The organism is uncultured Peptoniphilus sp., from assembly GCF_946998875.1.
Taxonomy (GTDB): domain Bacteria; phylum Bacillota; class Clostridia; order Tissierellales; family Peptoniphilaceae; genus Peptoniphilus_A.
The window spans coordinates 1-57,671 of sequence record NZ_CAMQAY010000001.1; the positions used below are offsets into that span (position 1 = coordinate 1).

Genomic DNA, 57,671 nt, shown 5'->3' on the forward strand with positions numbered 1-57,671 from the left:
AACATTCTACTTCAAAACAGGAATTAAAGATAGTCAAGATTCTAATAATTTCAAAGATAAAAGAAAAAATGCCAAAGACAATGACATTAATAAATTGTGCTCCTACAAGAATTACGAGGATAAAAAATTATGTTCCCAAGCAAAAGACAACGCATGTTGAGAGCGTAGTATTGATGTCAAAAATAAGATTATAGGTTATAATATTGTTGAAAGTAGTAGCTTTTAGGATTTTTAGAGGGTTTTGTATGAATTTTGAAAAAATTGTAATTAGTTTATTACCTATAGCAGGATTGTTTTTGTCTTTTTTTTATAAGTATAAAGCAAATGGAAATATCAGTAAGTATAGTGGATTTAGAACAGCATTAAGTATGAAATCAAAAGAAAACTGGAATTATGCCCATAAGTATGCAGCTAAACTTTTGCGAATATATGCTATATTTTTTATATTATTAAATATTATAATAATAGTTAGTAATAGTTTAAATAATACAACTATGACAGTCATAGTTATATTGCAAATGCTATTTTACTTCATCATTGGATATAAAGTAAATAATGCTTTGGCGAAAAAAGAAAATAGTTAGAATCTATTAAGAATTAAAAAAGGATTAAGTTATGTATATTGAAAATGAAAAAAAATAAACCAATAATACAAGGTGACGACATTGAGTCTAGGGATGTAGTATTAATTCTTATAACTTTAGTGGCTAATGCAATGTTGCATGAACGCAAATGTAAATACAATTATTAATGCTAATGTAATAGCAAGGGTAAGCGGTGGTTTAAATTACAAATTAACTTCTAATAGAAAAAAGTATAGTTTATGATGAAAAGCTTAAAGTAATATTTAAATCTTCAGTTGAAGTTGAAATAGAAAATTGACAAGAATAAAAACTAAATAATCAATAAAATCAACAGTACCCGATACGCCTCTTAAAGTGGTGTAAGTCGGGTCTTTTAATTGCAAAAATAATCCCACCATATATGGTAATGGCTTGTTCAATAAGTATTAAAAAAAATAACCAAGTACTTGAATCAAAAATTGATAAACACTTTAAGCATGTTAAAAAATAATTTAAAGGGTGTAAAACTAACTTCGAAATATGTCCTATAGGGAATTATTTTTAAATAGAGTTAAGTTACATGAGCTAATCCTTTATGATATACTTAGATTAAGTTCCAAAACGGAAATAATTCTAAATAGATAGAGGTGTAGGCATATGGAAATAAAGCGTGATTATTATTTAGATAAATTAATAGGAAAAAAAGAGAATGGGTTCATTAAGATTATTACAGGAATTAGAAGGAGCGGTAAATCTTATTTACTTAATAATCTATTTTATAATTATTTGCTTGAAAATGGAGTAGATAATAAACATATTATAAAATTTGCCTTTGATTCAGGAAGAGATTTATTAAAAATTGGCGAAGATTTAATGGATTTAGATGTACTAAGCGGTGAAAGATTAGTAGATCCTAAAAAATTTTTAGACTATATCATGAGCAAAACTAATGACAAGGAAAAATTTTATATCCTCTTAGATGAAGTTCAATTGCTTAAATCTTTTGAGCAAGTCTTAAATGGATTTTTGCGTCAAGATAATTTTGATGTTTATGTTACTGGGAGTAATTCTAAATTCTTATCTAAAGATGTCATTACTGAATTTGCAGGTAGGGGTGATGAGATCCATATTATGCCCCTTGTATTTTCTGAATTTCTTCAAACTTATGATGGCGACAAAGAAGATGCTTTTGCTGAATATCAAGTTTACGGCGGTTTACCAGCTGGAGCTTTAATGAAAAGGGATGAAGATAAGATGAATTACCTAAAGGGGCAACTCGAAAATGTATATTTGCGAGATATTGTTCATAGGTATGACATACGCTTAACTTCTGAACTAGAAGACTTACTTAATATTTTAGCATCAGGAATTTCAAGCCTTACTAATCCAAGTAAAATAGCTTCAACTTTTAAGTCCATAAAAAAGTCTAAAATTTCAGCCAATACCATTGATAAATTTATAGGATATTTTGAAGATTCTTTTATACTAAAAAGAGTATATAGATATGATGTTAAGGGGAGAAAATATATAGGAACACCTTATAAAATATACTTTGAAGATTTAGGTTTAAGAAATGCAAGATTAAATTTTAGGCAAATAGAACCAACCCACCTAATGGAAAATATTATTTTTAATGAATTAAGATATCGTGGCTATATGGTTGATGTAGGTATGGTAATAAAAAGAGAAAGTAATAAAAATAAAGATATAAAGAAACAGCTGGAAGTTGACTTCATAGCTAACCTTGGAAGCAAAAGATATTATATTCAATCCGCCTATAGCCTCCCATCCATAGAAAAAACAAATCAAGAAAAAGCATCCTTGTTAAATATTGATGACTCATTTAAAAAAATTATTATCGTAAAAGATAGAATAAAACCGGTTTTAGATGAAAATGGAATACTCACTATTAATTTATTTGACTTCTTATTGGATAAAGATAGTTTAGATTTATAATGAATAACTTAACTTATTCGTTATGGATATATTGCTACATACGAGGCTTTTGAAAAAAATGAGAATAGATGAAATATAAAAATTTATTTAAAATATTATTGAGTATTATATAAGGAGGGAAAGATGGATATATTTTTAGTGACACTTAGAATATTGTTAGCGGCCTTTTTGGGAGCCATTATTGGTGTGGAAAGGGAAATGAAAAACAGGGCTGCCGGTTTTAGAACCCATATAATAGTAAGTGTTGGAGCATGCTTAATTATGCTAATAGGCATAGATGGAATTGGCAAAATATCTGATGACCTTGGACGAGATGCGGCAAGAATTGCGGGCCAAGTTGTAAGTGGAATTGGTTTTTTAGGTGCAGGTACTATACTTCAAAAAAAAGATGGCGTATCAGGTCTTACCACAGCTGCTACCCTATGGTTATCTGCAGCAATTGGACTAGCAGTGGGAATTGGATTTTATGAAGGAGCTGTCATTGCAACTATAATTTGTCTAGTAACCTTGGTATCCTTAAAGGGCGTTAGTGATTTTATAAACGATATGACAACAAAGTCTTATATAATGGTATTTGATACTGATAATTTTAATGAAGAAAGCTTTCTGGATTTTGCATCAAAAGAAGGCGTGGAAGTTAGAAAATTAGATATAATTGATGAAGATATAGACGATCAATCAATGATTAATTCAACTTTATCCTTTAATAGGAATTATAATATTGGCAAATTTTTCAAGAAATTAAAATCAGACTACCATTTGAATTCAGTAAAATTGAGAAAACACGAAGATTAGGGTAAAGAGAAGGCGATATAGAAGTTCCTAGATAAATTATTACAGTTATGGATTTTGAGATCCCTATCGGATTTAGAAATTATAAGCTTAAGTTTTCTTATTATAGATGCAACTTATTTTTTACTATTAATATCTTTAACAATCCATCTATTGCAGGCAAATTTGTAATATTAAAATTATTATTTGATGAAGGAATTTTAAAGGAGAATTAGTTTCCAATTGAAAAAATAAATTATTAAAGCATCTACAGGCGTAGATGCTATTTTTTTGCGTGAAAAATTATGTGTGTCCTATAAAAAATTTTGAAAAGAGAATTTAGCTTTTATATTGTTAAAAAATTTTTATTGACATATATCGATTCTCGATATATAATTCAATTATCGATAGTCGATATTAAAGGGGGCAAGATTATGTTAAAGACAAAATACTTAGCTTATACAAACTTTGGACTTGTTGAAAAATGGTATGAAGACATGGCAAAGAAGGGCTGGCAAATAGAAAAAATAATTTTGCCCTTCATTCACAAGTTTAAAAAAGCTGAACCAGAAGATGCCAGCTATAAAATTTCCATGGCTCCCAACGAAGGATCTTTTTCTGCCTTCTCAAAAGATGAACTAAGGGACTTTGATGATATGGCAGGAGATTTTGGTTGGCATCTTGTATACAGGACCTTCAACATGAACATTTACAAGTTAGAAGAAGGAAGCCAAGACTCTCTTTATAACGATGGGAGTGAAGAAATTGAAATTTTAAAGAAGGGCGTCAGGGGTGAAATAATTTCTCTTAGCATAAATTTCATTGTTTTTGCATTCCTATCTTTCTTTTTAATTTCTCAATTTTTATCCAGTAACATATTTTACTCCAACTACACAATATTTATGGGTCCAGCTTGCCTTTTATTTCTTCTTTTGGATGCCTTGGCTCTGGGAGATTATATATTTTTTAAAAAGAGAAACAGAGACGCTAAAGATGTAAAGGAAATAAAATTTTCAAGACTTACTTTTTCTAAGACCTTTATCATATTATTTTATATTGCAATTATTTTAATAGTGCTTGCACTTACATCAGGCTTTTTGCTTTCTAGCGGAGATTCAAATTCTTTTGTAATGCTAATAAGTTTGCTGCCAACTCTTGTTATGATTTCTTTTATTTATTTCTATCGCAAAAAAATTAAAGCCATGAACATAAAAAGAAAGGAGAAAAAATTTATTTTAATCTCAATGGTTATTTTAATTTCTTTAATTACCAATGTATCTATATTTAGCTTAATCGACAAATTATCTACAGCTAATGAGATTGAAAGCCAAGTTGTGGGAGATTTTATTAAGACTAGGGAAAGGAGAAGCTTTTTGATAGAAAGCTGCGATTATTATTCATCAGAAAAAAATAAGCTTGGCATAATAAAGACTGTTGTAAAGTCACAGGACCTTGCATGCAATTTATTTGAAAGAATTTTAAAAGATACTATGAAGCACCCTTATAGGGCTGACTTTGTTAAGGACATCTCTGGAACCTATCCCTATGACAGGACCTATATCCTATCTGAAGATAAAGACTATTTGATTTTATATAAGAATGTGGTCTTAGAAGTAAATGGTAATCTTGAAGATGAAGAGGTCCAAAAGGATATTGCAAGGATCTTGGAGGTGTAGACATGGCAAGAGACCAATTTCAAACCCTAACAGAGCCCATGTACTTCACCCTCTTGGCACTGGGACAAGTGAGAAATGGGGCAGAGATAACAGCCTGGGTTAGTGAAATCACAGGAGGAAGAATAAACTTAGGGCCAGGAACCCTCTATGCCCTCTTGGCACAGTTTTTAGAAAATGATTTGATCACAAGAGTTGAAGTGGACAAGAAGGGAAAATATTACAAGATAACAGATGAGGGAAGAGAGCTTCTAGAAGAAGAAGTGAAGAGACTTAGACTTTTAATAGACAACTATGAAAATCATTTTGACAAGTAATTTAGAAAAGTAAATTACAAATAAATTTTATATAATGGAGAGCAATTTATGAGAAAGAAAAAGAATAAAAAGAAAAGGAAGAAGTTTCTTATTTTGTTAATTATTTTATTGTTGTGCTGTCCCATAACTTATCGCTACAAGGATGGTGGCACTGTTTCTTATAAGGCGATTTTGTATTCCTACACTAAGTACCACAGGTTGGAAGCAGATGAGTCTTATTATACAGGGAGAGAATTTTTAGTTTTCCCCTTTAATTTTTTAGATTAAAAGGATTAAAATAAAGTAAGAAGGAGGCAGGGCATGGGACAAATTATTGAGTTTCCAGATGACAAGAGGTCAAGGGAGAAGATCAAAGAGCTTAAAAAAACTTTGGAGGACCTTGTTTTTGAAAGGGACAATCTTAAGTTTGTTATTTGTGAAAATATTAAGACTGCATATATGCTAAGCTTTGGCAGTCTGGAGTACAGGCTTTACAAGGCTTATTGCAAGTATCTTCGCTTGATGAGAAAAAGAGACATGATTCAGGCAAAAAAGAACCGTCAAGAAAAAATTAAGATGGAAGTCATTGACAAGAAGCTTGATGAAGAATTTGCCGACTACAAAAAGAAGTTAGATGAAAAAGTTGATGAGATCAACCATGCTCTAGAGCGTTCAAAAGCTGAATTGTTATCTGAGGAAGATGCTAAGCTCCTTAAAAAACTTTACAAAAATATTGTCAAGAGGTTACATCCAGACATAAATCCTTTGATTACGGATACAGAAAAGGAATTATTTTACAATGCCACTGAAGCCTACAAGGATGGCGACCTTGCAAGTCTTCAAATTATTTACGACATAGTTTGCAGTGGAGACGACAAAGATAAGGGAGGCCTTACCGGCAAGTCCTTGGAAGATGAGGTAAAAAGGCTGGAGGATTTGGTGGATCAAGTTCAAAGAGATATTGATTTAATAAGGTCCACGCCGCCCTATACTTGGAGCATATATGTAGAGGACGAGAAGAAAAAATCTGAGAAGTTAAGAGATTTAGAGAGAGATTTAAAGAGTTTTGAAGATGCAATAGACACGCAGGAAGAGTATATTGATGAACTGATGAGGGATGAGACATGAGTGATTTAGTAAAAATAGACAATGGCGATTTAATTGAATATCTCATGAAGACTGGGACAGGTCTTGACTTGCCCAAACCCTTTGAGAGGGATATTTATCTTTTTGATACCTATGTTGCTGGCACGACACACATTGAAGGCATTGAAAATATTGGTGAAAGCCTCAAAGATGACGACCGCTTAGTTTTTTATCGTGAGCCAGAAAATGAACACGACCCCCAAGCCATTCGCATAGAAACTTTGGGGAAAGAAAAAATCGGCTATGTACCGCATAAAGATAATGTCATCTTTTCACGACTAATGGATGCTGGCAAGGTTCTCTTTGCCAAAGTTGTAGAAAAGGAAATGCAGGGCAAGTGGCTCAAGATAAAAATTAAAATCTACCTACACGAAAGCTAGAAAAGGAGTGAAAAAATGAAAGAGAAGCTAATAAAATTTTACGACAAAAAGGACAAAGACAAGGCTATTATTTTATTTTTGATTTATTTTTTTAGCGGCATTTTATTTCTAAGTATTGGCGAAATGCCAAAAGTTTATATGGCTGTGGCAGTTATAAACATAAGGCTTGTCATGCCCTTTTTGTTGGGAATCTTGATTTTTTTGCCAAGCTTATTTAAAAGGCGAGGATATTTTTCTTACCTTCTAATTTTCTTATTCATTCCACATTTATTTTGGATATATTTTTTAAGTAGCAAGTATCTTTTTTACCTACCCCTTTCCTTGGGAATAATTTTTGGTTTATACATAAAAAAAGTCCTTTATTCTATTTGATTATTCTATTTGATTTAAGCTCCTCGGATAAAAAGTAAAAATTTTTGCCATAAAAAATAAAAAAATTTTTAAAAATTTATAAAATATCACCCTTTTGGGGGATGCGAAAATTTTAAAATTTAGTAAAATAAAATTATAAAGATAAAAAGTTGGAAAAATTTGAAATTAGGAAGAAATATTTTTAGAAAGAGAGGAGATAGCTATGAAAAGTTTCAGAAAAGGCCAAGAGAATTTAAGGATAGAATATACAAAAGTATAGGGAGGTGATGACATGAAAAAAATGAAAAATAAAAATGGGATTTCAAAATTTTTATTACTGCTTTTAATTTTATCATCCTTTATTTTTAGTGGATATAAGATTCAAAAGCCAATAAAAATTTATATTAATGGGAAGTCGTAGAGTCAGACCAACCGCCACTTCTTATAGATAACAGGACCTTCGTTCCAATTAGGGTAATTGCAGAAGATCTTGGTGCAACAGTTAACTACAACAAAGAATATAGGATTGTGACAATAAGAAGGGACAAGACAAATATTTTACTGACAATTGGTGATGATATTGCTAGGATTTCAAGTGATGTGGAGACAAGGCCTGCTATCTTAGATGCACCAGCCTTTTTGAGAAATGATAGGACCTACCTGCCACTAAGGTCTATTTCAGAATTATTTGGCATGGAGGTTGATTGGGATGGAGGCAAGAGAGCTGTCTACATAAAGGAAAAGTCTTATTTGCCTGACTATATTAATAGAGATAATGCATTAGAAGAAGTCCTTGAAAGGTTAAGTAAACTTGGAATTTTTAAAAATGAAAAAGTTTATTTTGAGGTAGACGACTATGAAATGAAGCTAGATGGCGGAAGTTATGAGGGCTATCTAGTTACTCTTAGGAAGGACAATCCTATTGATGAGAATTTGACGGAAATGATGGGGCAATACTTCATCAACAAGAAGGGGACACTTCTTATGGAATATGATGTTGTAAATGATAATTTTAAGCTCTTAATTGGAGTTAATTAAAATATAAGGATATAAGGAGGAAATAATGGGATTTATACAAGCTTTTATGGGTTCTTTAGGTGGAACCTTAGCAGATCAATGGAAGGATTTTTATGGACCAATGCCAGGAGTGCCTGCAACAGCAGCAGTCTTTCCTGGAATACCTATGGGAGTAAACAACAATAGGGGAGCAAATTATAAGGGCAACGAAAATGTAATTACTAATGGGACAAAGGTAATTGTACCTGAAGGTACAGCTCTTATAACTATTCAAGATGGAGCCATTACAAATATTATTACTGAAGTTGGTGGTTATGAATATAACACAGAGGACCCCAACTCTAAATCAATCTTTGCAGGCGACGGCTTTGTGGACTCAATAGTTAAGTCCTCTTGGGAAAAATTTAAGTTTGGGGGCATACCTGCCACTAGCCAATTGCTTTTCTATGTGAACTTAAAGGAAATTCCAAACAACAAGTTTGGCACACAGTCAGAAATTTATTGGGACGATGCCTTTTTTGGCACACAAGTTGGTGCCATAACTCGTGGCACTTACACCCTTAATATAATTGACCCAATTTTATTTATAAAAAATTTCGTGCCAGTAAAATATTTAATTGCCGATGCAGAAATTTTTGACTTATCCGACATGGATAATGACGCAGCAGAACAACTTTTTAACGAAGTTGTTGGTAGTCTTTCAGCTGCCTTTTCAAATTATACCAATGACCCAAGTAGGGGCAACCGCATGAGCAGAATCCAAGGCGACCAAATTGGCTTTGCCCAAGCTCTAGCACAAGCAGTGGAAGAGGGCTATCAATGGAAGACTTCAAGGGGACTTCAAATTGCAAAGACTGCCATACTTGCCATTGAATACGACGAAGATACTAAGGCACTTATGTCCGATGTCAAAAAGGCAGATGCCCTTTCTGGCAGCCGTGGCAACTCCTTCTTCCAACAAGCAGCAGCAAGAGGTATTCAGTCTGCTGGTGAAAATGGCGGCGGAGCAAACATGGCTTTTATGTGCATGGGCATGAATGCAGCTGGAAATATGATGGGTGGAGTAAAACAGCCAGATGCTGGAAATTCTTATCAGCCAAACTTTGGAGGAGGACAAGTTAATCAAAACCAAAGCTATAACCAAGGACAAGCTAGTCCAAGCCCAAGCCAAGACCAAGAAGACCCAACAGAAAAATTAATTAAGATGAAAAAACTTCTCGACGCAGGAGTTATAACTGAAGAAGAATTTGCCAAGATGAAGTCTGATTTGCTAGGCATATAGAGGTGATCTTATGACAGATGACAAGTCAAGAGAAGATGTAAAAATAATAGAAGGCGAAGAAAAGTTAAAAGATGGTCAGGTAAAATGTCCAAAATGTGGCTCAACTGATATTGCCACAAATACAAAGACAGGCAAACTAAGATGTAATTTTTGTAGGCACGAATTTGAACTAGACCTTGCAGGAGAAGATGAAGATATTAGCACTTTGGAAGGAAGAAAAATTAGATCTGGTGCCAAGGACATAGATGAAGGCAGCAAGGATATAATTACCCTAAAATGTGAAAGCTGTGGCGCAGAAGTTGTCATTGATACGAGAACTACAACTCAGGCGAGATGCCACTGGTGCCGCAACACTTTATCTATTAACAATCAGATTCCAAATGGCGCTGTGCCCGATGTTATTCTTCCCTTCAAGGTATCTAAGGAAGATGCAAAAAAAGAAATTTCAAACTTTGTAAAGGCGAGAAAGTTTTTTGCTCATCCAAGCTTTACCAGAGAATTTTCTACAGAAAATATTTGCGGAGTCTACATTCCTTATATGTTAATAGATGTCAATGCCCACATGAGACTTGTTGGCGAAGGTGAAATTGAAACAGCTTGCAGGAAAGTTGGAGAAGAAGGCAAGGAGCATTACGAATACGATGCAGATGTATATAAGGTCACAAGAGATTTTGACATATTTATAGACGACCTTTCTATTGAATCATCAAGTGACAAACTGGATTACTCATCAAAAAGTAAAACTAACAACATAATAAATTCCATTATGCCCTTTGATACAGAAAATTGCGTAAACTTCAACTCAAATTATTTGACAGGCTACACATCAGAAAAGAGGGACACAAATATAGACTTTCTTCAAGAAGTAGTTAAGGCACAAAGCTCTGATGTGGCAAGGCTTGAAGCTAAAAATACCATTACAGAGTATGACAGGGGAGTAAGATGGAAGGAAGAAGATTTTGAGGTTAAGGGTGACTCATGGAAGTCAGCCTACTTGCCAGTGTGGCTCTACAGCTACATGCAAACTAAGGGCAAGAAGAATCTGCTTCACTATGTAGCAGTAAATGCCAGGACACTAGAGACAATGGGTAGCGTCCCAATTAATTTCACAAAACTTTACCTTATTTCAATATTAGTAGAAATTTTTGGAGGAATACTTGCATTTATCATCACAACTTTTGCTGCCATGGATAAATTTGTTGGCACAGATTTTCAAAACTATAGAAATTATGCTTGGCTCCTACTACTTTCTGGCTTTGTATTTTTTGTAACTATGTACTTGCGCTACAGAAACGCCAATGCCAGACACCATTACGAGCTTGAGACTAAGCACGAGATTTCAAACCTAATTCGTGAAGATGACTTTATAACAAGTATTTATTCAGTGAGGAATAGTGAGATCTGGGGAGATAATACAGATGAACTAAAGGGCAATAAACTGGACCTAAGCAAGGACAAGGTGCTTAAAAAAGCAATGGATAAGGGCGTCCTAGATGAAGCCCTTGAAAACCAAAAAAAACTAGAGGAAAAAGATAAGTAAAAATTTGGAGGTAGGCTATGAAAAAATCAAAAATTAAAATTTTGTCCTTACTTCTAGCATTAATTTTAATGTCCATGACTTTAGGAGCTTGTGGCAATGAAACTGGAGGGCCAGATGATGTTGCTGAAAAAGAATTTATGAAAAAAGAAAAAATTGAAAAGGAAAAAGAAAATACGGAAGAAAAAATTTCAGACCAAAGGCTTTTTGAAGTTGCAGGCAATAACTTTGAACTACTTGCAAGCAACCTAATGGAAGATTCCGATGGCGACACAGACCTTGTAAACACTTGGAAATTTACAAACAACACAAAGAAAGCAACATCAGCTGCCCTAAATGTCTATATAACATTTATGCAAAAGGACCAAGACATGGATACACCGGGCTCAATTTTCATCAAAGAAGGTTCTACAGACCAGTTGGCAGACTACTCCTTTGAAAATGTAGATCCAGGACAAAGCAAAGTATTTTTCACTTCCTATAAGATAAAGGACAAAGAAATTCCAGTGAACATAAAAATTTCTGACATAGATGGAGCTGATGAGAGTAAAATCCAAGTGCCTCTTGCAGATATGGAAACAGTGACTCTTGACGCCCTAGACTTAGATAAGTAGATTTAATTAATTCTATCTTGTGAAAATTTTTTTGCTTTGTAAAAAATATAAGCCTAAGTGTAGAAAAAAATTAGAGTAAAAACTTATTATTTCTTCCTAACCCCTTTATTGGAAAATTTTCTAATAGAGGGGTTTTTATTGTTGGCAGGGTGGAAATATTTCAAATATAAAGTTTTACTTTTTAATTTTTATAGGCCTTTAAAAATTAAATTCAAAAAAATGTAAAGAAAAATTTACACATAAGAGGAAAAATTCAATCATTCAAATATTTTTTCAGAAGTATATTTGTGATAAAATACTAGGCAAGAATACTTTATCTTAATAAAGAGAAAGCAATGGAGGAAATTATGATTGAAAAAATTATTGACGACAATGAAAATATATTGTGGCGAGGAAGACCCAATGCCTTTCTCTATATTGTAGGCAATCCAAGCATTTATTTGATTGCAATAATTTGGGGACTCTTTGACTTCTTTTTTATTTCTAGTTTTTTTAGAGAATTTAGCTTTATGAATGGATTTTTTATAATTTTCTTTATAATTCATCTTTTCCCTGTATGGTTTGCAATTTTAATGCCGATTTACAGACTTTTAAATTATGGGACTATAGAATATGCAATTACAGACAAGAGAGTTTACATCAGCCAGGGAATTTTTGGAAGAGATGTAAATAATTATGAGCACAGAGAGCTTACAAATTTGAAAGTAGATGTAAATTTTATGGAAAACATAAAGGGACTTGGCACAATTATTCTAGTTTATAATGGCGAAGGGGGAAATTCATCTTACAGCTTTAAGGCTGATAACAATAAATTTATTTCCATAGAAGATCCCTACGATGTTTATAAACTTCTTAAAAAAGTATCTCTCGATGTTGCAACAGACCAAGCCTATCCCAATGCCTATAGACCAAAAGAGAACGAAGGCTACAATACAAAATATAAAAGATAAGTTAAAGACAAGAAAAAGGTCACTGAGAAAATTTTTATGTCAGAATTTTTATCGGTGACTTTTGATTAATGAGGGAAATTTCTGTAATATTTTATTTTAATAAAGCATTTTTTATGATATTATTTAATAAATTAGGATAACTAATAAGTTATGAGAGAGAGTTGACAAGTTGTGAGAAATTTTAATACAATTTTCAGACAGACAGACAGACAGACAGACAGACAGACAGACAGAATAATTCTGTCTTTTTTAATAAGTTTTATTATGGTAAAAGTATCATCTTTTTGACAGGTGTATATTTTTGCCATTTTTTATGGATAAAATGAGGTGATTGTATAGGAAGTTTTAGAAAAATGTGAGAGGAAGATTTAAAATTTTATGGAGGTGCATAATGCGCAAGAAAAATATTATAGGATTTTTGTTGGCATTTGTAATGCTATTATCAATCTGCACAAGTTCCTTTGCAGTCTATGCAGAAGAATCTAGGGGCGCAAAAGAGTCAGCAGTTGAAAATAAAGTTGCAAGTGCAGAAGTAGTGGATGAAGAAAAGGAAATTGATGCAGAAAAACCAGAAGATCCACAGGAAGAAGTCATAGTTAAAAAGCCAGTAGAGTCTGAGAAAAAAGTTGACAAACTTGGAGAGGCTGAAGAAGTAATTAAAGAAAAAGAAAAAACGGCAACTATTGAAGAAAATGAAAGGCTTGAGCTTTCAAAGGAAGAAGTTCCTGAAGCGGTTGGTGAACCAGCTGCTGAAAAAACATTTACAGTTACAAAAAGAACGATGGGTTCTACAGAAAAAGGAGAACTTGTTGGTAATTATGATACTTTTTATGAAGCAGTGAAAAACTGTAAACAAGAAGATCTAACTAATGAGTATGTAATTACTATGAATCGTGATTATGATATTCCTGAAACTGAAAGCATGTGGGGAAAATCAAAAGTAAATATTTTGCTAAAATCTAAGGAAGGAAACCAATTTACTTTAAAGAGAAGCAACAAGAATTTTATCTCATTATACAGTAATGCCACACTTAAAGTTGAAAATATTAAATTAAATGGAGATAAAAAAGCTCAAGCAGTTGGAGTTACTGGAGGAACTTTAACACTAGGCAATGGAGCAGTCGTTGAAAACTGTACGGGATATCAAGGCTTTGATGGCCCAGCGATACTTGTTTCTTCAAATGGTACCTTTAATATAGAAGAAGGAGCAACAATACAAGGTAACTACTCAAATCAACAAGGTGGTGCTATTCAAGCTCGAAATGAATCAACCATAAATATTAGTGGCGGAACTTTTAAGAACAACAAATCTAATACAAGTGATGGAGGAGTTATCGCAGCTTATGGAACACTAAATATTACAGGCGGTACTTTCGAAGATAATGAAGCTAAGAAAACTGGAGGAGCCATCATTATCGGAAAAAATTACGCAGCAAGTATTTCAAACGCTACATTTAGAAACAACAAAGCTAGAACTGGTGGTGCAATATATAGTTTGCAAGAAATTAATGCTTCGAATTTAGCTTTTGAAGGGAATGAAGCTATTTGGGGCGGAGCAATTTTTTCATCAAAGAAATTGACCTTAACTAATAGCACATTTAAAAATAATAAAGCCAACTCAGCAGGTGGAGCTTTGTATTTACAAGGCGGAGGAGAAATAAATAATACAAAATTTATAGAAAATACAGCAGATATAAATGGCGGAGCAATCTATATTAATAAAGGCGATTCAAATATTACAGCTTGTGCATTTACAAAAAATGGATCTCAAGCTATATTTATAGCTCACGAAAGTAATGGCACAACAACAATTTCAGATACTACATTTACAGAAAATTATTCAAATAACTTTGGTGGTGGAATATATCTAGGAAAGGATTCCAAACTAAATATAAGCAAGTCAACATTTACAAAAAACGAGGCTGCTTACGGAGCTGGTGTTGCTAGTGCTGGAACTGGAAATGTAGATACAAGCTTAACAAATATAAAAGTAGACTCTAGCTCATTTACAGACAATCTATCTCTTATGGGAGCAGGTATATATACAGCCTTTCCAACAGAAATAAACAAGTGTACTTTTACTAAAAACAAAGCAGATGTTCATCCACAAGACGACCAAACTAATCCGCACGATTCTGGCGTAGGTGGGGCTATTGAAGTAATAGATAATAAAACTACGATTAAAGCATCTACCTTTGAAGAAAACTGGGCCTACGGTTCAGGAGGAGCTCTAGGTATTAGCGGTGTTGCTAGAGATAAATCTAAAAATATAACAAGTATTAAACCAAATATAAGCGTTGAAATTTCAGAGGGCACAAAATTTATAGGAAATACTTGCAATCTCGGACAAGGCGGAGCTATTTTTACGATTCCTTATCTATATGACATAGAAGGATATGAAACTGGTGTTGATAAAGATACTCTTAAGGAAAAAGCTTATAAAAATTTAACTACAGCAGCTGATACAATTTTCAAAGACAATGTCGCCCTATCAGGTTTTGTTGATCCTCCTGCAAATTATAAAGACTACGCAGACCTTAAATTTGCCAGAAACTCTTTTACAGAAAAACTGTCAGATAAAGATGTTGCAAAATCATTATTAAATAACTACGATGTAAATTACAAAAATGCAAAGCTAAGTGCCTTCTTTGATCCAAATGGTGGAGAATTTAAAGACGGAGAAAATCCAAAAGATATAAGGGTTGTCAAGGGTGAAAAAGATAAAGAAATAAAATTGCTAGATGCTCCAAAAAGAGATGGCTATAAGTTCACTGGCTGGAAACTTTCTATGAACATTCCAAAAGATAAATTGAAGGAAATGCCAGAAGAAACATTAAAGAAATTAAATGAAGGAAAGATTTTTAAAGCTGGCGAAAAATTTGTATTAGATGCAGATTGCATCTTCATTGCTCAATGGGAAAAAGATGACACACCAACTCCAGAACCAAAACCAGAACCAAAACCAGAGCCTAAACCAGAGCCTAAACCAGAGCCAGAAGTTGAACCAAGAAGACATGAATATGTAGACACAATTTCAGTAATTGCAAAGGTACCTGACAAGGAAAGCTACCTTCACATGAGTTATTTATTTGGATATCCTGACAAGACTATTAGACCTGAGGGCAATATGACAAGGGCGGAAGCTGTGGCAGTAGTAACTCGCCTTGAAGGATATAGCTTTAAGGTTGACAGCGAAAAGATATTCAAAGACTTGAAGAAGGGCGCTTGGTACAATAAATATATTAACGCTGCCTTTGAACATGGAATCCTTGTAGAAAAACAAGGGGAAGACTTCAGACCTGACCAAGCAATCACCAGAGCAGAATTTGCAAAACTAATAAGTTTTATTGATGCGGACAATTCAAAAATTGCACCTTTTGCCGATGTAAAAGGTCATGTATATGAAGATGCAATAAACAAAGCCTATGGCAACGACAGGATAAAGGGCTATCCAGATGGTACTTTCCGCCCTGATGCGAAAATTACAAGGGCAGAAATTGTGACAATCCTAAATAATTTTTACGATAGAAAAGCTGATGGCGAAAGTCTTAAAAATGTAAAAAATATAGAAAACTTAAAACATTTTAAAGATTTAAGTGAAACTTATTGGGCTTATTATGAAATCACCGAAGCAGCAAACTCTCATGAGTATGTGAGAAGAAGTGCTGGACTTGTAGAAAATTGGATTTGTCTACTTGAAGACCTTGTAAAATAAGATAAATTAATTGCCTCCTTAGTGGGGCAGTTTTTTACGCCTAATTTTATTTGCTCAAGCTACAAAAGACTTGGATAATATTATAATTTTTCAAAAAGAAATAATGGCAAGGGGACTTTCCTTTTAATTAATTTTGTTTTTTTGTGGGCTTAAAGGATATAAATAAAAGAGAAAAGGGAAAAGAAATTATAAATGTGATAAAATGTTTTTATAAATTAGAAGGGGGATATTATGTCAGAAAATAAAAAAATCGCCATTCAAGAAACTTATGGCGAAAGATTTCAATATTGTTGGGGCTGCGGTCCTAAAAATCACGATGGAATGCATTTAAAATCTTATCCATCAGAAGATGGTAGTGAGTGCATAGCAAGGGTTACTCCTGATTCAGTTTACACTGGTGGCGTTCCAAAGAATCTTTTTGGTGGAATGATTGCCATGCTTTTCGACTGCCATGGAACTGCATCTGCTGCCTGGTTTAAACATCACGACCTAGGTCTTGACCTAACTGAAGACACAGTAATCGGTCGCTTCATCACTGCAAGACTTGAAGTTGATTTTAAAAAGCCAACTCCAATGGATACGGAAATTACAATTACTGCCACTGCCGAAGAAATTGGCGAAAGAAAAGTCATTGTAAATATGGTAATGGAAGCTGATGGGGAGGTTCGTGCAAAGGCAAAGATGGTTGCCGTTGGCGTAAAGGACAATATGTAAATTTTTAAAGAGACTTACTAGGGTCTCTTTTTTTATGTAATTTTTTATAATTTCCTGGCAAAAATGATAAAATAGAGAAAATAAATTGAAATTTTAATTTGGAGTTTTTATGAATTTAAAAAATAAAAAAATGGCATATATTTTTCTTTATCTTGCCTCCTTTGCCTTGAGCTTTGGAATTTTAGTCTTAGTTAATAAAATTGAATTTATCCCAATAATAAATAATATCCTCCTAGGATTTGGTTTTTTACTTTTTATTGGCCTACAAATTTTTTCGCTCTACAATTTTACGAAATTTAAAATTAATAAGCAGGGCAAAATATTTATCTTTATCCTAATTTTAATTCTTGGAGGAATTTTTGCCTTTTATATATTTTTAGCTTCTGTTTTTTCTGGAAAAGAGAACCGCTCCTTAATTTATGGTGGCGAAAAATATTATATTTTAAATGTGGGATGGATGGATCCTCTTTATGAGGTCTACAGAAAAAATTTCATCACCATGGATAAGTTAGATGAAGAAAGGCTTGGTCAGGTTTTTTCTGATTTGAGTAAAATTCATGATGAGGACCAGAGAGAAATTTTAAGGTTTTTAATTTATGGAAGAGAAGATATGAAAGAAGATATTCACCATGCAAAGGAAAATCATCAAGTAGAAGAAAAACCTGAAGAAAAAAATAAAGCAGAAGATAAAAATGAATTATTAAAAAATTTTATAGTAAAAGACGCCATAAAAATCGAAAATTCAGACTATGGACTACTTGAAGTTGACAGTGCAGGTGCAAGGAGTCGCTGGTTTTTTGTAAAAATAGTGGGCGATGACATGACTTTTATTTCAGAATTAGAAGAAACAAGTCCAGAAGTCAGCGGAAGAGTTGATGAAAATGGAAATATTTATTTAAACTTCACTGACATAAATAAAAATGAGATCAAATATATTTCAAGGGACGGCGGCAAAACTTTTAAAGAATGAGGAGAAAATATGGAATTTATTCTTGGTATCATTGCAATATTTTTTGCAATTAAAAATATAATAGCTTGGACTCATGGAAAGGATCCACAAAAGTATAGATTTTTGAGCCTTGCCTTTACATCTCTTACAATTTTTTCTTTTTATTATATGGGAGCGGAGTTTCTATCAAAGGGAGATATAGCGGGCGCTTTAGATGTTGTTCCTACAATATCAGAAATTTTATTCTTTTGCACAATTGCTTCAATAATAATAAATGGAATTACGCTTTTTAAGATAAAGTAAAGTGAAAACTTTGAAAATTTTGCGGACTTTTTTATTTATTTTAAAGTAAATTTACAATCTAATGATATAATGACCAGATTAAGAATTTTGGGAGGTTTATTTTGAAGAAAAAAGAAATTTCCACAGCTATGTTATTTATAATTTTATTTGGCATTGTCAGTTTATTTTCCGACATGACCCATGAAGGTGCATCAAGCATTAGGGGAGCTTACCTAAGTGTCCTTGGCGCATCAGCTGGGACAATTGGTTTTATATCAGGTCTTGGTGAACTTGTGGGCTACTCCATGAGGTATGTCTTTGGAAAAATTACTGACAGGACAAAAAAATATTGGCCCATGGTAATTTTTGGCTACATCTTAGATATTTTGGCAGTGCCTGCTCTTGCCCTTGTTGGTGAAAAGGGTTGGCTAGCTGCATCACTTCTCTTGGTAGTCCAAAGGATGGGCAAGGCAATAAAAAAGCCTGCCAAGGATACCATTATGTCCTTTGCTGCCTCCCAAGAGGGCGTAGGCAAGTCCTTTGGCATACAAGAGATGCTAGATCAAATTGGGGCATTTCTAGGTCCAGTTTTTCTATACCTAGTCATGTTATTTAAGACAGAGGGAAGAACTTTTGAAATTTATAGAACTTGCTTTGCATTTTTGGCAATTCCTGGTTTTATTACCATTCTTCTCTTGTTTTATACCAAGATGAAATTTCCAAATCCAGAACATTTTGAGCCTGAGCCAAAAAAAGAAGAGGCCTTCCACATGAAGAAGTCCTTTTTATATTACATTGCAGGTATTTCCTTCTTTGCCTTTGGCTTTATTGACTACTCAATAATAATTATGCACATTACGAGAAATTACACAGAAGTTGCTGGAAGCCTTCAAGAGACTACAAGCCTTATAAACAGCGGAACTATTCCTCTACTCTATGCAGGGGCAATGCTAGTGGATGCCATAGCGGCACTTGTTTTTGGCCATATTTATGACAAAAATGGAGTGAAGGCACTTGTCATCTCTACAATAATTTCAGCGCCCTTCTCTCTATTTATCTTTGGCTTTAATAGTCTACCAGCACTTTTATTTGGACTTGCCCTTTGGGGCATTGGCATGGGTGCACAGGAATCAATATTAAAGGCAGCGGTGACTTCTATGGTGCCAAAGAAAAACAGGGCAACGGGCTATGGAATTTTTGAATGTTCCTTTGGATTTTTCTGGTTCTTGGGTTCCTGGCTACTAGGAGTAATGTACAGCATCTCTCTTCCAGCTATGATAATTATTTCTATACTAGCTCAACTTCTTGCAATTCCACTTTATTTAAAAGTTGCAAAGCTAAAATAAATTTAAGGCGGTCTCCGCCTTTTTTTAATTGCATAAATTTTTTAAAAAAATTAAAAGAAAATTTACAATTTTTTTACTTTTCCTTTAAAAAAAGACAATTATATTGTAAGATTAAATTGAAAAAAATTTTTGGAGGATTTATGTCAATTAATTATTTTATCGAACTATTGGGAGGGCTTGCTCTCTTCCTTTATGGCATGGAAATGATGAGCAGCGGTCTCGAGCTCGTTGCAGGCGACAAACTTCGTAATGTAATCGAAAAGATGACATCGAGTTTCTTTAAATCAATACTTGTTGGTGCTTTTGTAACTGCTATAATTCAATCATCTTCTGCCACAACAGTAATGACTGTTGGTTTCGTAAATGCTGGACTAATGACAATTTATCAAGCGGTTGGAATTATAATGGGGGCGAATATTGGTACAACTATCACTGGACAATTAGTTGCCTTAAATATTTCCACTCTTGCACCTATAATTGCCTTTGTTGGATTTTTGCTAAATACATTTTCAAAAAATAAGAAGAAGAGATATATTGGTCAAGCTGTAATTGGTCTTGGATTTTTGTTTATGGGAATGCAATTTATGAGTGTAGCCATGGAACCTTTACGAGATTATCCTGGCTTTGTAACTCTCATGACAAAGTTTGACAACCCAATCCTTGGCGTACTTGCAGGTACAGCTATTACTGCAATACTCCAATCATCTTCTGCTTCTCTTGGTATTTTACAGGCAATTGCTAACCAAGGAGTTATACCACTTTATTCATCAATGTATATAATATTTGGCTTTAATATTGGAACTTGTATTACATCTGTCTTATCATCAATTGGCTCATCAAAAAATGCAAGAAGAACAGCCCTAGTCCACGTGCTCTTTAACATTATAGGTACTATAATTTTCGTAACTATTTCCTTTATAGTTCCAATTGATCAAATAATAATTAGATATTCAAGAGATTTGCCAGCGGCACAAATTGCCAACTTGCACACACTATTTAACGTTGCGACATCAGTACTTTTATTCCCATTTTCAAGAAAGCTTGCAGATTTGTCTTTCAAGATTATTCCTGGTATAGACAAGGAACAAGAAGATATGTCTCTACAATATATCAACAAAAATATTGTCAAGGACGCACCTGCAACCTTTACTGATGTGAAGGCAGAAATTAGAAGACTGCTTGAAATAGTAACTCAAAACTATGAAAATTCAGTTAGCCTCTTGAAAAATTTTGACGAAGAAAAATACGATGAAATCTTTAGAAGAGAAGAAGTAATAAATTATTTAAACAAAGAGATTTCCGCCTTTATAATCGACTCCTTGGGTCTTGCCATGAACGAACAAACTTCTGCAAACTTTGCAGCCTACCTTAGAATTTCAAGGGACATGGAAAGAATTGGAGACCACTCCAAAAATATTGCCGAAGTTGCAAAATTAAAGGAAGACCAAAGCCTTGCCTTTACAGATAAAACTTTTGAAGAATTAAATGAAATAAATGATGTAATCGAGAAGATGTTTAACTCAGCCCTTGGCGAATTAGATAAGGACGAAAGAGTTGCCTTTATGAGAACATCAAACGAATTAGTTCAAAAGGATGCTACGCAATTTAGAAATAACCACATGCTTAGAATGAGAGAAAAAATCTGCGACCCTGAAAGTGGACTTCTCTACGAAAAGACACTGGCAGCCATGGAAAGAATTTCATCTTATATTTCTAATGCGGGAAAACTTGCAATTTAATATTTTAAAATCTGCTCGCTGGAGCAGATTTTTTTTGCAAATTTTTAGGAAATAAAAATATTTTTGATAAAAATATATGTTTACAAAACACAAGTTTAGATGATAGAATGACCTTGGTGGTAATATGGAATTAATGGAAAAACTAAAAATCCTATCAGACGCTGCAAAATACGATGTAAGTTGTTCTTCCTCTGGCTCCAATAGAAAGAATAAGAAAGGCCTTGGCGAGGCAAGTGTCAGTGGAATTTGTCACTCCTGGTCTGAAGATGGCAGGTGCATATCCCTTCTTAAAATACTTTTTACCAATCACTGCATTTACAACTGCAACTATTGTATCAATGCCAGAAGCCTTGAATCCAAGAGGGCAGCCTTTACTGTAGATGAAGTGGTGGATTTAACAATAAATTTTTACAAGAGAAATTATATTGAGGGCTTATTTTTGTCTTCAGGAATTTTTAAATCCTGCGACTACACCATGGAAAAATTAATTGAAGTGGCAAAAAGACTTCGCGAAAGGGAAAATTTTAATGGCTACATACACATGAAGGCAATACCAGGCTCCAGTGAGTATCTTATAAAAGAACTTGGAAAATATGTTGACAGGATGAGTATAAATATTGAGCTTCCCACAGAGAGAAGTCTCGCCCTTCTTGCGCCAGAAAAGAAAATTGAGGAAATTACAAAGCCCATGGACTTAGTGTCAAAGACCTTAAAGGTAAATGCTCTTGAAAGGGAAAAATATAAAAATTTTCCAAAGAAAAATATATTTTTGCCAGCAGGACAAACATCTCAGATGATAGTTGGAGCAGGAGACATTCACGACAGAGATGTAATTATGAGGTCGCAAAATCTCTATGACAATTATTCACTAAAGAGAGTTTACTATTCTGCCTATGTGCCTGTGAGAGAAAATTCCATTTTGCCAAAGGAAGAGACGCCCCTACTTCGCGAACACAGAATTTATCAGGCAGATTTTCTCATGAGGTTTTATGGTTTTCGGGCAGGGGAACTTTTAAAGGGGAAAAAAGAAGATTTTGATTTAAATGTAGACCCCAAGATGGACTATGCAATCGAAAATTATATTGAGCCCATTGAAATAAATAAGGCGAGCCTAGAGGAGCTTCTGAGGATTCCAGGCTTTGGTCCAAAGTCTGCAAGAAAGATTATAAAGGCGAGAAGGTCCTTTGCCCTTAACTTCAATGACTTAAAAAAGCTTAGGATTTCTACCAAGAGAGCCATAAATTTTATAACAGTTTCTGGAAAATATTATGGAGAAAAATTTGATTCAAGAGAAGCTCTTAGGTCTCTAATTTTGGAGAGAGAAAATTCTAAGCAACTCTCATTTTTTGATTGAGGTAATAATGATTTATGTATACGACGGAAGTTTTGAAGGACTTCTTACAGTAATTTTTGATTCTTATAAGGTCTTGGAAGACCTTGATAACATAGAAAAAAAAGATGAGCAAATTGATTTTATAAGTGACAAGATAAACTGCGTGACGGACCTAAAAAAGGCAGAGCGAGTGAAAAAATCTGTCATAAAAAACTTTTCCTATTCCTTTTACAATAATCTTCTTATGGTTTTTTCTTCCTGCCATGAAAAAAAGGAAATTGCCATAGCAAGGACCCTAAAAAAATTATATGTAAAGGGCTTTTATTATCTTGAAAGTGCGGAGGGCGATGTTGTTTTATTTAGAAATATATTAAAAAGAGTTTCAGGGGAGATTCACTCCTATAAGGGACTTCTTCGCTTTGAAGAGTTGAATGGTTTTTTGTTTGCAAAATTTCAGCCAGAAAATGACATTTTGTACTACATCTTCAAGCACTTCAAGAGAAGGCTTGTTAAGGAAAAATTTATCATTACAGACATAAAAAGAAATCGCGCCGTAATTTATGATGGGGAGAGGGCAGAATTTTTCGACTACCAAATGAGCGACAATTTTAAAATTGAGGACAACTATGTAGACCTTTGGCGAGTTTTTTACGACGCCATTGCCATAGAAGAGAGAAAAAATAAAAAGCTGAGAATTAAGAATATGCCGAAAAAATATTGGGAAAACCTGCCAGAAATAAATAGATTTAAATGAGTTTTATGGATTTTTCATAAAACTTTTTTTATGCCACTTAATGGGTATAATTATCTTGGAGGAAGAAATGGAAAAAAATAGAATTGCAAACATAAATGAATATATAGAAAAAAATTATCCCAAGGCAACTTTTATGGAGTCAAGTGAAATAGAACTTCCAAACTTTTTGCAGAGAGACTTTCAAGGCTCAGATAACAACTGTACCCTTGCCAGCCTTACGAGAATTATAAATTATTATTTTAAGGACTTAGACAAGTTTGAAATTTATAGGGAAGTTTTTGAAATCGCAAGGAGAAATGGCTACTTCAAAGAAATTGGCACCATACCCTTTTTTATTTCTCGCATAGCCAATACTTATTTTAAGAAAAATAAGATTAAGATTAAAAGCAGGGGCATTTATCTTGGAAATTTTTATTCTCATGTAAAAGAGGAGATAGATAAATTTCATCCAGTCCTTATGAATCTTGGCAGTGGCTACTACAAGAATCATTCCCTAGTTATTTTTGGCTATTCGATTTATAAGTACAGGGGAATGAAGATAAAAATTTTACATGTCTATGACGGTTGGAACAAGGCTCCTTCCTACATAGACTATAGCGACCTCAAGGGCTTTATGAATTTTCCAGTTTTTTCTTACAATATTTTTAACATTGACTAATTTTGTCAAATATAATAGAGTTTAGCTCAAGAGAAAAGGTGATGTTATGGAGAGAAGTTATTTAAAATTTTTAGTTTCAGAACTGCTTTTTGTAAAGGAAGACACAATAATAAATTTGATACCAAAGACATACGAGAGATATGGAGAAATTTTTGGCGACTTAGAAAATTTTGTGGATACTTTAAATTTAAATATAAGAAAAGTCAGGAGGAACATAAAATTATTGGACAAATTTTCTCCTGAAGATGCAAAAAGAAAATCTGAAGAAGAATTTGAAAGAGAGTTTAAAGAACTTGAAGAGGAAAATAAAGATAAGTACAGAAGGGATAATGGTCCTGTAATTTCTGATGAAAAAAGAAAGGAAATCGAGGACATTTTTAGGGAAGTTATCTTTTATTACAGCCCCGTCTTAAATGATTTTCCAAAAGAAGAATTTGAAAGGGCAGAGGAACTTTTTAAAAACTGCGACGAGGATGGTCTTTTAGAATTTTTAAAGATAGATAGGCCAAGGGAGCTTGATATAAGTAGGGAAAAGTTGCAATACATGAGAGAGGACCTAGAAATAGAAATATCCATGATCTTTGACAAGTTTCCTCTAAACCAACTTGACATGCTTGATGACAAGGAGGCAATAGATTTTAACTTAAAGAGGCTAAAGGGCGTCTATGAGGAATACCAAGAGATTTATGGAGGTCTTGGCGAAGAATTAAACATAAAAATTGCAGAAAAATATTTACCCCGTAATTAATACGGGGCATTTTTTTATTTTCTTGAACTTTTTAAGATTTCACGGGTAATTTTTATTGCAAGCCTTGCGGCTATTAGACCCAGGATCAGTCCGGCAATTATATCAGTTGGATAATGCACGAAGAGGTACATCCTGGAAAAGGCAATGAGTCCTGCCAAGATTAGGGCAAGGGCTCCTCTTTTTTTGTTGTAATAATAAATTACAGATGCAGCGGCAAAGGATGAACCAGTGTGTCCCGATGGGAAGGAATATCCCATGGGCGCCTTTATCAAGATTGCCACATCATCAACTGTGAAGGGTCTCGGTCTCGCTATTATTGGCTTTAAAATCAAGAGACCAAAGACAGAAAAAATAATAAGAGCTACTGCAAGGCTAAAGCCCTCTCTCTTTAATTTGTTATTATTTTGAAAGAGCAAAAATATTGCAGCAACAATCCAAATAAACCCTCCATTACCAAGACTAGTTATAAAAATCATAATATAATTTAATATTGGAGAGTGGAGACTTTGTAGTGATTCTAAAAATTTTAATTCCATTATTACTTTTTATTAAATTTATGCTTTACAAAGCTTACAAAATTTTTCATATCCTTTTTTAGGAAGGCGTCGTTGTGGTAGACCAAATAAAAAGTTCTCTTAATAGAGAGGTCTTCTATTCTGTGTTTAACAACGTCTTCGTCCTTAAAGGATGAAGATGCACCTATGGAAAGAGCGTCAGAATTTTTTACAATATTTAGAACCATGTCCTTATTTTGACAGATGAATTTTAAATCAATTGGTATGCCTCTTTCACGAAGGAAATTTAAAAGCATTTTTTTAGAATTATCATCTAAATCGCCAAGGACAAATTTTTTGTTTTTCAAATCTTCTGCGTCAAGCACTTCCTTGTCCTTGATGTCAGAATCCTTTGAGGAAATTATAAAAATTTCATCTTCAAAGAAAGGCTCAGCTGAATTATCACAAAGGTCAGCATCGCCATCTAATATTGCAAGATTTATAACGCCAGAATTTAATTTTTCAATTATTTTTTTGCGTGAATCAACATATACTCTTAGGCTTATATTTTCTTTTTTCTTTTCATAATCGTCGATTATTTCAAGTAAAAATTGAGAGCTAAAGTTTGAGCTCACGCCAAGATTGATGTTGTGAGCAGTAGATGAGCTTTGCAAAAAAATAACAGTATCTTCAAATTGTTCCAAGATATTTAGGGCAAAATCATAAAGCCTTAAGCCAACATCAGTTATGTATAATTTTTTTGATACCCTATCGAACAATTTTACATTGTACTCGTTTTCTATTTGCGAAATTGCATGGGAGACAGTTGGCTGCGAAATTTTCAAATTTTTTGCAGCGTTTGACATGTTTTTAGCCTTGACAACTTCGATAAATATTTCCAAATCCCTTATAGTCATATTAACCTCCTTAAACTTATTCTATTATTATTTTTAAGAAAAATCAAGATTTATAGTAAAAAGGTTATATTTTTATTTTTTAGTAAAGATTCTTTCTTTTTGTTGATAAAGGAACTCATCAAGAATAAAAAAGATTTGCAAAAAAATAGACAAAAGCCTAAAGCTCCTGTCTATCAAGATTTATTTATATCGTAAGTTTTAATGTCCTTAAGCCAATTTTTATCATTAGCCAAATTTTCTTGGAAGACTCCCTCTCTTTTCATGTAGTCTATAAAAAATAAATTAAATTTTTCTGCCCCCCTAACATTTAAGTGGTGGGGATCGTAAAAATCTTCCTTGGATAAATTTATCTGGTCATTAAAGTTATTGAAGTCGATAAAAGTAGCACCTCTAGCCTCTATTTCCTTGGCTATAACCCCTATGTTATCGCGATATAAGTCGTAATCGTAGATGGGAGTCTTGACGAAAAATAATTTTACTCCATTTTTCTTTGCCAGGTCAATTATTTCATCAAGGGCAGCCATATTAAAGTCAAAGTAAGTTTTTTCATTATAGGCATGAGCTGACTTCCTAAACTTATTTATCTCAGCATCTTCCTTATTTTTAAAGTTTTGGCTCTGACCCTTTAAGAGGACATAGCCCTTTAAGTAGTCGTCATAGGAAGCCTTATTAAAGTCGTAGTCCTCATCTTTTAACTCATCCCACCTGCTGTGGTAAGCCACAAGAGGGAGAATTGCCTGTGCCTTAAAACCCTTGGGAACTTTTTTTGCAATCATTTCAATTTTATTTTTTGACATAGGCATGTAGTCTGAATAAGAATTTACCACGCTAGAATCTTCTGTAATCCTATAAATTGCTGAGTGAATGTCCACAAAGATGACGGTTGGATTTTTTCTCTTAAGAGCATCTTTTATATAGGATGCTGTGATCCTTAAAGGCTGACTTTGTGAGGCGAGGACATAGGATTTTACGCCAGTCTTTTCATAAATCACAAGGGGCTCAAAGGAGCAGTAGGAGTGACTTGTGCCGAAAAACATGGCATTGTAGTCTTCAGTCTCGTTAAAGAAGCCGCCAATTTTATTTCCCATGTCCCAAGGCTTAGCCAGGGACTTTCTAATGAAGAGATTATTTAGCTCCAGGCTGCCAAAAATTATTAGGGCAATAAATATTATTGATTTTAAAATTTTTAGAAATTTTTTCATTTTATCACCTACAAAACTAGAACTGGAAGTAAATAAAGGCAGATTCAGAAAAGTCTGGACCATAGACGCCGAAAATTATTATGGCAAAGATAAAGGCAAGATAAATTATCCACCTTATTGGAAGAATTATTTTTAAAACTTTTTCGCTTAAATTTATCTTGTTGTACTTAAGCACATCAAAGATAAATAAAATAGCTACGCCAACAAGAAGGGGATAAATATTTGCTATGCCAAATTTAGTCTTAGAAAGGTCCTCCATTAAATTTAAAGATCTTGGATTATTTAAAATTGCAAGGAGATATTCGTTGCCCTGATGAATATTTTCTGCCCTAAAATAAATAAAGGCAAAGACAACAATTATAAAGGTGAGGACTCTTCTTAGGCTGTCAACTAAAATATTTCTCTTGGACTTTTTATTGATGCCTAAAATATTTTCAAGGACATTAAAGATTCCGTGAATGAGACCCCAGAGGACAAAGGAAAGTTCTGCCCCATGCCAAAGTCCACTTACTAGAAAGACTACAATAAGGTTAAAATATTTGCGTAGCTTACCCATTCTATTGCCGCCAAGGGGAATGTAAAGATAGTCCTTAAACCAAGATGAAAGGGAAATATGCCATCTTCTCCAAAATTCTGTAATGGATTTAGATAGAAGTGGCTCTTTAAAGTTGTCCATTAAGTCAATCCCTAAGATCTTCGCAGATCCCTTAGCCATTATGGAATAGGAGTAGAAGTCGCAATAAATTTGTAGGGTAAATAAAATCCCAGAGATGATTAAAATCTCTCGAGAAAAATTTTTGTAATTTCCAAAAACTTCATTGACGAGAATGGCTGCCCTGTCGGCAATAATTAACTTCAAAAACATTCCGTAAAAAAATAGGACAAGACCCTTGACTAAGTTGTCGTAGGAAAATTTTCTAGGTTTTTTTATCTGTGGAAGTAAATTTACACTTCTTTCAATGGGTCCTGCCACAAGTTGTGGAAAAAAGGATACAAAAAGTGCGTAGTCAATAAAATTTTCTTCTGCCCTAATGTCCTTTCTGTAGACATCAATTGTGTAGCCCAGAGCCTGGAAGGTGTAAAAGGAAATTCCAACGGGAAGGAGCACATCAATTGCCAGGTTAAAATCTTTGCTAGAAAAATTATTTAAGAGGTCTGCAAAAAAATTAAAGTACTTAAAGACAAAGAGTATGCCCAAATTTATAAAAAAGCACAAAAATACAGCAAGCTTCATTTTTTTAACCTGCCCTCTGTTTTTCTCAATATAAAGACCTGTCATGTAGGTAACAAATATTGAGAAGACCATGAGTAGGGTGTATTTCACATTCCAAAAGCTATAAAAAGTGAGGCTTGCCAAGAGCAAAAATATATTTTTAAGTTTTTGTGGCAATAAATTGTAAAAAATTACAACTATTGGCAAAAAAATTAAATATTCAAGTGAATTAAAAAGCATAAAATCCTCCAATCACTTTATATTATAGCAAATGATGGAGGATTTCAATATTTGATTATTAAAGAGCGACGCTCATCTTGTACTCTCTAGGAGTTTTGCCAGTGTACTTTTTGAAGGTCATAGTAAAATGAGGCTGTGAAGAAAATCCACACTCATAACTTATGTATTCCAAAGTTTTTTTGTCCTCTAAGAGAAGTTTTTTCGCCTTGTTTGTCTTTAGGGTATTTAAATATTGGCAAAAAGTGTATCCTGTCTCTTCTTTAAAAAGTGAGCAGAGATAATTTTTTGATAGGTGAAGTTTTTCTGCAAGCTCCTCTAGGTTTAAGCCCAAAGTATATTCGCTGTTTATAATTTTTAAAGCCTTGTCAATTATTTCGTTTCTGGAAAAATCCATTTCATCGAGAAGGGAATTAGCATAAGATTCTATTAAATCCTTTGCAATATACTTAAGAGCCAACTTGTCTTCTACCTTTTTTAATTTAAGGGTGAAGTCGTCGTGTATCTCTGTTAGGTCCTTGTTATATGTAATTAGAAAATATGTATACAGGAAGGTGTTTAGGTCCTCGATTTGCTTTTTCATCTCATCTAGGCTCTTGCTAAGTGAATTTTTTGAAATATTTTCAAAAATCTCGTGAGCACAATTTATGCATTCAGGTTTTGCCTTTTCGGCAATAGTAAGATAATTTGTCATAAGTCCTCCTTTATTATTTGATTTTATTTTATGTGTGATTATTAAAATTTTGATAAGTATTATCTTTAATTCAATTATAAGACAAATGATATTAAATATCAACAAATAAATTCTATAAATTTTTAAAAAATTTTTTCTGTGAGATTTTTTGCATTTTGACACTTTTTGTTGTAATATATTGTCCTTGCGAAAAATTATAAAAAAATTATTGGCTAAAAAATTTTCTTTGAGAGACTTTGAGAGAGGAATAATTTTAAATTATTTTTTAAAAATATTTGGCGATAAAAATTATAAAAAACTTTAAAAGCAAAAATAATTTACTCAAATATAATTTTTAAAATTTCTATAATGTGGTGTCAATTTTTCTTAAATAGCATATAATAAGAGCAGGGAGGGATTACTGTGACAATTTCAAGAGACAAAATGATTGAACTAGAGAAGAGAACAATAGAAGAGTATAAAATTGATTCTCTTATGTTAATGGAAAACGCAGGAATGGGAATTTTTCGCGAAATTAATCAGTACGATTCCTTTACGATAATTTGCGGTAAGGGAAATAACGGTGGCGATGGACTTGTCATCGCAAGACATTTAATTCTCAGCGGAAAAATCGTGGAAGTCTTTGTTGTAGGCGACAAGGAAACAGAAGAATTTTCCAAAAATTTAGAAATAATAAAAAAACTTACAGATGTAAAATATATAAAAAATGATAATTTTGACGAACTAATTGAATCCATCGAAGTAAATGAAATCACTGTAGACGCAATTTTCGGCACAGGACTCAATAGGAAGTTAAATAAATTTTATAGGTCTTTAATTGATGCCATAAATATTCACGGCAATTATATAATTGGAGTGGACATACCTTCTGGCATGGACGCAGACACAGGCGAGGAATATGGCAACTGTGTGGCTTGTAATGTTACCTACGCAATATCCGATATAAAAAAGGGTGAGCTTTTGAATAGCAATGTGGGAGAGCTTAAGAAAATATATATTGGGATTGTGAGGTACAAGGATGAGTAAAAAAATCAGTAGAAATATAAACTTGACAGAAGGCTCAATAGTAGAAGGTCTAATAAAATTTGCAATACCACTACTTCTCACAAACTTTTTGCAACAGCTTTACAACACTGCCGACCTTATGATAGTTGGTAGGTTTGCTGGGAAAAACCCCATGGCAGCAGTTGGTGCAACGGGACCTGTTTCCAACTTACTAATTGGACTTTTCTTGGGACTTACCACTGGTGCCTCTGTGGTCATCTCCCTATATTATGGGTCAAATGACAGAGAGGGACTAAAAAAATCTGTTGGTGTTTCCTACTTTCTTGGCTTAATATCAGGGCTTTTCATAACAATTTTTGGATACCTAACGACGCCCTTCTTCTTAAGAATAATGGATACGCCACAAGAAATTCTTCATGACGCCACAATTTATATGCGAGTTTTCTTTATGGGCACTGTTCCAATTTTAATTTACAACATGGGGGCATCTATATTAAGGGCGACTGGGGACTCCAAGAGACCTTTTAACTTCTTGTGTGTTTCAGCTATGGTAAATATTGTTCTTGACCTCATTTTAGTAGGCTGGCTTAACATGTCAGTCTTGGGCGCAGGCATTGCAACACTTGCATCACAAGTTGTATCAGCAATCCTAGTTACTTATTCACTTTTAAAAACAGACGGGTCTTATAAGCTTAGAAAAGAAGAGATAAAACTTCACAAGTATGAAGCCAAGAGAATTTTTGATGTGGGCATACCTACGGGAGTGCAAACAGCACTTTTGTCCTTTACAAATGTAATTTTCCAAGCAAAGATCAACTACTTTGGAGCCAATGCCATAGCAGGCGTTGCAGCTGAAGGAAGAATTGACGGATTTTTATTTATGTCCCTTCAAGCTATTGCCCTTGCGGCAACAACTTTCTCAGGACAAAATTTTGGGGCACAAAAATATGATAGACTAAGAGAAGGCATGAAGGTTTCCCTTTTAATTGTCTTTGGAATTTCTGCAGTATTATCGGTAATTGCCTTTACACTAGCAGAACCACTTATTGCAATATTTAATCCAGACCCAGATGTAGTAGCCTACGGTGCTGACTTCTTGAAGATAATAAGTCTTGGTATTTGGTTCTTTGGACTTTCAGAGACCATTTCTGGCTTCATAAGAGGAAGCGGACATGCCTTGGCTCCAATGATCATTTCCCTACTTACAATTTGCATTTTGAGGCTTGTAGTAGTTTACTTTGCAATGCCAATATTTAACTCCATAAGAGTAATAAGTATAATCTATCCAGTGTCTTACTTCGCAAACTTCTTATTGACGGCAATTTATTACAAATTTGGCAAGTGGAGAAAAAATATAGATATGTAAAATTTGGCACCACAGGTGCCTTTTTTATTGAAATAAAGTAAAGTTTTATTGTAAACTATACTTAATATATAAAAAGCAGTGATGATATGAAAAAGAAAAGCATTTTTTTAATATTTATTTTACTTGGAGGGATTTTTTGGGGCGTAAATAGCTTTAGACGCTATCCAAAAAAAATCGTGGCAGAAGTTCTCTACACCATTGACGACAGGATTTTTGCCTTTGCCGATGATTATATAGAAGACTTTGGTCTATCAGATATTTTTAACAAGGTAAAGACTAGTGGAGACTATGGCATAAGGCTAAACATTCAAGACCTTAATGGCGACAAATTAAATATTATAAATTTTCAAAGTGCAAGTAATAAATCCAGATATTATAGAAAGAGATCAGAAAAAGACAAAAAAACAGAGACAGTGGGGGAAAAAATTGTAAATAGCGATGTCTACCTTTATAGGGAGGACTTGTCTCCCTTGCCCCTATATATTGATAGAAACACTATGGTAAACCTCTCTCGTGACTCTCATGTTTTAAGTGATTTAGGCTATGACATAGAAAGCAAAAAATTATTTCTTCCACCAGTTTCCTTTTCTGAAAAAAATTCTGAGTTAAAAAAATATGTGAAAAAAGAGTGGACTGAAATAATAAGGACAACTCATGTGAAAAATATTTCAAAGAACAAATTTGAAATCAAGGTTAAGTCCGAGGATTTGGAAAAACTTATGAATAAGGTGGAAGAATTTTATGAAGGAGAAAATTATTTTCCCTACACTTATGTAAGTAGAATTTTAAAAAAAGAATTTAAAAATATTTCAGAGGACTTAAAAAATAGGGAGAAAATAGTATTTTACATGTACACTGATGAGGATTTAAACCTCTTAAAACTTCAGTCTGATGATAAAAAGTACAGCCTTAAAATAAAGGATGACTTCGAATTAAAGGTGCCTCACAGGCATATTTATATTGAGCATGAAGAAAATGAAAATCTAAAGACTATTAAGGGAAAGATAAATTACAGAAACTTCAGGATGAGTTATTATCCAAAAAATAAAGACCTCATCTATCATGACGAGTTAACTCATATAAATGCCAGTTTTTATAATCTCATCAAGTCCAAAAAATTTAAGGTCCTAGCTGATATTGATGGCAGTAAGGTAAAAAAAGTAAACTTTAATTTTTACACAGTTCCAAATAAAATAGAAAAAGAAAAAAATTATATAGAAATTTTAAAATTAAGTGAAGAAGATTGGAATAATTTAATAAAAGGAGCAAGGAATGAAAGATGATTTTAATCAAAAAAGCAAATTAATATTTAGAATATTATTTGACTCCCTAATAGTGGGGACCTTCGCAGGACTTTTTTCAGTTCTCTACAGATTTGTAATAATGAAAATGGATTTACTCCGAAAAAATTTGTACAGCGAATTTAATATAAAGTCTCTTTTAATCTTATTACTCCTTGCAATAATAATATCCTTTGTAATTTATAGACTATTAAAGTGGGCACCCCTATCAGGCGGCAGTGGAATACCACAAATTCGTGGCGAAATCCTTGGCAAATTCAATATGGATGAAGTGCCAACCCTATTTTCAAAAATAGTGGGCGGCGGACTTGGAGACCTTATGGGATTTTCCCTTGGTAGAGAAGGTCCATCAATACAAATGGGTGGCGCAGCAGCAAAATTTATAGGAAAGACCATAAAAAGACCTCCTGATGAAATAAAGTACATGATAACAGCAGGTGCAGCAGCAGGACTTGCCGCAGCCTTTAACGCACCTATGGCAGGTTGCATCTTTGCCATAGAAGAGCTCCACAAGACCTATTCAAAGTTTGTCCTCTTGCCAGCCCTTATAGCATCAATAACAGCCAACTATGTGTCCTTTGTCATAATGGGGGCGGAAACATCTTTTTCCTTCTTTGTGACAAATTCCCTACCCATGAATTTAATATGGGTGGCAATACTAATTGGAATCCTAACAGGTTTGGTTGGAGGACTATACAACTTACTAATAACAAAATTCCAAGACCTTTTCAAAAAAATAGATTCAAAGATATTGAAGTATGCCCTACTTATGGGCGTGACAATTATAATTGGATTTAGCTTTTTTGAAGGAACTGGCGGCGGACATGGACTACTAGAAAAAATGGCAAAGGAAGAGTTTGCAGTAAAATACATTTTAGCAATCCTTCTTGTGAAATTATTTTATACAACATTTTGTTACGGCTCAGGAGTCCAAGGAGGAATCTTTTTGCCAGTCCTAGTAATAGGTGGGTCTTGCGGGACATTAATATATGCCCTACTTGGAAAAAACTTTGACTTAGATCCCTATTATGTCAACTTCATAATACTTGGCATGAGTGGAATCCTTGCATCAGTAGTTAGAAGTCCAATCCTTTCAGTAATCTTAGTAACAGAGATGACCAAGACCTTTGACCACTTAATTGCCCTATCCATAGTAGTCATAGTTTCCTATTATGTGGCAGAAATTCTAAAAGTAGCCCCAATTTATGACACACTTTTCGAGAGACAGTTAAAGGACAAAAACCTACTTAGTCCTAAAGAAAGAGAGCTTGGCGACTATTCAGTCTTTGAGTACACAATCACTGGCGACTTAAAAATAATAGGAAAGAGCCTGAGAGAAATAAATTTCCCAAGGCACCTAATAATAATGTCAATAGAAAGAGAAGGCACAGAAATCGTCCCAACAGCAGACGATAAAATACTTTTAGGCGACAAAATCACAGTCCTAATAAAGGCAGCAGACGCCCTAGAGATAGACAAATTTTTGAAAAATGAATAAATTTTATGCCAGGGCTTAGGCTCTGGTATTTTTTGTGTTTTTAAATTTTTGCAAAAGAAAAGTGCAAGTTTTATTTTCTTGCACTTTCTTTTAAAATTTTTATTTTATTGTTTTTGAAAAAATATTTTTTATAAATTTTTTAGAATTATTTTTGAATCGAATTATTTTTCCTTCAAATTATTTTTGAAATAATTTAAATTAAAATTAATTTATAAGTTCTCTAAATATTTTTTTACTTGGGGACCTACATAGGCCTTGCCCTTGGTCAAAAGTATTGGTCTTTTTACTAGCATGCCATCACTTGATAAAAGATCATAAATTTCTTCTTCAGTCATGTCCTTCTTCTTATCCTTTAGTCCAAGCTCTCTATATTTTACGCCAGATGTGTTAAAAAGTTTAAAGATGTCAATATCTGCCAAGTCTTTTATTTTTTTAAGCTCTTCAACTGAAAGTAAATCCTTGTCGATTTCTCTGTATTCGTAAGAAATATTTTTTTCTTCCAATAATTTTTCTATATTTTTGCAAGTGCTACATCTTTTGTAGCCGATTAATGTGTTCATTTTCAGCCTCCTTTTGGTAATTTCATTATACTACAAAAAAAATAAAAAAATTTTTAAAAATTTTTATAAAAAGTGTTTACATTTTAATTTAGTGTGGTATAATATTAGTACCAAATAAGAATAACTTAATAAAGTGAAAAGAATTATTGTGAAGTTACTTATTTGGCGAAACATGACAATTCCATCCAAGATCAGTAAAAATGTTTTTGATTTTTATTAATTTTACAAGTTTTGACTTAAAACGCCAAACTTTTATATAAATCGAATAGTTTTTAATGGACGAAAATAATTTTTAATAGTATAACTTTTAAAATAATTGATGGTAAATAGTTTGTTTAGATATTACTCTTAGTTTTTATATAAAATGGTACGCAAACTTAGAGTTGGGTTTGCGAGAAATATCAATTTTATATAAGCCTTTGGTAAAATAATAAAAAAGGTGATAGTAGTGATTGAACCAAAAAATTTAAGTTGGATGGAATTGGATATGTAAAAAGAATGTCATTTATTTAGAAAATAAAGGCATTCTTTTTTTGTGTTTTTTTATTTTAAAAATTTTAGTCTAAAGAAATACTGATAAAATTTGTCCTATAAAAGTAAATTAATAAATAATTTTTGCTTTTTATAAATTCTTGAGAGAAATTTTAGCTTCATAAAATAAAAATGTTTTACTAAAAATTTTTTATTTTCCACAAATTTCCAAAAAAATTTATATTTACATAATATTTTTGCATGAAATCACAAAAAAATCGCCACGATAAATTCGTGACGATTAATTTTTTATTTGTTTAAAATTTTTGCAGCCATTTCTTTTCCAAAGTCTATAAGCTTTTTTATTTCTTCTTCAGTTGCTGCACCTTGGATTTCTAGTTGAGTGTCAAGGACATCGTACTTGCCATCTTCCATGTATTTCTTTAGGGTTTTAAGAGCACCGCCTGACCAGGAGAAGGATCCAAAAATTCCCCAATAATTATTTTTCATTCTTTGGTGAGAAACTTCTGTCATTAGATAATCCATTGGTGGGAATAAGTTGTTGTCGTAGGAACATGAGCCTATGATTACGCCCTTATATCTCCAAATGTCTGATAGGAGATAGGAGTTAGATGTCTTTGTGATGTCTCTAATCTTGATATTCTTAAGTCCGCCTTCAGAAAGTCCCCTTGCCACAGCTTCTGCCATCATTTCAGTATTTCCATACATTGAGCCGTAGATAACAACGCATCCGTCAACAGTTTCTTGTTTTGCAAGAGACGTGTAGATGTCAATTATTTTCTTAGGATCTTCTCTCCAAATAAGTCCGTGATCTGGACATATTAACTGGATATCAAGGTCAGCTAATTTATTTAAAGCTTTTAGGGCTTGTGCTGCATATTTTCCAACTATATTTATAAAATATCTTGTTGTTTCTTCATGATAGTGAGCGTCGTATTCAATTTGATCGTCAAAAATTCCGCCGTCAAGAGTTCCAAAACCACCAAAAATATCTTGTGAGAAAAGTGTCTTTGTAGTTTCTTCATAGGCTACCATAGATTCAGGCCAGTGAACCATTGGAGTCATGTAAAAAGTATACTTTTTGTCTCCAAGTTCTAGTGTTTCACCATCCTTAACTTCTATGATGTTGTCTGTAATTTCATAGAAATTATTTAGCATGGCAATAGCTTTTTTATTTGTAACAAGTTTTGCATCGGGATAAATTTCCAAAATTGATTTAATTGAAGAAGTGTGGTCTGGCTCCATGTGATTAATCATAATGTAGTCAATCTTTTCGCCTTCTCCCACAATTTCATTTATTTTTTCCACATAAGAATCAATTGTGTTTACTCTTACTAAGTCGAAGAGTACATTTTTTTCGCCCTTAACTAAAAAAGAGTTATAGGCAACTCCCTTTGGTAGTGGCCACATGCCTTCAAATAGTTCAGTTTTCCTATCATTTGTGCCTATATAGTAAATGTCATTTTTAATAGGCACTGACAATAAATTTTCCATAAAATCCTCCTTATTTCTTTAATTTATTTAAATTACATTAAGTCTTTTAAGTCCAGGACCAAGTCCTTTAACAAGAAATTACATATCTCCTCCTAATAAAATTCCAAAAAGTCGTGTCTTTCTCCCTTTTCTTTGAATCCTAAGATTTGTTCCATATTTACATTTTCAGTAGCACGAAGAATATTTATGTCTACATTTTTGTTTTCTTTTTTAAGTTCCTGGATTAAGTCCTTTATAAAAAATCTCTTGTTGCCAGATTTTTTCTTTGTAACAGTGCAGGCACAGTCAAGGGCAGATAGTCCTGTTGACTTCATAAAGCGAATAATTGCCTCTTCACGAACTAGATACATGGGTCTAATGAGTTCAAGTCCTTCAAAGTTTTGCGATTTTAATTTTGGCATCATAGTCTTGAAGTCGCCAGCATAAATAATATTTAAAAGAATAGTCTCTATGACATCGTCAAAGTGATGACCTAGGGCTAGCTTGTTGCAGCCAAGTTCCTGAGCCCTGTTGTATAAATTTCCACGGCGCATTCTAGCACACATATAGCAAGGAGAACCACCTTCAGACATTTTTTCTGCAACGGAAAAAACATCGGAATTGTGAATCTTTACTGGTATGCCAAGCCTTTCACAGTTAAACTCAAGTCTCTCTCTATTTTCAGGAAGATAACCTGGGTCCATGGCTATAAATTCTAAGTCAAAGGGCACCTTGTTGTGTCTCTTTAATTCTTGCAAGAGCTTTGCAAGAGTTAGGGAGTCCTTGCCCCCAGAAATTGCAACGGCAATTTTGTCTCCTGCACTAATTAATTCATATTTATTTACGCCTTGCACAAATTTTTTATAAATGTCGCGTCTATAAGTTTTTATAAGGGACCTTTCTATGTCCACAGTGCTTTTTATTGTTTCCAAAAAATTCACCTTTACCAATCTAATTTCATTATAACACAGTTATTTTCTATTTTTAAGAGCATAGAATTTGTTAAGAGGCTAAAAAATTTTATAGCCTCAAAACTATTGCTTAAAGATTATAACACAAGGGTTTTTATTTTTTATAGATAAAAAATTTATCTCAATAACAAGACTAGAGCCATATAATTATCAAAAAGGCTCTCGATGTGATATAATCTATGTAATTAATTTAAGGGACTCTACATAAGTAGATAGAAGAAAAGGAAGTATAAAATGGTAAAGTATAATGTTAAGAAAAATTTCACACTACTTGTGGATTTTTATGAATTAACAATGGCAAATGGATTTTTTAAGGAAGGCATGAGAGACAAGACTGTCATCTTCGACATGTTTTTTAGAGAAGTTCCTGACAACGGTGAATACACTATTGTTGCTGGACTAGAACAATTAATCGAGTACATGGAAAATCTCCACTTCTCTGACGAAGACATAGAATTTTTGAGAGACAAAAATATTTTTGAAGAAGAATTTTTAGATTATTTATATAATTTTGACTTTCAATGTGATGTCTGGGCAATGCCAGAGGGAACTCTTGCCTTCCCAGGTGAACCTCTAGTTATAGTTAGGGGTCCAGCTATGCAGGCACAAATGCTTGAGACTATGGTTTTATTAACTTTAAACCATCAATCAATGATTGCCACTAAGGCATCTAGAATTGTTAAGCAAGCAAAGGGAAGACCAGTTGTTGAATTTGGCTCAAGAAGGGCTCAAGGTTATTCTGCTGCAAACTTAGGAGCAAGGGCTGCCTACATTGGTGGCTGCGCAGGAACTGCCAACACTTTATGTGACAAGATGTTTGGCGTGCCAGCTCTTGGCACCATGGCACATTCTTGGGTTCAAATGTTTGACTCAGAACTTGAAGCCTTTAGAGCCTTTGCAAGAGTTTATCCAGACAATTGTTTACTACTTGTCGACACTTATGACACCTTAAAAGAAGGCATACCAAATGCCATAAAAGTTTTTGATGAAGAAGTCCTACCTCGTGGATTTAGACCAAAGGGAATAAGAATTGACTCAGGAGATATCACTTACATTTCCAACAAGGCGAGAAAAATGCTTGACGATGCAGGCTATCCTGACGCACAAATTATGGCATCAAATTCTCTTGATGAATACACAATAAGGACCCTACTTCACCAAGGGGCAAAGCTTGATTCCTTTGGAGTTGGCGAAAGACTTATTACATCAAAATCATCTCCAGTCTTTGGCGGAGTTTATAAACTTGTTGCAACTGTAAATGATGATGGGAAAATTATTCCAAAGATAAAAATTTCTGAAAATGTTGCGAAGATAACTACTCCAGGCTTTAAAGAACTTTACAGATTTTATGAAAATGAAACAGGTAAGGCAATGGCAGATGTAATTGCCCTAAGAGATGAAAAAATTCCAAAGGACAATTATGAAATTTTCCATCCAGTTTACACATGGAAGAGAAAAACCTTAACTGACTACACAGCCAAAAAAGTTTTAGTACAAATTTATGACAAGGGAAAACTAGTTTACAAGCTTCCAAGTCTTGAAGAAATAAAAGAAAAGGCAGAAAGAGAACTTGACACTCTTTGGGAAGAAACAAAGAGACTAGATAATCCAAATGAGTACATCGTTGACTTGTCAGAAAAACTTTGGAAAGTTAAGGACGAACTTTTAAAGAAACACGGTAAAAATTAAAATAGAAAAATAGAAAGGGAAGAAATATGCAGTATTACGGAAATGTTTTTAGACCGCCAAGTGAGGCAAGGTCTCTAATTATTCAGGCAACAGTGGGTTGCTCCCACAATTCTTGCACATTTTGCTACATGTATAAAGATGACGACTTTAGGATAAGACCTCTTGAAGATATAAAAAAGGATTTAATCGATATGAGCTCCTATGGGGATTATTTCGAGAGAATTTTTTTGGCTGACGGAGATGCTCTCGTCCTAAAGACGGAAGATTTAGTTGAAATTTTAAGAACTATAAAAGAATATTATCCCAATGTAAATAGAGTTTCCTCCTATGCAACTGCCCAGGACATAAACAGAAAGTCCCTTGAAGAACTAAAGACTTTAAGAGAAGAAGGACTTGAAATGCTCTACATTGGTTTTGAAACAGGCGACGAGGACCTCCTAAAAGAGATTCAAAAGGGAATTACCTATGAGGAATATGTCACTGCAATGAAAAAGGCAAAGGAAGCAGGTTTTAAGACTTCTGTCACTATTATTGCAGGTCTTGGTGGAGTTGATGGCATGGAAAGAAATGCTATTGGAACTGCCAAACTTGTCTCTGAAACAAAGCCAGACTTTTTGGGATATCTAACAATGAGAATTTATAAGAACACTCCTCTTTATGCCGACTACATCTCTGGCAAATTTAAAATGCCTGATGCAGGAGAAATTTTAGAAGAGATGAAAATATTTTTGGAGCATGTGGATTCAGAAGGCACAGTCTTTAGGTCCAATCACGCATCAAATTATGTTCTACTTGCAGGCAACTTAAATGAAGATAGAGAGGCTCTTATAAAGGCCATTGAAAAAACTTTGAAAAAGAAAAACTTTAGACCTGATGTATTGAGAGGTTTCTAAATTGAGTAAAAAAGATTTAAAAAATAATGAAGGTGGAAAAAATTCTAAGGATTTAAAAAGAGAAGAGCTTTCCAAGCACCAAAATAGCGGTGTTATTTCCTTTACTAAGGAAGAGGAAAAGTCTCTTGCAGTAAATCCCATAAGATTTTTATTGCCACTAGATTATGGCAAGGCTCCTCGTAAAGAAGAAAAACTTGAAATTGACTACAAGGAAAAAGACGAGCCATCCAACAAGAACTTTGAAATAATTATGGAAGTTAATCCAAATATTTCTAATGAGACAAAAAAGAAAAAAATAAAAAGAGAAAGAAATCTGCCAATGATTTATAATAAAGAAAATATAGAAGAAGATACTCTTGGCTTAATTGACGATTATGCCAATATATTTTCAAGGCAGATGAAACTTATAATGGATTTTTCTGAAATTTACATGAAGACAATGACCAATATGCAAAAATCAATTTTTGAAGAGTATTTTAAATTATTTGACGATTTTTCAAAAAAATAGAGGAGAAATATGGAAGAAAAAAGAGAAGATAGAGAAAAAATTAATAGTCCCTTAAAAAAATTATTCTTTAAAAACGAAGTTTACAAGAAAGTTTTTTTACTGGGACTGGCACTTTTATTTGTCGCCTATTTATTTTTAAATAGCAAAAGTATTTTCAAAGGCTTTGGAGTTCTACTGGGAATTTTAGGTCCCTTCATACTTGGAGGAGTCATTGCCTTTATTATGAAAATACCTCTAAACTTTTTAGAGAGAAAAGTTTTTGACAAGATAAAAAATGAAAAATTTCAAAAGCACAAGAGGACAATTTCCATTGCAATTTCATTTATATTTATAATACTGGTATTTTTTCTAATAACTGCAATAATTTTGCCACAGTTAATAAATTCCTTTGATGGACTTAGAAAATCCCTACCTAGCTTTTTACAAATGGCAATAGATAAGACTAGAGAAGTACCTTACCTAAATAATTATTCAGATAAATTGCAAAGGGAATATAATAATTTAAGTTGGAATGAAATATTTAATAGAATTAAGGGCTTTGTAACATCAAGTGACAATTCATCACAAATACTTAATGGTGCTCTTTCCACTGCATCAAATATTTTAGGTGGACTTGTATCCTTTATGCTTGCCCTAATTACATCAATTTACATTTTGGCAGACAAGGAAAGACTAGGCTATCAAGCTACAAGAATTTGTTACTCCTTCTTTAATAATAAAGTTGCAAATAAAATAATTCATGTAGCTCATCTTCTTCACGAAAACTTCTTTGGTTTTATAAGGGGACAACTTACAGTTTCCACTGTTATAGGTATTGCAACCTTTGTGGCTTCCTTTGTTTTAAGGATTCCCAATGCTGCAACTCTTGGTGTAATAGTTGGTGTAACAGATCTTATTCCAATTATTGGACCCTTCCTTGGTGGAGCAATGTGCTTTATCATGATAGTCATAGAAGATTCCACAAAGGCTCTTATGTTTTTGGTCTTAATTGTAATTCTTCAACAACTTGAATCAAACTTAGTTTATCCAAAAATTGTTGGAGACAAAGTTGGACTTCCTTCGCTTTGGACTCTTGTTGCCATTACAGTGGGTGGATCTTTATTTGGAGTAGTTGGAATGTGGGCATTTATTCCACTTGCATCAACTCTTTATGAAATAATGAGAGAGTACACAAAATATAAAATCGACGAGAAAAATTTAGACTTAAGAATGAAAAAAATTTAAAAGAAAAAATAAACTGCTTGGAGAAAATTATTCTCTAAGCAGTTTTTTATTGGAAAATTTTAAAGATAAATTATTTACTTTTTTTCTTTTTATCTTTTTTGTCTTCGTCCTCTTCTTCTTCCTTACTTTTTTCTTCTGCTTCCAAAATATTTCCTTCGCAGAATAAATAAGTTCTCATTTGTTCGTCCCAGCCTTCTTGGTTGCGGCGAAGCCATTCAAGTGTCATCATTGCGTGTTCAATTTCTTCTTCAGCATTGTGCCACATGATTTCCTTTAATTCCTTGTCATCAGTTACTGCAACTCTTTGAAAGTACCAGTCAACTGCTTCGATTTCTTCTTTTAGTGAATTAATCGCCCTAATAATTTCTCTTGATTTCTTTGTCATTTCCGCTGCGGGTTCATGATAATCGTTAGCCATAATTTGCCTCCTTAAAAAATACAATCTTCTAATCAGATTATAACCCTAAAGTCTTTAAAATAAACAAAAAATTGAAAATTTCTTTTTGGGGTATAATAAAAAAAGACTGAGAAAAGGAGAGATTGTAATGATAGAATTTAAAAATGTCAGTAAAATCTATCCCGGCAATCAGGTTGCAGCTGAAAACATAAATTTAAAATTTAAAGATGGAGAATTTATATGTTTTATTGGAGCCAGTGGATCGGGCAAGACTACTTGCATGAGAATGATCAACAGGATGAATGATATAACTAGTGGAGATATACTAATAAATGGCGTAAGCATTAAGGATATGGACCCCGTTGATCTTAGAAGGCAAATTGGCTATGTAATTCAACAAATTGGGCTTTTGCCACATATGACTGTCTATGACAATATTGTCCTTGTCCCAAGACTTTTGAAGTGGGACGAAGACAAACTAAGACCTATTGCAGAAAACTTAATTGAAAAAGTGGACCTTCCACTATCTTACTTAGATAAATATCCTTCAGAATTATCTGGAGGACAACAACAAAGAATTGGTGTAATAAGAGCTCTTGCAGCAGACCAAGACATAATTTTAATGGACGAACCCTTTGGTGCCCTTGACCCAATAACGAGAGATGCCTTACAAAAACTTGTAAAGAGACTACAAAAAGAAATGGGAAAAACCATAGTTTTTGTCTCTCATGACATGGACGAGGCACTTACTCTTGCAGATAGAATTGTAATTATGAAAAAGGGTCATGTAGAACAATTTGACACACCAGAAAATATTTTGAAAAATCCAAAGAGCAAGTATGTGGAAGACATGCTTGGGGAAGAAAAGTTAAACGAAGCCAAGACATCTTATAGAACTGTAGAAACTATTATGCTTAAGGATCCAGTTTCCCTTACAAAAGATAGGTCAACTTATGATGCCCTTGCCCTCATGAGAAAGAAGAGAGTAGACACAATTTTTGTAACAGACGAAGAAAATCATCTACTTGGAGCAGTGGGCATGTTTGACATTGGACGATTTGGCAAAAAAATCAAGTCTCTTGATGAAGTTATGGAAAAAGTATATGCCATAAGAGAAAATACAGTGATAATGAATGCCATTCGTGACATTTATAATTTGGACATAAAAAATCTTCCCGTAGTTGACTCTGAAAATAAACTAGTAGGACTAGTAACTAGAGCCTCAGTAGTTGACACAATCTACACAAACCTTTGGGAAAATGAAGAGGAAGATGAAGTTGAAGAAATTTATGAAGATGACAATTTATCTAAACTTATGAAGGATGCATCGGGAGAATCCTCTAAGAAGATAGGTGAAGATAATGCTTAATTTCTTAATGACTAATAGCCAGGAGATTCTGTCAAAGTCCTTGGAGCATCTTTTTATTGCCTCAATTTCACTCTTTTTTGGAGTTTTAATAGCAGTGCCCCTTGGCATATTTTTGACACGCTCAAAGACTCTAGCAAGAATTGTAATGGCAATAGCATCAGTCCTACAAACTGTGCCTTCCTTTGCCCTACTTGCCCTCATGATTCCAATTTTTGGCGTGGGCAAAAAGCCAGCCATAGTTTCACTTTTTATCTACTCCCTACTTCCAATTTTGAGGAACACCTATCTTGGCATAGCAGGAGTAAATGACAAACTAATAGATGCGGCAAAGGGCATGGGCATGACCAGGTCACAAATTTTATTAAAAGTGCAAATACCTATGGCTATGCCAGTTATCATGAGTGGAATTAGACTTTCTGCCATTTATGTCCTTGCCTGGACAACACTTGCAGCCTATGTTGGAGCAGGTGGACTTGGTGACTTCATCTTTAACGGACTTACCAATGCCATAATGCCAATGGTTGTCTGGGGAACAATTCCAGTTACCCTAATGGCAATAATAGTGGACTTCTTCTTTGGCATACTTGAAGACAAACTTTCACCTAACAAGACAAGTGGGGTGGCGCAATGAAAAAATTAAATAAAATAAAAAAAATAATTTTAATTTTTATAATGCTACCAATGCTTTTAACATCTTGCACCCTTCCAGGAATAGGAGGAAACACCAAGACCAATGTAGTTGTAGCCACAGGCTCAAATACAGAAAGGCAAATATTAGGTGAAATAGTAAAGCAAATGATTGAGCACCACACAGACCTTAAAGTTTCACTAATAACAAACCTATCATCATCAGTCCTAAACCACATAGCTATGTTAAAGGGCGATGTCAACGTGGTAGGCGGCATGTACACAGGCACAGCCTTAAGTGGTGAGCTTGGCATGGAGCCCATAAAGGATCCCAAGAAGGCAGAAGAAGTTGTAATGAAGGAATATTATAAGAGATGGCAGAGATATTGGTATCCATCCTTTGGCTTTGACAACACCTATGCCTTTATGGTTACAAAAAAATTTGCAGAAGAAAACAATTTAAAGAAGGTATCAGACCTTGAAAAAATAAAGGACAAAGTAAGCGTAGGCGTGGACACAGCTTGGATAAAAAGAGAGGGCGATGGCTACAAGGCCTTCCAAGAAATTTATGGCTTTAAATTTAAGACAATCTACCCCATGGACATAGGACTTGTCTATACAGCCCTTGCCAGCGGAGAAATGGATGTGGTCCTTGGCTATTCCACAGACGGCAAAATTTCATCCTACGACTTAGTAGTCCTAGAAGACGACAGAAGGCTTTTCCCACCTTACGACTGCTCACCAGTATCATCAAAGGCCATAGTAGAAAAGTATCCAGAAGTAGAAGAGGCAATCATGAGACTTGTGGGACAAATCCCATCAGAAACAATGCAGGAATTAAACAGACAAGCCGATGAAGACTTAGAAATGCCAGCAAAGGTGGCAGAAAACTTTTTGAAGAAGAATAATTATTTTGAAGACCTAAAAGTTGACAAAAATAAAATAAAAGAATACAAAGAATTTGTGGAAGGAGGAAAAAATGTCTGATGTAATAATTTACTATGCACAAAATGCGTCTTATGTCTTTGAGCAGTTTCTAAGACACTTTCTCATTTCCATATACGGAGTTTTATTTGCATCAATAGTAGCAATTCCCCTTGGATTTTTTGTGGCAAGAAGGAGAAAACTATCAAGACTTACCATTAGCATTGCCAATGTAATGCAGACAATACCTTCCCTTGCCATGCTTGCCATTCTCATGTTTTTAATAGGAACAGGACCAAACACAGTTGTCTTTGCCGTTTTTTTATACGCCATCCTTCCAATCTTAAAAAACACGGTATCAGGCATAAATTCAGTGACACCAGAACTCGTTGACGCAGCAACAGGCATGGGCATGACCAAGCTTCAGCTAATGACTAAGGTGGAACTGCCCCTTGCCATATCAATAATAATGGGTGGCATAAGAAACGCCCTAGTCCTTGCCATAGGAGTGACAGCAGTGGGAACCTTCATAGGAGCAGGCGGACTAGGAGACATCATAACGAGAGGAATAACAGTAGCAAATGGCAGCCCAATAATAATAGCAGGCGCAATTCCAACAGCCTTAATGGCAGTCTTGGCAGACTTTCTACTGGGAATAATAGAAAATAAACTCACACCAAGAACCTTTACAAAGATTTAAAATTTAAGAAAATAAAAATAACTCAGGTACATGACAGTGCCTGAGTTTTTCTTTGCCAAAAATTTTATTTTTTAAACTTTTTAAAATGTTATTTTTTTCAAATTTACAAGTTCTTAACTTAATTCTTTTTACTTTTCCTAAACTCAATAACAGAAGCTAGAGCGTTAACTAGGACTATATAGTGGTGGTAGAAGGAAAAGTATAGGGATACAACTGGTGCGCCAACCATCTCTAGGGGTGTCCTGCCTGCTATATTCCAAGGTATATAGGAGGGAGTCATAACTGCTGAGTTTTCCATGTCCAGCGCCAACTTTTCGCTATCACCATAGCTTTCACGAGCCATTTCATAAGTGAGCATTATGGTAAGGGTTTGGTTGGATGAAAAAACTGAAACTAGCGTAGACATAAGTGACATGACAACCATATCGGGAAGCTTTGAAAATAAATTTTTTATAATTTTTTTCACGCCAACTAATAGGTCTGTCTCCTTAAAAAATCCAAAGTAGCCAGAGGATATACCCACGATTAAAAGCATCTTTAGCATGGAAACAAGGCCGCCGCCATTTATAAGCTTACCTGCCTCAGAATCTATGTGAAAGCCAAAGATCAGTGCCTTAAAAATTTCGCCTGCCCCCTTATTTTGAAATACTGCGGCAAAAATTATAGATATTACAATGGAAATCACCATATTTATTTTCAAGTTCACCTTAAAAATTGACAGCAATATGATGGAAAGTGTGGGGATAATCAACAATATATTGAAGTTAAATATTTCTTTTATTAGGTTTATGCTCTCCTTGTCGACCCTTGCGTCAATGCCAAGGTTAAAGATTTGATAAGTTATTATTGTTAGGGCAAAGGGAATTATGCAAGTCCTAAACATATTTTTTAAATTTTTATATAAATCAGTCTTTGTGAGAGTCGCCACAAGTAGTGCCGATGTAGACATGGGAGAGGACCTGTCACCAAAGAAACAGCCTGACAAAATTGCCCCGCCGCTAACTACTGGACTAAAGCCCATGGCATTTGATATGGACATGGAAATTATGCCAGCAGTTGACGCTGTGCCAAAACTTGTTCCTGTTAAAAAGGAAATGGCAGAGTTAAAAATAAAGATTCCCACATAAAAAAACTTAGGTGCGATGAGGCCTGTCCCATGATAAATTATGTAGGCGATAGTGCCAGATAGTCGCCAGATGCCAGTTATCATGCCGATGAGAGAAAACACAAGGAGTATAGTTTTTGTATCTCTTATGCCAGTGTAAATCATATTTAAAATTTTTCTAATGCTAAAATTTTTCTTGTAGGCATAAAGTGCAAGGACTATTAAATTTATAAAAAGAGCCAAGGCTATTGGGACTTTAAAAATTATTGCCAGGAACAAAATTAGCATAAATAATATTAAGACAGCCATCTCCATGGTAATCACCTCTACTACATTATATCTTAACTATAACTTTATATAAAATATTTTACAATTAAGGTAATTGGCTAAGGGATTTTTCACTTATTCTTAATAGAAATTTAAGAAATGTGCAGTTTATAACTATTGCAAAGGCAAAGTAAATTACTATATAATTGACTTCGGAGGTAATTATGAAGAATTTATACATTAGGACAAAAAACTTTATTTTCAAGAACAAAATTACAAAAATTCTTGCACTACTTTTATTAATAGCGCTTGGATTTTTGATTTTTAAAATAATTTCAGGGAAGCTTAGTGGCAAAGAGAAAGAGACAATTTCTTCCAACCAAGTGGTTACACTGAAAAAAGGCAGCGTAACTAATTCTGTGACAGAAAAGGGCAAGGTTGTGCCTTCAAACTCTGTGGAAGTTTTTGCAGAAAAGCCACTTCCTGTCACTGGCATAAATATAAAAGTTGGCGATGTGGTGAAGAAGGGCGATGTTATTGCTCAGCTTGACTCATCTTCCATAGAGCAGCAATTAAAGTCAAGAAGGGCACAAAAGTCTGCCACAGATAAAAACCTTTCTGCACAAATTTCTGCTGCCAAAAAAAGACTTAATGAGGCAATTTCTGGTCGTGAATCTGGCAAAAATCCAGCCATAGTTGCAGCTGAAACTTCACTTACTCAAGCCATGGACCAATACCTTGCGGCACAAAAATCCTATGACGACTTCAGGAGAAGTCTTAATGAAGCCTACAACCAAGGCATGGTTGCAGAAAAGAGTGCAAGAGAAAATCTTGCATACCAAGAAGAGGCAACGGACTTAAAATATAGACAGCTGCAAGATGACATGAATAAAAATGCAAATAAAATTGCCGACAACAGAGCTCTTGCAGCAGAAAAGTCAAGGCAAGAGGACTATCTACAAAATGCACTTGAAAATGAGAAGAGAAGATTAACTGAACTTGGAATTTCTATTAAGGAAGAACAAGGAAGACTGGCTGAGGCTCAGGGAAAAGTTACAAGTTTACAATCTGAAAATATTGGACTTGATGCGGAAATACAAGAAGAAGAAGCAAAAGGTGTCGATAAAGATCAAAATAAAATTGCTAAAAACAAGGCAAAAATTTTACAAAATAAAAAAGATATAGAAGCAATAAACTTTGAGGAAATAAAAAAATCAGCCAATGAAAATATCAATAGACTTACAAGGACACAAAACGAAGTAGAAATTGAAGTAAATAGAATTTCAGAAGACCTTGCATCTGCCAAGGCTGACCAGCAAAAATTCACATCAGAAGCCGATGCCCTAGAAAAAGAATTAGAAGCTCAAGGAAAACAAGTGGACTCTGCAAGGCTTGAAGTGAAAAAAGCCAAGGAGGACCTATCCTCTGATGCCGACAAAGCCATAAAATCACAAAAAGCTCGTGACGATGAATTAAAGACGCTGGCACAAAACCTTGAAACTGCCAGGGACAATTACGAAAGCGCCAAGAAAAATCTTGAATCCACAAAGACTCAAGTGGCAAATGAAATTTCTGGCCTATCTGACAACTTAAAGACGGCAAGGGCAGGCGCCAACAACTTAGACAAGGTGGAAATCGAAAATTTGACAGAAGAATTGGAAAAATCACTGATAAAGACACCAGCTGACGGCACAGTTACAGAAGTAAATGCCAAGCTTGGACAAGCACCAGCAGGACCAGTGGCAAAAATCGAAACCATTGACACCTTGAGGATCGAATCACAAGTAAAAGAGTACGACAAAAATTCAGTTGCAGTGGGAACACTTGTGGAAATCACATCAGATTCAGCCATAGGCGAGACCTATAAGGGCAGGGTAATTTCCATAGATCCAGTGCCAATGGCAGCCTCTGCCGAAAATAAAACTGGCGAAGTTCTCTACAAGACAACAATTGAATTAGATGAGGGACAAGAAAATAAACTAGCACCAGGCATGAGCCTTAGAGTAAAATACATCATGAGCGAAGAAAAGAACACCTTCAAAGTGCCAACAGATGCAGTCTTTGAAAGAGATGGCAAAAATTATGTCCTAGCCCTAAAGGATATGGGCAAGGACTCTTACCAAATCGAAAAAGTTGAAGTGAGCCTGGGACTTTCCAATGACGCGGAAACTGCCATAAAATCTAAGGACTTAAAGGAAAATGACAAAGTCCTTGCCGCATCTGGTGGCTATGGTGAGGGAAGCCTAGTAAAAGTAGTTGATGCAGACCTTACAGATAAAAAAGCTGGAGAAAAAGATGAAAAATAAGCTGATAAAAATGGAGGGCATCAAAAAATCCTTTAACATAGGCAAGGAAAATGAACTAGAAATTCTTCACGGCATAGACTTTGATGTCAATGAGGGCGAATTTGTCTCTGTAGTGGGACAGTCAGGCTCAGGCAAGTCCACTCTCATGAATATCATCGGTCTCTTAGATAGGCAGACATCTGGCTCTTACGAGCTAAATAAAGTTGACATTTCATCCCTAAAGGACAGCGAACTTTCAGCTTACCGCTCCAAAAAAATTGGCTTTGTCTTCCAAAACTTCAACCTCATACCCAGGTCCAATGCCCTAAAAAATGTAGAACTCCCCATGACCTATGCAGGAGTCTCCAAAAAAGAGAGGACAGAAAGGGCAGAAAGGCTCCTTGAAATAGTTGACATGAAGGACAGAATGGACCACCTTCCCAACCAATTATCTGGAGGACAAAAGCAGAGGGTGGCAATAGCAAGAGCCATGGCAAATGATCCTGACATAATCTTGGCAGACGAGCCAACAGGAGCCCTGGACTCCAAGACAGGTAGGACTGTCATGGACTTATTCCACAAGCTAAACGAAGTGGAGAAGAGGACCATAATAGTCATCACTCACAACCTTGAACTAGCAGAAGAAGCCACTAGGATTTACAAAATGACTGACGGAAACTTGGAGGAGATTTAATGGACCTATTAGAAACAATAAAACTCTCCTTGGAAGGACTAAAATCAAATAAATTAAGATCTTTTTTGACCATGCTTGGCATAATAATAGGCATAGGCTCAGTAATAGGCATCACAACCATAGGTGACTCACTGACAAAATCAGTAAACAAGGCCTTTGACTCCATAGCCAACACAGCAGTCCAATTCTATGTAAGACCAAAAAACGCAGATTATGACGGCGGTGAATTAAGTGAAAGTGATTACTTTACAGAGGACATATTAAAATATTTAGAGGCTCAAAAGGGCAGGAGAATAGAGGAACTCATCTACCAGGGAGCAAGCGGACAGGGCCATGTAAAAGAAGGAAGAAACAAAGAAGCTGTCGCCATAACATCAACATCCCCTGGCGAAAAAAATATCTTCAAGCTAAAAATGATTGCCGGCAGATTTTTAAATGACGAAGATGTAAGTCGTGGCAAGTCCGTGGCAGTAATATCAGACAAAGTTTTAGAAAAGGTCTATAAAGTGACGGCACCAGAAGTCTTGGGCAGAGAGGCAAAAATTGAAGTCAACGGCAAGCTAATAGTTGCAACGATTATTGGTGTCTATGAGTACGAAGAAATGTCCGTCATGGGTCAATCTCTAAACGGAGCAAACTCCACACTTTACATCCCAAGGACCACAGGCGACAGAGAACTTTTAAGTGAACCCAGAACAGTTTACTACGATGTAACCATGACCCTAAAAAACCCCGACAGGATAGAAGAAGATGCTAAGGCAATAAGTGACGAATTAAACGCAAAATTTTACGCCGACAACCCTAGAGCAGAAGTAGACTATTATTCAGCAAAAAGCCAAATTTCACAGATGAATAGCGCCATGGGCTCAATCCAAATAGCCATAGGAGCCATAGCAGCCATCTCCCTCTTAGTAGGTGGCATTGGGGTAATGAATATCCTTCTAGTATCAGTAACAGAGAGGACAAAGGAAATTGGCATAAGAAAGGCACTGGGGGCAACTCGTGGAGATATACGAAAGCAATTTATTATAGAATCCATAATAATTTGCATAATCGGAGGAATCTTCGGCATAGGTCTTGGAACCATTATAGGAATAATCGGGTCCAGCATCCTAAAGGCAAGGACGCTTCCTTCCCTTGGCGCCATAATTGTGGCAGTGGGCTTCTCCATGCTAATAGGAATTTTCTTCGGCTATTACCCAGCCAATAAGGCAGCAAAAATGGACCCAATAGAAGCCTTGAGATACGAATAAAATAAAAAAAGTTTTAGATGCAGGTAAGCTTAAAAGCGAAAAAACTTGCATCTTTTTTTTGTAAAAAATTTGCAAAAATTATGAAAATTTTTAAAAAATCCAAAAAATTTTGCAAGTTTCTTCTATTATATAGTGTTTTTTTAGGTGATAGTACATATTGCAAATTTCTTCTATTATATACCTACATATTGTGTGTTGAAAAAATAAAAAAATTAATAGAGAAAAGTGACGGAAGTTTTTGCATAGAAATTGATAAATAATATTAAATAGAAGAGTGGCAAAAAAATTGCAAAAAAATTTTTACAAGAAATTTTAAAGAAGTATTACAAAGAGAGACTAATATTAAAGCTGTATTAAATTTTAATAGCAGACCTGAAACATAAAAAAAGAAAAGTAATATGAATTTAATACAAAAATGAGAGAAAAAATCAAAAAAATTATAATTTTAAATTAAAAGAATAAAAATATAGGGGAGAAAAACAACAATACTTCTTTAATATAATAACAAGATAATAGCATCAAATTGAGAATCCATAGATTCTTTGAAATTAAAATTGTATAAATAAAATACAAAATAAAGTACCGTGAAAATTTAAGTATTATAATTTATAGATGTTAAAATATGCACAATCGCTAATTTACAGTAATGTCAGTAAGTAAAAAAGTGTACATAATATAAATTAATATATAATAAAAGAATTAGCTGCAAAATAAATTCACAAAAATGTGAGAATTAAGCCAAGGAAAAGGATAAATTTTTAAAAAAAGTATTGATACTTTATTATTATTGTATTAAAATAGATATAAGTTTACTAGAGAATAGATAAAATCCTAGTATAGACAAAGACTGATTGAGATAGGAGAGTAATTATGAATAACATATCGAAAAGAATCATGAGCCTTTTATTGGCTGTATTAATGGTTTTAGAAGTGTTTAGTCCAGTTGCTGTATCAGCAAGATCACTTCTCGATGGAGAGGAAAACCATAACTCAATAATGAGCGAACCAAGGGTGGACAGTAAATCTATACTAGTACCAGAGGCCAAGCCTAAAAAAGAACCCCTTGATGATGAATTGTTTTCAGTTCCTGCCAAAAAAGCAGAACCCAACAAAGAAATAAATAAGCTTCAAGAGGCACCAGCAAGGCAAAAAGAATCATCAACAATAATTGAAACACCAGAAAAAGAAAGCCCTGCAGCACAAAATAAAGTTGACAACACAATGATTGAAGCAGGCAGACAAAGAGAACAAAAAGCAGAAGATAAACTTAATCAAGCAGTAGAAAGGGCAAAGAAAGCAGAACAAAATGCTAAGGCTAGTGAAAACCTAAACCTAGGAACTAGTGAAATAGAAAAACCTGGCTACAAAGCTTGGAGAGTTGTAAACAGAATAAAAGCAATCTACAAGGACGGCAAGCTTGACTGCCAAGGACTTCTAATCGAAGTCGAAGACTTTAAAGGCAATAAAAAAACCTTAACTTACGATGATATACTAAAGGACAAAAATATAATCGTAAATAAGGAAATAAAAGAAGGACTCTTTGGATCTAGCGAACTTATAATTACAACGCCAGGTCTTAGAGATATAAAAATCGACGTAAAAGTCGAAAATATTAAAAAAGATGAAAAATCAGCACTTAGTCTAAACAAGGAAAATTCAAATAAATTAGAAGATAAAGAAAATACAGAAGAAGAACAAGAAAAAGGTCTACTAGAAAAAATAAAAGAGGGCCTTGGACTTACAGACCTACAAAGAGCAGACAAAGAACTAAAGAAAGCTCTTGCAGATGAAAAGAACAGCTTAGAAGAAATCCAAGCCTTACTTATCAGCTTTGAAGACAAGTACGACTTGTCAAGAGAAGACCAAGCCAAACTAATGGGAGACAACGACGAGGCCATCCAAGAACTTATAAAAAGAGATAGGGAAGGAAACTTCAGACCTAATATGTTTATGACAAACCCTGTTGGAGCAAGCCCTATGACTCTTGGCGATAAGAAGTTCACAATTAGGACTAGACTTGATACCTCAACTATAACTGGTCCTATTCAACCAGGACAATTCTTTGAAATCAAACTAGATCCTAGACTTACCGTAAAATCTGGAACAACTCTTCCAAATATAGTACACGATGGAACAGTTTTAGCAACTCCAGAGTATTTTGAAGGCACAAATACAATTAAATATACAGTTAAAAATCCAATAGCTAAAAACCTACAAATTCCTCTAGCCATTGATGTTGATTACAACGTAGATAAGATAAATAAACTAGATGAAAACAAGGATACTCACCCTATCAATAACTCTATTTCTGGACTAGGTGTAGTGAGACCTGTAAAACTACCGGAAGTAATAGTTAACAATAACGGGGACATTGTAAATGGAATAACTGAACCAGATGGCCACGAAGTCCTACAAATAGTAGAACCAGGTAGTGACTACAAAGTTTTCATGGATGCTCACGGAACTCCAGTTGTAAAAGATGGAAAACTTGTAGCAATAAATTGGTATGTTACATTTACATCAACAAAAGACTTGAAAGACCTAGGACTATCTTCCAATGCAACTACTGTTAAAGGATCTGGCCTAGGAGACTTTAGCAACCTACTTTTAAATGGTAGGGAGTTAAGGACTCAAGAAGATGGCTTATCAACAAATGAAATTGAAGGTAAGCTTGGTATAGTAGCATCTAAAAACCATACTCTACAAGACTCTACAAGAGAGGTTCGTTATACATTTGAAACAAAGATAACCAACCCTCAAGAAAAATATGCCCTAGACCTATCAGTTGCTCTTAATAAGATGCAAAAAACTGGAGCAGTAAGATTAATCTATGACGCAGCTGATAACAAGTCTTATATGGAAGATACAACTTCTAAGCGTGCTGGTATTAACAACAGGACAACAATCCTAGGTGAATTTTCATCTGATACCACAGCCAAATGGACTGTAACAGACCAAGTGTCTACAGAGGATAAAAATAAGGGGCTACCAATTGCTAAGAGAGAATTGACAGGAGATCAAACTTTATCATCTTCCAAGATGGCTGTTTATGGTCTTGATAAATCCACTGGAAAGATGGTTATAAAAACTGAAAACCCTGGCACAGATGGAAGCATAGATATTAACGGAATTCCTGACAAGGAAGCTAACCCATCAGGTCAACAACTTCCTGGTAGAATTGCAGTCTATGAATTTAATACAGATATAACAGAATCAGAAGCAGGCTATTCACTATCTGGTGTAAATATCAACAAATACCAACCTATAAAAATAAAACAAACTTGGTCTGGTATAGATAGCAATGGAAAGATGCCAGAACAAACCATAGAAGTTAAAGATGCTAATGGAAATACCTTAGCAAGTCCAATCACAGTTAGCGAAGGCCAAACTGGTAAAACCGATAGAGAATTCGATCTTCCAGCTGTCAAAACATGGGCAATTGGATCTGATGGTTCAGAAACTAAGATTACTCCAAATATAGTTCAAACTTTCCCTAAGGGACCAACTATTGATGGAAAAACTTATTCCTACAAGGAAAAATACAACTATCATTCACTACAAGATGGTGCTTATCATATTTATAACGTATTAACAGAATCTACTGATGAAAAAGACTCTGACTTTACAATTATAAAAACTGATAGCAAGGACCCTACTAAGAAACTTTCTGGAGCGAAATTTACTTTACAAAGTCCAAGGGAAACTATAAGTCTTGAGACAGATGCTAATGGACAAGCAAGTTTTAAAAATGTTAGTCCAGGCACTTACACTCTTATAGAAAACACTGCTCCAGCAGGATACAAATTAGATCAAACTGCAAAACAAATCACTGTATCTAATGATGGAAAGGTATCAGTAGAAGGCAATAACATCTCTATGCAAGGTGGTAAAATTGCAACTGTTACTGCAAGACACAATTACTATCCATCTTATCCATCCTATATGAATGCAATGCACTATGGTAGCATTGACGAAAATGGAAATGTAGAATTTTACATCTACCTAAAACCAGAAGCAAATGGAACTGACGGAAGTACAAATAAAGATACAAGATTAGACCTTAACCTAGCAGGTGGTGGACAAATTACAGAAGTCCAAGTTATCGACGTAGCACCTAACACTAGCTATAAAGGATACAAGACTAGATCAGAAGTAGCTACTGCTATGGAAAATCAAACTGCTAGCAGTATAACTGGAACAGACTTACAAAACAAAGGAGTAGAAAACGACATTACAGGTAAAGCTGATGTCAAAGATCCATTCACAGGAAAAACTGGCTATCAAGTAAAATTCCCAACAGCAAGATTTAACAATGACTGGGGATTTCTAGTAAAAGTTAAGGCAACAGGTGCAACTAATACAAGTGCGGTAACCTATGACTGGTTGACAGATAACCAAAGTGTTGCAAACGAAGCAAAAATTCAAGAAACAATTGGCTTATCAACAAAATCATCAGACTCTACACAAACAAATTCTACAAATGATGGCGTAACACTAAATATTACTAACGAAGAATTTCCAAAAGCAGATATTGAAGTTACTAAGGTTGATGAAAATGGAGTAGATGGACTATCTGGTGCAACATTTACATTAAAAGATGCCGATAATAATCCTATAATAGATGTTCAAGCTTCTAATGACTCAAAGACTAAAGGTCTTGCATCCTTTGGCAAGCAAGCACCAGGCAAGTATATTATAGAAGAAAAGAAAGCACCTCAAGGTTACAAAAGGTCCAATGTTATATTTGAAGCAACTGTAACAGATGATGGCAAGGTAACCTACAAGGCTAAATTTAAAGATGGAAACGGTACACCTATAAATGGTATTGACTATATCATAGAAGACGTAGAAATCGGTCAAGATACTGGAAAGACAGAAGCTTCAGTAGTTAATCAATCCATGACCCTTCAAGAAAAGCAAAATCAACCAGATGATGGTCGTCTTGGATGGACTGAAGGAGTTTGGGAAGCCTATGGTATAGAATCCTACAGGTATAGCGGTACTTATAATATTGCTAACGCTGTTAAGGGTGGCAAGTTTAAAATCCAATTTGACAGAAACCTTGACTTCAAGAGATATGTCTATGAAATACCTGACTTAAAAGATGGTGATGGAAATCTAATAGCAAAACCATACTTTAACTATGACACAAATCTTTTAACCTATGTATTTGAAAATGATGCATCTAACGTAAACGCATCAATCAACATAGTAGGTATCATTCCAGACAAGTACTATGCTACTCAAACAGACAAGACTAATGGTTATGACTTCAAGATAGTGGTAGACCCAGACGATCCTGATGTTAAAGACATGACTCCTGCCGTAACTTATCCGAATAAGCAAACAACTACAAGTACTAATAAGATATTGCCAGTAAAAATAAAGACTGACTATTATTCTTATGACTCCCAAGGCGGAGACGGACCGCTAACAAGTGAATACATCACAGATATATATAAGGGTGATGATGGAGAAATCTACATGAAAGCAGTTTCTTATTACAACCCAACAAATATGTCTAGTGGACAAAGGACAA

The 57,671-nt window shown here is 34.2% G+C and carries 51 protein-coding genes and 1 pseudogene (1 of these 52 running past the window's edge); 42 read left to right on the top strand and 10 right to left on the bottom strand.

Features of this window, described 5'->3' with window-relative positions; translation table 11 throughout:
* The 26 genes and pseudogenes from Q0U74_RS00005 to Q0U74_RS00130 all read left to right on the top strand — a co-directional run.
* Nucleotides 1–194: pseudogene (locus tag Q0U74_RS00005) on the top strand (hypothetical protein); the annotation flags it as partial.
* A 51-nt stretch (nucleotides 195–245) separates the two neighbouring features.
* On the top strand, nucleotides 246–584 hold the full coding sequence (locus Q0U74_RS00010) for an SdpI family protein (RefSeq protein WP_288164555.1): 339 nt from the start codon (nucleotides 246–248) through the stop codon (nucleotides 582–584).
* 636 nt (nucleotides 585–1,220) lie between these two features.
* Nucleotides 1,221–2,519, top strand: a complete 1,299-nt coding sequence (locus Q0U74_RS00015) for an ATP-binding protein (RefSeq protein WP_297391703.1) — start codon at nucleotides 1,221–1,223, stop codon at nucleotides 2,517–2,519.
* A 123-nt stretch (nucleotides 2,520–2,642) separates the two neighbouring features.
* A complete protein-coding gene (locus Q0U74_RS00020) occupies nucleotides 2,643–3,314 on the top strand; it encodes an MgtC/SapB family protein (RefSeq protein WP_297391705.1) in 672 nt (223 codons plus the stop codon).
* Between the two features lie 410 nt (nucleotides 3,315–3,724).
* The gene (locus Q0U74_RS00025; RefSeq protein ID WP_297391707.1) at nucleotides 3,725–4,966 is read left to right on the top strand and encodes a DUF2812 domain-containing protein; all 1,242 of its coding nucleotides are present in this window, start codon (nucleotides 3,725–3,727) and stop codon (nucleotides 4,964–4,966) included.
* Between the two features lie 2 nt (nucleotides 4,967–4,968).
* The gene (locus Q0U74_RS00030; RefSeq protein ID WP_297391709.1) at nucleotides 4,969–5,280 is read left to right on the top strand and encodes a PadR family transcriptional regulator; all 312 of its coding nucleotides are present in this window, start codon (nucleotides 4,969–4,971) and stop codon (nucleotides 5,278–5,280) included.
* Nucleotides 5,281–5,328: 48 nt separating this feature from the next.
* Complete coding sequence (locus tag Q0U74_RS00035) at nucleotides 5,329–5,547, top strand: hypothetical protein (protein ID WP_297391711.1); 219 nt, start codon at nucleotides 5,329–5,331, stop codon at nucleotides 5,545–5,547.
* A gap of 33 nt (nucleotides 5,548–5,580) precedes the next feature.
* Complete coding sequence (locus Q0U74_RS00040) at nucleotides 5,581–6,387, top strand: molecular chaperone DnaJ (protein WP_297391713.1); 807 nt, start codon at nucleotides 5,581–5,583, stop codon at nucleotides 6,385–6,387.
* On the top strand, nucleotides 6,384–6,785 hold the full coding sequence (locus tag Q0U74_RS00045; protein ID WP_297391715.1) for an HIRAN domain-containing protein: 402 nt from the start codon (nucleotides 6,384–6,386) through the stop codon (nucleotides 6,783–6,785). Before Q0U74_RS00040 ends, Q0U74_RS00045 begins: the two co-directional genes overlap by 4 nt.
* 15 nt (nucleotides 6,786–6,800) lie before the next feature.
* Entirely contained in the window at nucleotides 6,801–7,157 is a 357-nt protein-coding gene (locus Q0U74_RS00050; RefSeq protein ID WP_297391717.1) for a hypothetical protein, read from the top strand.
* A 271-nt stretch (nucleotides 7,158–7,428) separates the two neighbouring features.
* Nucleotides 7,429–7,557, top strand: coding sequence for a hypothetical protein (locus Q0U74_RS00055; RefSeq protein ID WP_297391719.1), 129 nt, complete (start codon nucleotides 7,429–7,431; stop codon nucleotides 7,555–7,557).
* Between the two features lie 23 nt (nucleotides 7,558–7,580).
* Entirely contained in the window at nucleotides 7,581–8,174 is a 594-nt protein-coding gene (locus Q0U74_RS00060; RefSeq protein WP_297392182.1) for a copper amine oxidase N-terminal domain-containing protein, read from the top strand.
* Nucleotides 8,175–8,199: 25 nt separating this feature from the next.
* Nucleotides 8,200–9,435 carry an SPFH domain-containing protein gene (locus tag Q0U74_RS00065; RefSeq protein WP_297391721.1) on the top strand — a complete coding sequence of 412 codons (1,236 nt, stop codon included), beginning with the start codon at nucleotides 8,200–8,202 and terminating at the stop codon, nucleotides 9,433–9,435.
* A gap of 10 nt (nucleotides 9,436–9,445) precedes the next feature.
* Entirely contained in the window at nucleotides 9,446–10,975 is a 1,530-nt protein-coding gene (locus tag Q0U74_RS00070; protein WP_297391723.1) for a TFIIB-type zinc ribbon-containing protein, read from the top strand.
* 17 nt (nucleotides 10,976–10,992) lie between these two features.
* Nucleotides 10,993–11,586 carry a DUF5067 domain-containing protein gene (locus Q0U74_RS00075; protein ID WP_297391725.1) on the top strand — a complete coding sequence of 198 codons (594 nt, stop codon included), beginning with the start codon at nucleotides 10,993–10,995 and terminating at the stop codon, nucleotides 11,584–11,586.
* 347 nt (nucleotides 11,587–11,933) lie between these two features.
* Nucleotides 11,934–12,536 (top strand): PH domain-containing protein, encoded by a 603-nt coding sequence (locus tag Q0U74_RS00080; protein ID WP_297391727.1) that lies wholly within the window; start codon nucleotides 11,934–11,936, stop codon nucleotides 12,534–12,536.
* Nucleotides 12,537–12,927: 391 nt separating this feature from the next.
* A complete protein-coding gene (locus tag Q0U74_RS00085) occupies nucleotides 12,928–16,251 on the top strand; it encodes an S-layer homology domain-containing protein (protein ID WP_297391730.1) in 3,324 nt (1,107 codons plus the stop codon).
* A gap of 231 nt (nucleotides 16,252–16,482) precedes the next feature.
* On the top strand, nucleotides 16,483–16,965 hold the full coding sequence (locus tag Q0U74_RS00090) for a hotdog domain-containing protein (protein WP_297391732.1): 483 nt from the start codon (nucleotides 16,483–16,485) through the stop codon (nucleotides 16,963–16,965).
* A 109-nt stretch (nucleotides 16,966–17,074) separates the two neighbouring features.
* The gene (locus Q0U74_RS00095) at nucleotides 17,075–17,935 is read left to right on the top strand and encodes a hypothetical protein (protein ID WP_297391735.1); all 861 of its coding nucleotides are present in this window, start codon (nucleotides 17,075–17,077) and stop codon (nucleotides 17,933–17,935) included.
* 9 nt (nucleotides 17,936–17,944) lie between these two features.
* On the top strand, nucleotides 17,945–18,217 hold the full coding sequence (locus tag Q0U74_RS00100; RefSeq protein WP_297391737.1) for a hypothetical protein: 273 nt from the start codon (nucleotides 17,945–17,947) through the stop codon (nucleotides 18,215–18,217).
* A gap of 101 nt (nucleotides 18,218–18,318) precedes the next feature.
* Nucleotides 18,319–19,542: an MFS transporter gene (locus Q0U74_RS00105; protein WP_297391739.1), complete on the top strand. Its 1,224-nt coding sequence runs from the start codon at nucleotides 18,319–18,321 to the stop codon at nucleotides 19,540–19,542.
* 140 nt (nucleotides 19,543–19,682) lie between these two features.
* Nucleotides 19,683–21,281: a Na/Pi cotransporter family protein gene (locus Q0U74_RS00110; protein ID WP_297391741.1), complete on the top strand. Its 1,599-nt coding sequence runs from the start codon at nucleotides 19,683–19,685 to the stop codon at nucleotides 21,279–21,281.
* Between the two features lie 124 nt (nucleotides 21,282–21,405).
* On the top strand, nucleotides 21,406–22,635 hold the full coding sequence (locus tag Q0U74_RS00115) for a putative DNA modification/repair radical SAM protein (RefSeq protein WP_297391743.1): 1,230 nt from the start codon (nucleotides 21,406–21,408) through the stop codon (nucleotides 22,633–22,635).
* Nucleotides 22,636–22,642: 7 nt separating this feature from the next.
* Nucleotides 22,643–23,368: a TIGR03915 family putative DNA repair protein gene (locus tag Q0U74_RS00120; protein ID WP_297391745.1), complete on the top strand. Its 726-nt coding sequence runs from the start codon at nucleotides 22,643–22,645 to the stop codon at nucleotides 23,366–23,368.
* Nucleotides 23,369–23,435: 67 nt separating this feature from the next.
* Nucleotides 23,436–24,026 carry a C39 family peptidase gene (locus tag Q0U74_RS00125; protein ID WP_297391747.1) on the top strand — a complete coding sequence of 197 codons (591 nt, stop codon included), beginning with the start codon at nucleotides 23,436–23,438 and terminating at the stop codon, nucleotides 24,024–24,026.
* A gap of 46 nt (nucleotides 24,027–24,072) precedes the next feature.
* Complete coding sequence (locus tag Q0U74_RS00130) at nucleotides 24,073–24,774, top strand: hypothetical protein (protein ID WP_297391749.1); 702 nt, start codon at nucleotides 24,073–24,075, stop codon at nucleotides 24,772–24,774.
* A 14-nt stretch (nucleotides 24,775–24,788) separates the two neighbouring features.
* Here Q0U74_RS00130 and Q0U74_RS00135 read toward each other — a convergent pair whose 3' ends face one another.
* The 5 genes from Q0U74_RS00135 to Q0U74_RS00155 all read right to left on the bottom strand — a co-directional run bounded on the left by Q0U74_RS00135 (nucleotide 24,789) and on the right by Q0U74_RS00155 (nucleotide 29,531).
* The gene (locus tag Q0U74_RS00135; RefSeq protein ID WP_297391752.1) at nucleotides 24,789–25,310 is read right to left on the bottom strand and encodes a phosphatase PAP2 family protein; all 522 of its coding nucleotides are present in this window, start codon (nucleotides 25,308–25,310) and stop codon (nucleotides 24,789–24,791) included.
* Nucleotides 25,311–25,312: 2 nt separating this feature from the next.
* Nucleotides 25,313–26,185, bottom strand: a complete 873-nt coding sequence (locus Q0U74_RS00140) for a LysR family transcriptional regulator (RefSeq protein WP_297391754.1) — start codon at nucleotides 26,183–26,185, stop codon at nucleotides 25,313–25,315.
* 173 nt (nucleotides 26,186–26,358) lie between these two features.
* Nucleotides 26,359–27,387, bottom strand: a complete 1,029-nt coding sequence (locus tag Q0U74_RS00145; RefSeq protein WP_297391756.1) for a hypothetical protein — start codon at nucleotides 27,385–27,387, stop codon at nucleotides 26,359–26,361.
* Between the two features lie 16 nt (nucleotides 27,388–27,403).
* Nucleotides 27,404–28,840 carry an MBOAT family protein gene (locus tag Q0U74_RS00150; RefSeq protein ID WP_297391758.1) on the bottom strand — a complete coding sequence of 479 codons (1,437 nt, stop codon included), beginning with the start codon at nucleotides 28,838–28,840 and terminating at the stop codon, nucleotides 27,404–27,406.
* 58 nt (nucleotides 28,841–28,898) lie between these two features.
* Complete coding sequence (locus Q0U74_RS00155; protein WP_297391760.1) at nucleotides 28,899–29,531, bottom strand: AraC family transcriptional regulator; 633 nt, start codon at nucleotides 29,529–29,531, stop codon at nucleotides 28,899–28,901.
* 402 nt (nucleotides 29,532–29,933) lie between these two features.
* On the opposite strand from Q0U74_RS00155, the gene Q0U74_RS00160 reads away from it, so the two are divergent.
* From Q0U74_RS00160 to Q0U74_RS00175, 4 genes are all read left to right on the top strand, one after another.
* Entirely contained in the window at nucleotides 29,934–30,557 is a 624-nt protein-coding gene (locus Q0U74_RS00160; protein ID WP_297391762.1) for an NAD(P)H-hydrate epimerase, read from the top strand.
* On the top strand, nucleotides 30,550–31,902 hold the full coding sequence (locus Q0U74_RS00165; protein WP_297391764.1) for an MATE family efflux transporter: 1,353 nt from the start codon (nucleotides 30,550–30,552) through the stop codon (nucleotides 31,900–31,902). The genes Q0U74_RS00160 and Q0U74_RS00165 overlap by 8 nt, the downstream gene beginning before the upstream one ends.
* Before the next feature lie 86 nt (nucleotides 31,903–31,988).
* Complete coding sequence (locus Q0U74_RS00170; protein WP_297391766.1) at nucleotides 31,989–33,185, top strand: hypothetical protein; 1,197 nt, start codon at nucleotides 31,989–31,991, stop codon at nucleotides 33,183–33,185.
* Nucleotides 33,175–34,701 (top strand): ClC family H(+)/Cl(-) exchange transporter, encoded by a 1,527-nt coding sequence (locus Q0U74_RS00175; RefSeq protein WP_297391768.1) that lies wholly within the window; start codon nucleotides 33,175–33,177, stop codon nucleotides 34,699–34,701. Before Q0U74_RS00170 ends, Q0U74_RS00175 begins: the two co-directional genes overlap by 11 nt.
* Before the next feature lie 209 nt (nucleotides 34,702–34,910).
* Here the strand turns inward: Q0U74_RS00175 and Q0U74_RS00180 are convergent, their stop codons facing one another.
* The 3 genes from Q0U74_RS00180 to Q0U74_RS00190 all read right to left on the bottom strand — a co-directional run bounded on the left by Q0U74_RS00180 (nucleotide 34,911) and on the right by Q0U74_RS00190 (nucleotide 38,158).
* Nucleotides 34,911–35,261, bottom strand: a complete 351-nt coding sequence (locus Q0U74_RS00180; protein ID WP_297391771.1) for a Spx/MgsR family RNA polymerase-binding regulatory protein — start codon at nucleotides 35,259–35,261, stop codon at nucleotides 34,911–34,913.
* Nucleotides 35,262–36,041: 780 nt separating this feature from the next.
* A complete protein-coding gene (locus tag Q0U74_RS00185) occupies nucleotides 36,042–37,247 on the bottom strand; it encodes an FprA family A-type flavoprotein (RefSeq protein ID WP_297391773.1) in 1,206 nt (401 codons plus the stop codon).
* A 92-nt stretch (nucleotides 37,248–37,339) separates the two neighbouring features.
* Nucleotides 37,340–38,158, bottom strand: a complete 819-nt coding sequence (locus tag Q0U74_RS00190; RefSeq protein WP_297391775.1) for an ATP-binding protein — start codon at nucleotides 38,156–38,158, stop codon at nucleotides 37,340–37,342.
* Nucleotides 38,159–38,431: 273 nt separating this feature from the next.
* Here Q0U74_RS00190 and Q0U74_RS00195 point away from each other — a divergent pair, with 273 nt between their 5' ends.
* From Q0U74_RS00195 to Q0U74_RS00210, 4 genes are read left to right on the top strand one after another with little or no spacing between them, the layout of a single operon-like run.
* Nucleotides 38,432–39,886, top strand: coding sequence for a nicotinate phosphoribosyltransferase (locus tag Q0U74_RS00195; protein ID WP_297391777.1), 1,455 nt, complete (start codon nucleotides 38,432–38,434; stop codon nucleotides 39,884–39,886).
* 26 nt (nucleotides 39,887–39,912) lie between these two features.
* Nucleotides 39,913–40,779, top strand: a complete 867-nt coding sequence (locus Q0U74_RS00200; protein ID WP_297391778.1) for a radical SAM protein — start codon at nucleotides 39,913–39,915, stop codon at nucleotides 40,777–40,779.
* Nucleotide 40,780: 1 nt separating this feature from the next.
* Nucleotides 40,781–41,287 carry a hypothetical protein gene (locus tag Q0U74_RS00205; RefSeq protein WP_297391780.1) on the top strand — a complete coding sequence of 169 codons (507 nt, stop codon included), beginning with the start codon at nucleotides 40,781–40,783 and terminating at the stop codon, nucleotides 41,285–41,287.
* 9 nt (nucleotides 41,288–41,296) lie between these two features.
* Nucleotides 41,297–42,511 (top strand): AI-2E family transporter, encoded by a 1,215-nt coding sequence (locus Q0U74_RS00210; protein WP_297391782.1) that lies wholly within the window; start codon nucleotides 41,297–41,299, stop codon nucleotides 42,509–42,511.
* A gap of 70 nt (nucleotides 42,512–42,581) precedes the next feature.
* Here Q0U74_RS00210 and Q0U74_RS00215 read toward each other — a convergent pair whose 3' ends face one another.
* Nucleotides 42,582–42,929 (bottom strand): encapsulin-associated ferritin-like protein, encoded by a 348-nt coding sequence (locus Q0U74_RS00215; RefSeq protein WP_297391784.1) that lies wholly within the window; start codon nucleotides 42,927–42,929, stop codon nucleotides 42,582–42,584.
* Between the two features lie 127 nt (nucleotides 42,930–43,056).
* On the opposite strand from Q0U74_RS00215, the gene Q0U74_RS00220 reads away from it, so the two are divergent.
* From Q0U74_RS00220 to Q0U74_RS00235, 4 genes are read left to right on the top strand one after another with little or no spacing between them, the layout of a single operon-like run.
* Nucleotides 43,057–44,277 (top strand): ABC transporter ATP-binding protein, encoded by a 1,221-nt coding sequence (locus Q0U74_RS00220; protein ID WP_297391786.1) that lies wholly within the window; start codon nucleotides 43,057–43,059, stop codon nucleotides 44,275–44,277.
* Entirely contained in the window at nucleotides 44,270–44,908 is a 639-nt protein-coding gene (locus tag Q0U74_RS00225) for an ABC transporter permease (protein WP_297391788.1), read from the top strand. Before Q0U74_RS00220 ends, Q0U74_RS00225 begins: the two co-directional genes overlap by 8 nt.
* Nucleotides 44,905–45,891 (top strand): osmoprotectant ABC transporter substrate-binding protein, encoded by a 987-nt coding sequence (locus Q0U74_RS00230; protein WP_297391790.1) that lies wholly within the window; start codon nucleotides 44,905–44,907, stop codon nucleotides 45,889–45,891. Before Q0U74_RS00225 ends, Q0U74_RS00230 begins: the two co-directional genes overlap by 4 nt.
* Nucleotides 45,884–46,528 (top strand): ABC transporter permease, encoded by a 645-nt coding sequence (locus Q0U74_RS00235; RefSeq protein ID WP_297391792.1) that lies wholly within the window; start codon nucleotides 45,884–45,886, stop codon nucleotides 46,526–46,528. The genes Q0U74_RS00230 and Q0U74_RS00235 overlap by 8 nt, the downstream gene beginning before the upstream one ends.
* 118 nt (nucleotides 46,529–46,646) lie before the next feature.
* Here the strand turns inward: Q0U74_RS00235 and Q0U74_RS00240 are convergent, their stop codons facing one another.
* Entirely contained in the window at nucleotides 46,647–47,948 is a 1,302-nt protein-coding gene (locus Q0U74_RS00240; RefSeq protein WP_297391794.1) for a Na+/H+ antiporter NhaC family protein, read from the bottom strand.
* 176 nt (nucleotides 47,949–48,124) lie between these two features.
* Between Q0U74_RS00240 and Q0U74_RS00245 the strand changes: the two genes are divergently transcribed.
* The 4 genes from Q0U74_RS00245 to Q0U74_RS00260 form a co-directional block, all read left to right on the top strand.
* On the top strand, nucleotides 48,125–50,206 hold the full coding sequence (locus Q0U74_RS00245; protein WP_297391797.1) for an efflux RND transporter periplasmic adaptor subunit: 2,082 nt from the start codon (nucleotides 48,125–48,127) through the stop codon (nucleotides 50,204–50,206).
* A complete protein-coding gene (locus Q0U74_RS00250) occupies nucleotides 50,196–50,879 on the top strand; it encodes an ABC transporter ATP-binding protein (protein ID WP_297391800.1) in 684 nt (227 codons plus the stop codon). Before Q0U74_RS00245 ends, Q0U74_RS00250 begins: the two co-directional genes overlap by 11 nt.
* On the top strand, nucleotides 50,879–52,132 hold the full coding sequence (locus Q0U74_RS00255) for an ABC transporter permease (protein ID WP_297391802.1): 1,254 nt from the start codon (nucleotides 50,879–50,881) through the stop codon (nucleotides 52,130–52,132). Before Q0U74_RS00250 ends, Q0U74_RS00255 begins: the two co-directional genes overlap by 1 nt.
* A gap of 870 nt (nucleotides 52,133–53,002) precedes the next feature.
* Nucleotides 53,003–57,671 carry the 5' end (the start) of a SpaA isopeptide-forming pilin-related protein gene (locus tag Q0U74_RS00260; protein ID WP_297391805.1) on the top strand. Its footprint extends 9,671 nt past the window's final position, so the window shows 4,669 of its 14,340 coding nt (coding positions 1–4,669); its start codon is at nucleotides 53,003–53,005; the stop codon falls past the right edge of the window.

Excerpts from the sequence above, each read along its gene's own strand:
- Q0U74_RS00010 (WP_288164555.1), top strand. The coding sequence starts at position 246 with ATGAATTTTGAAAAAATTGTAATTAGTTTATTACCTATAGCAGGATTG.
- Q0U74_RS00015 (WP_297391703.1), top strand. The coding sequence starts at position 1,221 with ATGGAAATAAAGCGTGATTATTATTTAGATAAATTAATAGGAAAAAAA.
- Q0U74_RS00020 (WP_297391705.1), top strand. The coding sequence starts at position 2,643 with ATGGATATATTTTTAGTGACACTTAGAATATTGTTAGCGGCCTTTTTG.
- Q0U74_RS00025 (WP_297391707.1), top strand. The coding sequence starts at position 3,725 with ATGTTAAAGACAAAATACTTAGCTTATACAAACTTTGGACTTGTTGAA.
- Q0U74_RS00030 (WP_297391709.1), top strand. The coding sequence starts at position 4,969 with ATGGCAAGAGACCAATTTCAAACCCTAACAGAGCCCATGTACTTCACC.
- Q0U74_RS00035 (WP_297391711.1), top strand. The coding sequence starts at position 5,329 with ATGAGAAAGAAAAAGAATAAAAAGAAAAGGAAGAAGTTTCTTATTTTG.
- Q0U74_RS00040 (WP_297391713.1), top strand. The coding sequence starts at position 5,581 with ATGGGACAAATTATTGAGTTTCCAGATGACAAGAGGTCAAGGGAGAAG.
- Q0U74_RS00045 (WP_297391715.1), top strand. The coding sequence starts at position 6,384 with ATGAGTGATTTAGTAAAAATAGACAATGGCGATTTAATTGAATATCTC.
- Q0U74_RS00050 (WP_297391717.1), top strand. The coding sequence starts at position 6,801 with ATGAAAGAGAAGCTAATAAAATTTTACGACAAAAAGGACAAAGACAAG.
- Q0U74_RS00055 (WP_297391719.1), top strand. The coding sequence starts at position 7,429 with ATGAAAAAAATGAAAAATAAAAATGGGATTTCAAAATTTTTATTACTG.
- Q0U74_RS00065 (WP_297391721.1), top strand. The coding sequence starts at position 8,200 with ATGGGATTTATACAAGCTTTTATGGGTTCTTTAGGTGGAACCTTAGCA.
- Q0U74_RS00070 (WP_297391723.1), top strand. The coding sequence starts at position 9,446 with ATGACAGATGACAAGTCAAGAGAAGATGTAAAAATAATAGAAGGCGAA.
- Q0U74_RS00075 (WP_297391725.1), top strand. The coding sequence starts at position 10,993 with ATGAAAAAATCAAAAATTAAAATTTTGTCCTTACTTCTAGCATTAATT.
- Q0U74_RS00080 (WP_297391727.1), top strand. The coding sequence starts at position 11,934 with ATGATTGAAAAAATTATTGACGACAATGAAAATATATTGTGGCGAGGA.
- Q0U74_RS00085 (WP_297391730.1), top strand. The coding sequence starts at position 12,928 with ATGCGCAAGAAAAATATTATAGGATTTTTGTTGGCATTTGTAATGCTA.
- Q0U74_RS00090 (WP_297391732.1), top strand. The coding sequence starts at position 16,483 with ATGTCAGAAAATAAAAAAATCGCCATTCAAGAAACTTATGGCGAAAGA.
- Q0U74_RS00095 (WP_297391735.1), top strand. The coding sequence starts at position 17,075 with ATGAATTTAAAAAATAAAAAAATGGCATATATTTTTCTTTATCTTGCC.
- Q0U74_RS00100 (WP_297391737.1), top strand. The coding sequence starts at position 17,945 with ATGGAATTTATTCTTGGTATCATTGCAATATTTTTTGCAATTAAAAAT.
- Q0U74_RS00110 (WP_297391741.1), top strand. The coding sequence starts at position 19,683 with ATGTCAATTAATTATTTTATCGAACTATTGGGAGGGCTTGCTCTCTTC.
- Q0U74_RS00115 (WP_297391743.1), top strand. The coding sequence starts at position 21,406 with ATGGAATTAATGGAAAAACTAAAAATCCTATCAGACGCTGCAAAATAC.
- Q0U74_RS00120 (WP_297391745.1), top strand. The coding sequence starts at position 22,643 with ATGATTTATGTATACGACGGAAGTTTTGAAGGACTTCTTACAGTAATT.
- Q0U74_RS00125 (WP_297391747.1), top strand. The coding sequence starts at position 23,436 with ATGGAAAAAAATAGAATTGCAAACATAAATGAATATATAGAAAAAAAT.
- Q0U74_RS00130 (WP_297391749.1), top strand. The coding sequence starts at position 24,073 with ATGGAGAGAAGTTATTTAAAATTTTTAGTTTCAGAACTGCTTTTTGTA.
- Q0U74_RS00135 (WP_297391752.1), bottom strand. The coding sequence starts at position 25,310 with ATGGAATTAAAATTTTTAGAATCACTACAAAGTCTCCACTCTCCAATA.
- Q0U74_RS00140 (WP_297391754.1), bottom strand. The coding sequence starts at position 26,185 with ATGACTATAAGGGATTTGGAAATATTTATCGAAGTTGTCAAGGCTAAA.
- Q0U74_RS00145 (WP_297391756.1), bottom strand. The coding sequence starts at position 27,387 with ATGAAAAAATTTCTAAAAATTTTAAAATCAATAATATTTATTGCCCTA.
- Q0U74_RS00150 (WP_297391758.1), bottom strand. The coding sequence starts at position 28,840 with ATGCTTTTTAATTCACTTGAATATTTAATTTTTTTGCCAATAGTTGTA.
- Q0U74_RS00155 (WP_297391760.1), bottom strand. The coding sequence starts at position 29,531 with ATGACAAATTATCTTACTATTGCCGAAAAGGCAAAACCTGAATGCATA.
- Q0U74_RS00165 (WP_297391764.1), top strand. The coding sequence starts at position 30,550 with ATGAGTAAAAAAATCAGTAGAAATATAAACTTGACAGAAGGCTCAATA.
- Q0U74_RS00170 (WP_297391766.1), top strand. The coding sequence starts at position 31,989 with ATGAAAAAGAAAAGCATTTTTTTAATATTTATTTTACTTGGAGGGATT.
- Q0U74_RS00175 (WP_297391768.1), top strand. The coding sequence starts at position 33,175 with ATGAAAGATGATTTTAATCAAAAAAGCAAATTAATATTTAGAATATTA.
- Q0U74_RS00180 (WP_297391771.1), bottom strand. The coding sequence starts at position 35,261 with ATGAACACATTAATCGGCTACAAAAGATGTAGCACTTGCAAAAATATA.
- Q0U74_RS00185 (WP_297391773.1), bottom strand. The coding sequence starts at position 37,247 with ATGGAAAATTTATTGTCAGTGCCTATTAAAAATGACATTTACTATATA.
- Q0U74_RS00195 (WP_297391777.1), top strand. The coding sequence starts at position 38,432 with ATGGTAAAGTATAATGTTAAGAAAAATTTCACACTACTTGTGGATTTT.
- Q0U74_RS00200 (WP_297391778.1), top strand. The coding sequence starts at position 39,913 with ATGCAGTATTACGGAAATGTTTTTAGACCGCCAAGTGAGGCAAGGTCT.
- Q0U74_RS00210 (WP_297391782.1), top strand. The coding sequence starts at position 41,297 with ATGGAAGAAAAAAGAGAAGATAGAGAAAAAATTAATAGTCCCTTAAAA.
- Q0U74_RS00215 (WP_297391784.1), bottom strand. The coding sequence starts at position 42,929 with ATGGCTAACGATTATCATGAACCCGCAGCGGAAATGACAAAGAAATCA.
- Q0U74_RS00220 (WP_297391786.1), top strand. The coding sequence starts at position 43,057 with ATGATAGAATTTAAAAATGTCAGTAAAATCTATCCCGGCAATCAGGTT.
- Q0U74_RS00225 (WP_297391788.1), top strand. The coding sequence starts at position 44,270 with ATGCTTAATTTCTTAATGACTAATAGCCAGGAGATTCTGTCAAAGTCC.
- Q0U74_RS00230 (WP_297391790.1), top strand. The coding sequence starts at position 44,905 with ATGAAAAAATTAAATAAAATAAAAAAAATAATTTTAATTTTTATAATG.
- Q0U74_RS00235 (WP_297391792.1), top strand. The coding sequence starts at position 45,884 with ATGTCTGATGTAATAATTTACTATGCACAAAATGCGTCTTATGTCTTT.
- Q0U74_RS00240 (WP_297391794.1), bottom strand. The coding sequence starts at position 47,948 with ATGGAGATGGCTGTCTTAATATTATTTATGCTAATTTTGTTCCTGGCA.
- Q0U74_RS00245 (WP_297391797.1), top strand. The coding sequence starts at position 48,125 with ATGAAGAATTTATACATTAGGACAAAAAACTTTATTTTCAAGAACAAA.
- Q0U74_RS00250 (WP_297391800.1), top strand. The coding sequence starts at position 50,196 with ATGAAAAATAAGCTGATAAAAATGGAGGGCATCAAAAAATCCTTTAAC.
- Q0U74_RS00255 (WP_297391802.1), top strand. The coding sequence starts at position 50,879 with ATGGACCTATTAGAAACAATAAAACTCTCCTTGGAAGGACTAAAATCA.